The sequence below is a fragment of the Leptotrichia hongkongensis genome (genome assembly GCF_041538065.1).
Taxonomy (GTDB): Bacteria; Fusobacteriota; Fusobacteriia; order Fusobacteriales; family Leptotrichiaceae; genus Leptotrichia; species Leptotrichia hongkongensis.
This window is the reverse complement of the sequence record NZ_JBGORW010000006.1, coordinates 115343-169696: the sequence shown is the minus strand read 5'-3', so window position 1 is coordinate 169696 and position 54354 is coordinate 115343. Positions and strand designations below refer to the sequence as shown.

Below are 54354 nucleotides of genomic sequence, written 5' to 3'. Positions count from 1 at the left end.
TTCAGGAGTAGTAGCAACTATTACTAAATAGTTTTCTGTAAGGAACTTTCTTAAAGATAAAAATAATTATTTAAATTTTCCATAATTTATTTAAAAATTAAAATAGTTATAAGTAAAATATAATCAAATAGCACTTGGTAAATAAAAAGTTTTTTATAAATTTATCATAGTGCTATTGTTTTTTTTGAGATTATAGGGTATACTTAACATAGAATTAATTATATGATGAAATTTTGAAAATAATTATAAAATTTCATATTAATAACTTATATATCTTACAATCAAAATTTTTTTATTACAAAAGTATGACTTTAAATTTAAAAAGTATAATTATATCAATTTTTTTGTTTACTAAAATTCAAGTTTTTATCTTTAGTTTTTGTAAATAAATACAATTTTATATTTATTTTAAAGTGCTTTTATAGTATATAAATAACTTTTTAAAAATTGATTTTAGTTTTTTTATTAAATGTTGTTTTACTTTACAAATGCACTTTTTTAAAAAAAACTTTACAAATTCATATTATTATGCTAAAATTAACTGTGAATTGTTAAGATATATATTTGTTAAAATTATTTTTAGGAGGAAAAACAATGAAAAAAGTATTAGGAGTATTAGCATTAGTATTAAGCGTATCTAGTCTAGCTTTAGCTGACCAAGATACAGTAAAAGAAATCCATTTCTCTACAGAATTGAGACAAGGGTATACAGACAAAAAAACAAATACAGGAAATGGATTAGGAATCGCAGGATTCAAAGGAGCAAATAAAGAAAGAACTAGATGGAGAAATATCTTTGGTGGAGATTTACATTTAGTAGATGAAGGAGACTTAGGATTAAAATTTGAATTCCAAAATGATCAAGATAGATACAAAAATGATTTTGATTATGAAACTAAAACAGGTACAAAAGGAACTTATGACAAATCTCAAACTTGGGAAAATAATATTGAATTATATAGAGATATTACATTAGGTTCTTGGACTAATAAATGGACTTTAGGATGGAAAAATAAAAATACAAGTGGTACTGGTAGATACTCAGGACACAGAGGAACATCAAATGAAATTTATGTAGGACCATCATTTGGAATTAACTTCTTCGGACATAACTTTGATGCAACAACTCAATTAGTTTACTTCGATCAATCAGGAAACAAAAGTGCAGATAACGCATGGAGCGGAAATGATTTCACAAAAGGAAAAGTATCTGGATGGGGAATCAACTTTGCTTTAGAAAATAACGGACAAATTTTTGATAATGGAATCGGAACTTTAAACTATAACGTTGGTTTAACTAATAAATTAAGAGATGCAAAAGGTAAATTAGCTGAAACAGGAAAAGATGCAAAATCTACTGTTTATTTAGACTATGTTGCAGGGTTAACATATAAAACTCCTGATTTAGCAGGATTCTATGGATTAATCAATGCTGAAAATGAATGGGAAAGACAAACTGCTAGACATGGATTCCAAAACAACTTCTCAGTATGGACTGGATTAGGATACAAAAAAGGTATTGATTTGCCAGTAGGAACATTGACTGTAAACCCTGAAGTTAAATACAGAGTTGTTAACAAAGAAACTGTTAAAGGTGTTTATAACGATGGACGTTACTTCAACAACGACAAATATACAAGAGAATATAATGAATTAAGAGCTGGATTAAAAGTTGGTTTAGAAGTTAAATAATCACTAATAATTCATATAAAAATAACTTAAAAGGAGCTGGATGTAAATCCAGCTTTTTGAGTTTAATATAAATATGATGCTATACAAAATTCTATTTAAAAGTATAAATTAAACTTTATAGTATTTATCTAATTTTATAAAAAGCAGTTTTAATTGTTTTTTTTTATTTAAATAATGAATAATGTCATATATAATTTTCATTTTTAAAAGAGAGAGTAGTATAAATTGTGTAAAAGATAATTTAGATATACTCGAACCCATTTAAAATTGAACTGATAGAAATTATATAATTTAGGGTTTGAGTAGAATAGTCATAATTTTTGAGTTCTTTTTTAAACTAGTTTTACTATATTTATTCGATTTTGCAAAAAGCAGTTTAATTGATTTTTATTATTTAAATGATAAATAGTGTCATATATAATTTTCATTTTTAAAAGAGAGAGAGTAGTATAAAATTGTGTAAAAGATAATTTAGATATACTATTAAAAAGATAGATAAAAAAAAACAAATTGAGTATTATAGGATGTGCAAAGTAAAGTTTAAGTATAATTCCTTACAACAAATTAAAAACTAAGGAGTTACAATAAATATCATAAGGATTGTAATGTATAATTATATCTGACCAATAGAAAAAGTGAAAACTTTTTTCTTCAAAACTCCTTTTTAAATATGCTATCACAAGGGTAGCATATTTTTTTATACTATTATTTTTATCAAGCTAAATAATATGGTGTTTTGAGATAATTTTTTTAAAATTGTTAAAATTGCTATAATTTTACTATATCTTTTTAAAAGTTTGGAAAAATAACCATTTACCTTATGCGTTGGTTACCTGTTGGTTACCTTTTTTGATATATCCAAAGTATGATTTTTAGACTTTTAAATAATATTTTTATACTACATCCTTTAAAAAATCTATTTTGTTAATGGATTTTTTTAATTCCTGTTCATCTACTTTAATATAATAATCATTTGTTGTGTTTATATTTTCGTGTCCTAATATATCTGTTATTTGAACTTCATTTAATTGATATTTACTCATAAAAGTTGCCAATGTTTTTCTGCAATCGTTAGTTTCGTGTTTTCTATTTCTAATATTTTAAGTGTTTCATTAAATTTCTAACGAAAATAATTTGTTCTTAACAGCTTATTCTTGTTATTTTTTTTATACCTAATTTTTAGCAAAAAAAAATCGCACTTTAAGTACGATAAATTTATAGTAATATTAGATAAATATCAACAACTTATGATTAATTCTTTGAAATAATCATGAATTAGTTTAATATCAATGTCTTTATATAAAAATGGCGCACCTGACAGGAGTTGAACCCATAACCTTCTGATCCGTAGTCAGACGCTCTATCCAATTGAGCTACAGATGCATTATTAATAAATTTACTAAAAAAAAATGGCGGAGAAGGAGGGATTTGAACCCTCGATCCAAGTTTTAGCTCGGATACTCCCTTAGCAGGGGAGCGCATTCGGCCTCTCTGCCACTTCTCCAAAAGTATAAATTTTAAATGGCGGGTGAACTGGGATTCGAACCCAGACATCTTGCGATTTCGCCGGTTTTCAAGACCGGTCCCTTAGCCGTTCGGACATCCACCCATACGTTACTCAGTTAGTATATCATATATTTCAATAATTTGTCAACTACTTTTTTCGTATTTTGGCTTTTGTTGAAGTAAGGATTTTAGTGTGAAATTACAATATTTGATTTATTTGCATTTAGTGATAATATTTCTTTAATGTTTTGTAAAAATTAAATAGTAATAAAACTATTTATCAATATTTTTTCTAAATTCATCTTTTTTATCAAGCAGTATAATATCTTCACCCATTTTTTGCCTTAATTTAATATTTTCTCGACCCCAGAAGCACATGGCATATAAAATATTTGAAAATGATTGTCCATATTCTGTGAGTTTGTATTCTACCTTTGGAGGCATTTCTTCATACACATGTTTTTCTATAATTCCATCTTTTTCCAGCTCTTTCAATTTTTCAATAAGAACTTTTTGAGAAATACCAGGGATTAATCTTTGTAATTCGCCTGTCCTTTTTGTTCCAAAGGTAAGAATATATGTAATCAATGCTTTCCATTTCCCACCAAATATTTCAAGCGTTGCTTCTATTCCTAAAATGTATTGTTTCATAGTTAATCTCCTATTATAAATATTGTTATGAAGACATTATTGCATAAATTTTCAGTTAAGTCCAGTAGTTACGTTTAGGTAAGTATATGCTTACGTTTTTGTGTGTATTTACAAATTTAAATTAGGATTATATAATATAACAAAATTAATGAAAGGAAATATTTATAATTATGAAAACTTTAGTAATTTTAGCACATCCAAATATTAACGAATCAAAAGCAAATAAGAGGTGGAAGGAAGAGCTGTTAAAATATCCGCAAGAAATAGAAGTTCATGAATTGTATAAAGAATATCCAGATTGGAATATAGATGTAAAAAGAGAGCAGGAATTATTGATTAAATATGAACATATTATTTTTCAATTTCCTTTGTACTGGTTTAACTGTCCACCTTTGTTAAAAAAATGGCTGGATGAAGTATTCGAGTATAACTGGGCTTATGGATCGAATGGGGACAAGCTGAAGAATAAAAAGATTGGATTAGCTGTTACAACTGGAGGGAAGAGAGAATATTACAAGCATGGTGGGAAAAATAAATTTTCTCTTGATGAAATACTTATTCCATTTGAAGAAACTATAAATTATGCTCAAGGAATTTATTTGTCATATTTTAGTGTTTATGGAGTTTCTCCGCACATAAACGAATTAAATGATAATGAACTTGGAAAAAACGCAAAGGAATATATTGAATATATCCGTAGGACAAGAGAAGAGGGGGATAAATAATGTTTATTGCTAATTTAAAGTATAAAAAATCAATGGAAGAAGTAAATAAGGTTTTAGAAGCTCATTTAGAATATCTTGACAAATATTTTGAAAAAGAAAAATTTATATGTACAGGGAAGAAAAGTTTTCCTGAATTAGGAGGAGTAATCTTGTTTAATTCTAACAATTTGGAAGAAGCAAAAAAAATATTGTATGAAGATCCATTTTATGTTGAAGAAATAGCAGATTATGAAATAATCGAATTTAAACCAGTTAAGTTTGGTAAAAATACTTCACTAGAAAATTTATTTCATTAATATACATTAAAAAGAGCTGCTTCAAATTATATCTGAGGACAGCTCTTTATAAAATCGAAAATATCTAATAAATTAATTTATTATTCCTTGTATAAAAAAATTCAAATGAATTCTTTATTTATGATTTTGGTATTCTGCTTTTTATTTGCTCCTATCACATTTTCTTTGTATATGCATATCAACAAAAACTATTTTTTATGTCAATAATACAATATTATAAATTATAAAAAATGTACTAAAAATCAATATCCATTAATTTTGTTTTATAAATTTCTTATAAAATACTTGCAAATCAAAAAAAATGTGGTACACTTATAGTATGGGATTATTCACTTTTGTTAAAAATAATAAAGATATTGTAATCTTATAAAGTGAAAACTTAAAAATAAATTTTATTTAAAAGGAGGCTCAAGATGGTAGGAATTATCGTTGCAAGTCATGGTGAATTTGCAGCTGGTATAAAGCAGTCAGCTTCAATGATTCTAGGTGAAGCAGAATTATTGGAATCAGTTGTGTTTATGCCCAGTGAAGGACCAGATGACTTATATAAAAAAATTCAAGATGCCATTACGAAATTAGGAACTGAAGAAGTTCTATTTTTAGTTGATTTATGGGGAGGAAGCCCATTCAACCAATCAAATCGTTTCTTTGAAGAAGCACCTGAAAAAAGAGCAATTGTAGCAGGGCTTAACTTACCAATGCTGTTAGCAGCTTTATCAGAAAGAGAAGATTTAGATACAGCTCACGAAGTAGCAAAAGCTATTGTTCCAGAAGGAAGAGATCAAGTCAAGGTTCGTCCTGAAGAATTACAGCCTAAAGAAACAGTAGCAAAAGCAGTAGCTCAAGATGACACGCCAAAAGGAGCAATTCCAGAAGGAACAGTTATCGGAGATGGGAAAATAAAATTTGTTCTGGCTCGTATTGATACACGTCTGTTACACGGACAAGTTGCAACAAGCTGGACAAAAGCAACAAATCCAAATAGAATAATCGTAGTTTCAGACACAGTTTCAAAAGATGAACTACGTAAAAAATTAATCGAACAGGCAGCGCCTCCAGGTGTACGTGCACATGTTATTCCGCTTGACAAATTAGTAGAAATTTCAAAAGATCCAAGATTTGGAAATACAAAAGCATTATTGCTATTTGAAAATCCTCAGGATGCACTTTATGTAATTGAAAAAGGTGTAGATATTAAAGAACTAAATGTAGGATCAATGGCACATAGTGTTGGAAAAGTTATGGTAAATAATGTACTTTCAATGGATCAGAATGATGTTGACACTTATAAGAAACTTAGAGATTTAGGTGTTCAATTTGATGTAAGAAAAGTTGCTGCTGATAAGAGAGCAGACTTATTTAAACTAATTTCAGAAAAACAAAACGAAGGATTAAAACTTTAATTTTAGGAGGTTATTATGGATTTTAATATTTTATCAATTATTTTAATATTAATCGTCGCATTTCTAGCAGGAATGGAAGGAATCCTTGATCAGTTCCAATTCCATCAGCCAATTATTGCGTGTTCATTAGTTGGGGTTGCTACGGGACGTATTGGTGAATGTATTATTTTAGGAGGAGCACTACAATTAATTGCTCTAGGTTGGGCTAATATAGGGGCAGCAGTTGCGCCTGATGCAGCTCTTGCCTCTGTTGCTTCGGCTATCATTTTTGTTAAAGCGGGTAATTTTACTCCTGATGGACGTAATGTTGCAATTGCAGCAGCAATTACACTAGCTACAGTTGGTTTAGTTTTAACTATGGTTGTTCGTACTTTATCAGTAGTTATTGTTCACCAGGCTGATAGAGAAGCAGAAAAAGGAAATTTCAAAGGTGTAGAATTGTGGCACATGGTAGCTCTTGCTTGTCAAGGTTTACGTATTGCGATTCCAGCAGGATTACTGTTATTCATACCTTCTGAAATTATTCAAGGAGCATTAGGGTCATTACCAGCATGGTTTACTGAAGGAATGACTATTGGTGGTGGATTCGTTGTAGCTGTAGGATATGCAATGGTTATTAATTTGATGGCAAATAAAGAAGTATGGCCATTCTTCTTCTTAGGGTTTGCATTAGCACCAGTAAATCAACTTACATTAATTGCAACAGGAATTATCGGTGTGTGTGCAGCTATTATTTACTTAAATGTTACTAATAACAAAGGTAACGGTGGCGGAGATGGAGGTTCAGCTTCTTCTGGAGATCCGTTAGGTGACATTTTAAATGATTATTAATAAGGGAGGAATAAGAAATGGCAGAAAATAAAATAAAATTATCAAAATCAGATCGTCGTAGTGTAATGTTACGTTCTCAATTTCTTCAAGGTTCTTGGAACTACGAACGTATGCAAAATGGAGGTTGGGCTTATTCTTTAATCCCGGCATTGAAAAAATTATATCCAAATAAAGATGATGCTTCGGCAGCTTTAAAAAGACATATGGAATTTTTTAATACTCACCCATATATTGCTGCACCAATTTTAGGAGTAACTCTTGCTCTTGAAGAAGAAAGAGCAAATGGGGCAAAAATTGATGATGCGGCTATTCAAGGGGTAAAAGTTGGAATGATGGGACCACTTGCAGGAATCGGAGATCCAGTATTCTGGTTCACAGTACGTCCAATTTTAGGAGCAATTGCAGCATCACTTGCAACAAGTGGTTCAGTTATTGCACCGTTGTTCTTCTTCATTTTTTGGAATCTAATTCGTATAGCATTTTTATGGTATACTCAAGAATTTGGTTACCAAAAAGGTGCTGAAATTACAAAAGATTTATCAGGTGGTTTATTACAAACCATTACAAAAGGAGCATCTATTTTAGGAATGTTCGTTATGGGAATTTTGGTTCAACGTTGGACTTCAATTAATTTCCCAATGATTGTATCAAAAGTTCCTTTATCAAAGGGTGCTTATGTTGAATTTCCGAAAGAGGCTGTAAATGGTGAACAGTTACAAAAAATCTTAGGAGATCTTGCAAGTGGAGTTTCTCTTACACCAGAAAAAGTAACAACATTACAAGATAACTTAAATCAATTAGTGCCAGGATTAGCAGCTTTATTATTAACATTTTTATGTATGTGGCTTCTTAAGAAAAAAGTTAGTCCAATTTTAATTATCTTTGGACTATTTGCAGTGGGAATTTTAGGACACTTAGTTGGAATTTTCTAAAAATAAGGAATGACTACTAAAAATTCAATTTAAATAATTGGAAAATCTATTCAAAAGAGAGAAGTTGGAACTAAAAAGCCAACTTTTTTCTAATTTTATGTAATAAATTTGAATTAAAGAAATGAGGAATAAAAGTGGCTATTTCGATGAATACAAAAGTGTTATTTACAACAAAGGCAAATTCTCTATCGGGAATGTTTGGAAATAAAAATGGAAATATACTTGTAGGTGACAAAGCTTTCGAATTTTATAATAACCGTAATCCCGAAGACTATATTCAGATTCCTTGGGGAGAAATTGTGAGAGTGAGAGCACAAATCTTTTTTAAAGATAAGTATATTCGTGGTTTTTTCATAGATACTAAAAGTGCTGGATCGTATAATTTTGTTGTAAAAAATGCGGGAAAAACACTAAAGACAATGCGTGATTTTCTTGGAAATGAAAAAATTGTAAGAAATAAACCTGTATTGTCGCTGAAAAAAGTGTTTGAATGGTTTAAGAAGAAATAAAAATGACAGATTTGAAAATAAAAATGGACTAACTTTATATGATAGTCCAATTTTTTTATTTTATAAATATAGTAAAACTAGTTTAAAACAGAACTCAAAAATTATGACTATTTTACTCAAACCCTAAATTATATAATTTCTAGCAGTTTAATTTTAAATAGGTTCGAGTATATTATCAAATTTTGTTTCTGACTTTTTAAAAAGTATTAATATTCATATTTTTTATCATAACCTCTAGGTGTAACCATTTTTCCTTTTTTAACAAATGTATTTGAATTTCCGATTAATACAATTGTAAGCATATTTATTTCAGAATCAAGCATTTTTTCAAGTGTTGTGATTTCATGCTCTTCAGTTTCACGTCCTGCATTTCTTACGATTGCAACTGGCGTGTCTTTTGATTTGTGTTTTAGCATAATTTGCTGTGCTTCAACAATTTGTGTTGTTCTTCCTTTACTTTTTGGATTGTATAAGCTTACGATGAAATCACCTTGTGCAGCTAATTCTAGACGTTTTTTTATTAGTTCCCAGTCTGTTAGAAGGTTGCTTAGGCTGATTGTTACATAATCGTGCATAATTGGAGCTCCTACGATTGCGGCTGCAGCATTTGTTGCTGTAACTCCTGCGATTACTTCGATTTCCACATCGTCATTTTCTCCAATTACTTCATACATTATTCCAGCCATACCGTATACTCCAGCATCTCCACTGCTAATCAAAGCAACATTTTTACCAGATTTTGCAAGTTCCAAAACTTCAATACATCTGTCAACTTCCTTCATCATACTTGAACTTTTTATTTCAGTATTTGGGAAATATTCTTCAATTAAGTCAGTATAAGTTTTATAACCTACAATAATATCACTTTTTTCCATTGCTTCATAAGCCTTAAAAGTCATATCTGCCTTTTTTCCTGGCCCAATTCCTACTACATAAATTTTTCCATTTTTGTTCATTTTTTTAAATCCTCCTAAATTTTATTATCTAATTAATTAAAAAATTAATTTACAATTTTATTATATATTTCCAATGATTCAAGATTTCTTATTTTTTCCTAAAAAAATAAGTTCACAATTTAATCCAATACATCCAAATGTCCAATTGAAAATTTTTTTCTATCTATTCTTGTATTCTTGTTTCGATATAGTCAAATTTTTTTAATTAACAATTTGTTTTATTTGTTTATCATATGAAAGTGATTCAAATTTTTTTCTTTTATCTTCTAAATGAATATCGCTTTTAATAGTTTCATCTTTTTCAGAATTTTCCATAATTCTTTTAAACATTTCAGTATCTTGAAGTTTTTTTGTCAATTTTTCAAGTTTTGTAATTTCTTTTTCTGACATTTCTCCAAAAAATCCTTTTAAAGCCATTGCCATCTGAATTGTCATAACAGTCATCATTTCCTTATTTTTATTATATTCCGCCACTTCCTTAGAAATCTTTTTATTCGCAATTTTATTTATAAAATCATTGACCATTCCTTCTGTATCCCCTGCTATTACTTTTAAAGTACCACCAGCCAAAAAAAAGATCAATTGCTCAGAATATGCTTCTTCATCAGAAATTCTGTATTTTTCTCTCAAATCTTTATTATTGAGTATTTTATCAATTTCATCCATTTTTTGCGTTATTTCGTTTATTTTTGGCTTAACCATTTTCAAATTATTATCTTCATTTATATTTTTTGATTCTTTTGACAGATACTCAAAAAAATCTATTACTTTCAAATAATACTGATTATTGCTAATACTTTTAACTTTTTCAAAATATTTATTTTTTTCATTTTTTTCTTTTGAACTGATCCAAAAATTCTTTCCCAAAAAGAAATTTTTTCTATCTTCTGAAATATCCGTTTTCAAATATTCTGAAATATACTTCTCTTTTTTAGAATCATTTTCTGTTCTAGTCAAAAAATAGAATTCTATCAATCTTTCTAAAGCAACATAATTTCTTTTATCCTTCAAATAAATTTTTTCCCATTTGTCCCTATCTTCTGTTGATACTTCTCCATCTTCGTTTTTCGTTGTAAATCCCTCTCCTGTTTCTTTATCCAATTTCACAGTTTCATCAATAATTTCCTTTTTCACCCCAACTTTTGACAAATCCTGCTGGATTTTTTCTTTCATTGTTAAGGCGGTTAAATTTAGATTTATTAAAAAAAGGACTATGATTAGAGATATTTTTTTCATATTATTTTCCTTTCTTAAATTTTTTAATCTATTTTTATTTAAAATATTTTTGTGATTTTTTTATTTCCACAGATACTTATCAATTTTTTTACTAATTTTATGCAAAAACATCAAATTTAAAATCATCAGAAATCCAATTATTATAACACATAAAATAAAAATAACAAAATTAATTTCTTTATTTAAAATAACATTCCAGATTATTAAAATTCCTAAAGGGAAAATTATAAAAGATGTCCGACTTCCTGGGGAAAACTTTCTATATCTAAGCGCATCATATATATGAGGTACTAAATGTGCAATATATACAATAAATAATGACAGAACTATTTCATACATCCTAAACTCGCTTGCTATAAAAAGTAATGTTGATAAAATTATAAATTCTTCAGCAATCATTAATGAAGTTGTTTCTGTAGACGGATAACTTTCCTTTTTCTTCACAAATAATTCATTTTTCATATTTTTTAAAACTTTATTTTTTTCTATAAATTTTTTTATAAAGATTATTTCTTCAAATTCGTGTATCATAAATAGTACTATTGTTATAAATGACAATTTGTATATTTCCATTCTTACATTTGCTCCTCAAAAATTGAAATTGTAACTCCTTCCAACTTCACTTTTTTCACCAAAAAACTTCCTTTTCTACTTGAAGCTAGATAGGCACAAGGTTCAGAAACACCGTATACTCCGATTTGATTTTTTACAAATTCTGAACGTTCTTCAACTAAATCTTCCACTTTCAAAATTTCTTCCTTATCAAAGAATTTAATTGGAATTTCAAGTTCTTCCATTGCCTCAATAAGCCCAATTTCATCAGATTTTACCCAGGCAGATGCTGCCATTTTTATAGCGGAAAGCTCTAAATTTTGTTTATCCATCACATATTTTAATTTTTCTATAATATGTTCCTTGCTAATTCCTCTCCTGCAACCAATTCCGATAAAAATATTCTGTGGTATAACCTTTGAAATTTCAATATTTTTTCTATTTGATACAATTATTGCTCCAGCACTATTTTCATTGTGAGATACAATGTTTTTTGGTAAATGCAGGCTAACTTTTTCTCCGTTCACAATTAGCGAAGTAACTCTTTTAGCTCCTTCCAAATCTTCCAATTTTGCCTTTATTTTTTGTGAAAATGTGTCTACAGCTATTTTTCCACCTACATCTGAAGCAGTTGTAATTACAGGGATAGCACCGATTCCTTGTGCGATTTTCTCACATTCTTCATTTGCCCCTCCTAGATGTCCTGAAAGTAGTGAAATAACAAAATTGGCATGGTCATCAACAGTAATTACCGCAGGATCGGTATCCTTACTTTTAAATTTTCCATCAATTATTCTCACAACAGCTCCAGTTGCTGCAACAAATATATGTAAATCATATTTATTAAATGTTTTTTCAAGCAAAATCGGCACTCTTTCATTTATAATAAATAGATTTTCAATATTTTCATTTTCAAGATTTAATAAATTAGCAACTCTTCCTGAAACATAAATATGCAAATTTTTATACACATTTTCTTTTATTTTTAAACAAGTTTTATAACCAGTTTTACTTACACAGTAAATTGCTGTTCTCATTTTTTCTCCTTTTCATATCTGATTTTTTATACTTATTTTTCCAGTTTTTCAAATATTCTATAAAGTTTACTTTTTTCTAATTTTTTTGAAAATTCTGCACTTTCTTTTTCATCATCTGACACTAATATTACCATTATTCTCAAATACATATTTTCGAATATTATATTGTATTTTATTGAATCTTCTGTCATTTTTTCATTATTTGCAACATTTTTTAAATAATAATCAGTTGCTTCTTTTATAGTTTTTATTTTAAATTCTCCATCCTGCTTCAAATCTTTTTGCATTATCTCATTAATTTTAGAAAAATTTAATAACAAATCAAAAGAGTAAACTAACTCATCTACAACACCAAATTCTCTTTTGTTTTCTTCTGATTGAAAGAAATCTTTAACTATTTTCATTTTTTCAACTTGTTTTTTAGATATTTCTTGAATTTCTTTCATCTTTTTTTCATTAGTTGCAGTATCTACGATAAGTTGGCTAAAATTTTGGCTGTCTCTCAATATATCAATATCCATTATCACTATTTCAATTAAATTATAAACAGCAGGCTTTTCCTTGTATTTTTCTTTAATTTTGTCAAAATATTCTTGAGCCTTTTTCTTTTCTCCTATTTGGTAATAATACAGTCCTGTTGAACTCCATTTATCAAAATCAGTAATTCCTTTATCTTTTAAGTTTTCTTCATTTATTTTTTGTGCCTTTAAATTATTCTTATTTCCACCTTTTTTCAAATACATTAATGATAGATACTGCTTAATCATAATATTATTTTTATCTTTTTTCAGCAACGTTTCTGCTCTGTCAATCAAACTGTCAATTTCATCTTGCTGTGGAATAATAGACATTTCACCTCTTGAATCTAACAAAAAGTCCGCTGTTTCATCAATTACACTTTGCTTCACTCCTCTTTTTGAAAGTGTTTCCTGAACATTTTCCCTCAAAGTATATGCATTCAAGCCAAAATTTATTGTAAAAAAAACTGTAATTGCGTAAATTATTTTTTTCATAACCAATTTTCCTTCCTATTTTTATAAATTTTCTAAAAAATTTTCTACACTTCCATCCTAAACACATTAATTACCGCTGTTTCATAAGGATGAGATTCTTTTACTAAATAATACGCCAGTTCTTCAAAATCTCTTTTTACTCTGAATCGCATTATTTTTTCATTGGCTACACTTGATTTTCCAATTTCTCCATCGAAAGGACTCCCGCCTTCCAGCGTTTTCCAATGCCCAACCGCATCAGCTGTAGAATATACATCTGCATAAAACCCCTCTGTCAAAAGTGAATATTTTTTCAAGTTTTCCACAATTTTTTCCACATAATTTTCTGGAACAAAAACTTCAAAACAACTATATTGTTCTTTAAATTCCAGTTTTGAACTAATAACATTATCATTTTCATAATTTAGAGTTAAATAGAAGAATGGAGAATTTTCAAATAATAATTTCAAAAATATTTTATCACCTTCCCACAATTTCAAATCTAAAATTTCATCTTTTGGAATCCATTTCAAATCGCCTTCATTACACTCCTTTTCTATACCCGAAAAATTAGAGCTTGTGTAAACATACATAAACAAGGGGTCATCTTCATTATAATTAAAAATTACAATTCCACGATATTCATAACTATTTAGCGTGTATCCTGTTTCTTCCCAGACTTCACGTATTAAGCATTGTTCAGGCGTTTCACCCTTTTCCAGTTTCCCGCCAACGCCAATCCATTTTCCTTTATTTATATCAATTTCTTTTTTGTTTCTGTATAACATCAGATATTTATTATCTTTTTCAAGATAACATAATGTTGCAATCATATTTTTCTCCTATTTTTATAATTTATTTTCCAAATACTTTTTCAAAATCGGAATATGACTAATTTCAGGAGTCTTGCTTGCAAAAACCATTGTAACATTTTTTGAAAGCAGTTCAGATTTTATTATTTTTAAAAATTTATCAAAATCAGGATTTTTTTCTAATTCATTTAGATATCCTGCTGCAAATGTCTCAAAATCAATTTTTCCTTTATGGTAATCTTCCCTAAGCTCCTTTGTAGGTGTAATTTCCTTAGCCCAGTAATCAATTTTAGCATCTTCCTTTTTTATTCCCCTTGCCCACAGCCTATCTACAAACACTCTAAATCCATCAGTTTCTTCTGATTTTTCATAAATTCTTTTCCAGTTTAGTTTATTCATTTTTAATCTTTCCTTTTTCTGAATTTATATCTTTTAGAATTATATCACATTTTTATAAAAAATGCTTTTATTTTTGTAATGAATTCAAAATTATTTTTTAAGTATGCTGTATAACCAAATGTAATAAAAATAGAAAAAAGAACAGCTAACTGTAAGTTTTGCTGTCCTTAATTCTTTTTTAGATTTCAACTTGAACATATGTCGAATTCTTATTTGTCGAAGGCATTTATTTTTTCTTTTTCTAATTTTTCCTTCTAGTAAATAGCTCTAAATCCTATTCCACCTTTTACATTATTACCTTTAGTGTCATATCCTCCATTTACTGTTACTCCAAATCTTGTGTTGTCAATTCCGATATTTAGGTCAAATTTACCGTTTCCACTTCTATTTTCTTTTTCATTTGCAAGGTCATACCATCCAGCTGTTGTATATCTTACTCTTGCCTGATTTTTTTCCTGAAGTTTTCCGATTTCATTTTCATATGCCACTTTTAACCCTACTGTTAAATTCGTTCTTACTGCAAGTGGCTGAACATATTTAAATTCCATACCGACTTCCGGTTTTACTGAGAAATAGTCATTTCCATTTACTTCTAATCTCATTTCCCCTCTGTCTTCCTTGATGTCGTTAAATCTTCCATATTCCATTTTTAATGCTCCATATGGACGTAAATGTGTTCTTTCGCTTAGCCTTATATCGTATCCCAAGTCAGTTTTAAGAGCCGCACCATAAGAATGGTAATCAGATTTTGCCTGGAATATTTCATCTAAAACTAAATATTTACGTGTCATACTGTTAATTCCTGCAAATATATCTCCACCAATTGTCCATTGTAATGCACCATTGTGATCCAATCTTGGCGACATTGTTTTAAATATTCCTGCTTTAATCATAGATTGGTTTTCTTTTGAGTGTCCGATATCTTTAAATTTAAATCTGTTTGTTACAACTCCTGCATACCACCCGCTTGAGTTACCCATCTTAATTTGTTCATCTTCATGAACATAAGCCACACCGTAGGCATTATTAGTGTAATTAATAATTCCTGCTGTATCAGTATTATACTCGTCTTTCATACCAAATACTTTGATTTTGTTATTTTGTTTAGAAGGATTTCTCCATTCATTTTTTAAATATGAAAATTCTGTATCCAGGGAATTACTTGTATTTGAAATTCTCTGCTGTGTATTTGAATATTGATATCCTTTCATTTCATCTACAGCCTGAACAAAAATTCTAGATTCCCCTTTTCCAATTTCATTTAATTTGTTAAACAGCGTCTTTTCACGTGAGTTTAACCCTTCCACCCCATATCTTTGTTCTAATCCGTCAAGGAAATTATAGTTATTTCTGTCCCCTGATTTTGCATAGGCAGTATATGGAATTTTCGACATATAGACTTTTGCAAGCGTTCCATCTGGTTTATATGTTGCAGTTGCAATCCAGTTCAATGCTCCAGAAATATACGACATGGTCAACCCATTTTGTGCAAGCGGAGCCAAAACATCATTGAAAGGTTTTAATATATTATCTCCAACTTCAATATCTTTATTTTGAGTATATTTTGATACTTCTGAACCAAAAATTAAATTAACATTGCTTAGGTTTAAATGTTGCAGTCCTTCAATAGGTTTGGTGTAATTAACTCCTGATGTATCAACATACATTCCTAGAGAAGAGGCTTTTGTTAGGTTTACATTTGTAGTGCCATTGTTTAATTTACTCAAATCAATTAATGAAGTAGAGTTTACTGTAACGTATTGAGGTTGTGGCACTGGATTTGTTGTGTCAATGGAATCAATTAAAACAGGTATTCCATTTCTTTCAATTGTTGCAGTAGTTGCACCTGCGGGAGCAATTATGTTTATTCCTGCAATTTTCTTATCTGTTGGCACTTGTTCATCATTTCTTCTATCTGTTGCACCATTTGAAGCTGTAATACTTCCTGTTGTTATTGCACCACCTTGTGAAGGATTTGGACCTGTCTCTTGAATATGAGTCCCATTACCAGCAGTATAAACACCTATATTTCCAGTTCCAGCAACAATTATTCTACCATAGTTCTTGATTACCGAATTATTTAATGCTGCAACTCCTATTATTCCAGTTTTTGATGGATTAGCAGAAGTTTGAATTATACCGTAATTTATTCCTACTGCATTCTGATCCAGGTACATTCCTGTTGTACCTTTTCCGTCTAGATTAATTGTACCGTAGTTTATTGCTTTTGATCCGTTTCCTACAGCATACATTCCGATTCCGTATTCATTATTTACATTTATTGTTCCATAGTTTTCAATATTTCCTGTCTGTTCAAGTGTTTTTGTATTTTCGTTGTAATATCCAGCGGCCATACCAATACTGTAAAATTTATTTTCTCTGTCAGATGTACCTACATCTATTGTTGCATAATTTTTAGCAGTTCCATTTTCTATGCTGTAAATTCCGACGTTTCCTACCCCTGAAGTCAAGTTCATATTTGCCGAAGCATCATTTACAACGTTTCCTGCTGCATACAATCCGTAGTTGTTACTTCCTGTTGTAGTTATTGCAGTTTTATTTGTAATAGTTCCTAAAGTATCTGCTGAGTAAACATATACAGCTTGATTTCCCAATGTTACATTTGCAGTATTACTTGTAAATGTCGTAGGCGCAAGTCCTGTAGTTCCACCATTTGCCTGTATTCTTTCAGGAGTTCCTCCGCTTCTTAGTACAAATCCGTATGAACCGTCACCAATTGTAATTTTACTTGCATTATTTGTTACATTGATAGCACCATTGCCAGATGTAAATACTCCGACAGCTTCGTTAGGATTTATATTCAGCTCACCATTTACAGTTATAGAATTTCCATTTGAAAAAATTCCAACACCATTATCTCCTACATTTATTTTGGAATTTGTTCCTATAGTTATATTTTTACCATAAATTCCATAAGAATTTTTACCAATATTAAGAGTTCCGTCATTTGTAATAGAAGTTCCTGTATCATTTGTAAATATACCGATGTTTACAGGATTTGTAGTAGCAGAAGCACCTATATTTATAGTTCCTGTATTTGATAAATCTGAATTTGTGTTACCAAATATTCCGACTGCTTTTTGTCCAGTAATATTTATAATATTATTATTTTTTAATGTTGCTCCAGCTCCAGACATTCCAACAGCACCGTTTCCTGACATTGTTATAGTTCCTGTATTTGTAGCTGTTATATCTGATAATGTGGCACCAGAGTTATTTTTCATGTAAATTCCTGTCGAATCTTCTCCATCTAGATTAAGGTTTCCGCTGTTTAAAACAGACGCTTTTCCTTGTCCAATAGTACCTGTTCCAAATTCAGCTCCAACAGCTGTTCCAGAGGAATTTTCTCTGAATCCCATTCCTAAAATTCCAATAGAATTATTTCCTCCTACATTTACAGTTCCAGCATTGTTCACTTCTGAACCATTTACAGAGTAAATTCCTACCGCACCGTCATTAATAGTATTTGCTTCTTTTTCTACATTTACAATAGCAGAAGCATCTGTATTCACTTTTCCATAATTAATATAAAGTCCTATTCCACCTGAACCAGAATCAGATCTGTCAGCAGTTACCGTAGTATTTGCCTCAAGATTTATCTGAGCTTCATTATTGGAAGTCGCATTTTTACTTGAACTCATATCCAGCCCTACAACAGACGAAAGTCCTATTTTTGTCATATCTGCACCACTTAGAACAGCTTTTACATTATTTCCGGCTTTTAAGTTCGTTACAGCTCTTTGTACTAGCAAGTTTTTGGTGAATACATATGAATCATTATTTTGCTGATTATCATCAGCTGCGATGCTTTTATCAATATTGTATACATTATAAGCGGTTAAACCGTCTATTGCAGCCAATTTATAACCAGTAAATCCGTGGGAAGAATTTATTGAAAGAGCTCCAGCTCCAGACATTGCCCCTACATTAGCTTGCAATCCAGTAGTATTTAAAGTTCCACCATCTTTTACATTAACAACTGTAACATCATCAGAATAAATATGTATAGTTGAACCTGTTAAATTTACAGTTGAGGTATTTTTTTCAAATCCTGTAGCTTTTCCATATAAATTTATAGCAGCATTGTTAGATAAATCAATATTTCCGCCATTATTTGCATAAATTGCGTAACCATCACCATTATATGTTAAAGTTGCACCTTGTAAATTTAAACTTGTACCAGCACCTTCAGCTGTCACTCCAGCTGCACCATTCTGAACATTAATCTTAGCACTGGAAAGATTTACATTTGCACCATTTTCGGCATAAACAGCCAATCCTTTTTTAACAGTATCATTCACAGTTATGTTTAAATTGTTACCAGAAGTCGAAGTAACAGTCCCTCCTGATGAAAATATTCCAACAGAACCGTTATTTGCAGTAATTGAATTAGTTCCACTGATATTAACAGTTCCTGAGTTATTATAAACAGCAGAAGAAGATTCTCCTGTAATTTCTATATCGCTTCCTTGTCCAATAGTTGCAGTTCCTGTACCGTTGTTATATATTCCAGCTTTATTCTTACCAGTTCCCAAAATTTTTAACGTTCCTGTATTGGCAACATCTGCATTGTTTAATGCTGCTAATCCTACAAGATCATCAGAATTACTTGTAAGTGTTATAGTTCCAGTATTAGAAACTTTAGATTTATTTGTTCCATTACTTCCTGAAGATACCATTCCTGTAAATTTATCAAGGCTGCTTGATAAAGTTCCTTGATTTGTTACATATCCTCCATTGCTTGATTGTGCAAAGCTGTTTCCAGTTGACCCTTTAGTAGAATTTATAGTTTTATTAAGAATAATTCCATATTTATCACTACGTACAAGTGTACTTTCTTTTGCTCCGTCTCCGAAGTTTAGACTGTTTACACTTGTATCATTTAAAATCATATCTCCATTATTATTACCTGAATAATTTGAGTTTCTTAAAAATCCTACAACCTTATTTCCAGTTAATAAAAGATTTAATGCCGATATATTATTAATAGGGTTTGTATTTTTAGAAGCAGATAAATTTTTTGCAATTGAAATACCTACGTTTTCAGTTCCGCCCACTGTAATAGTACTATTTGAACCATTAACAGTTACGCTGTCGTAATATTTGTTACCATCAACAGTTAATCCACTGCCATAAACATTGTTTGTTCCATCAAAAATATTTGACATTCTAAATCCATAGTTATTTTTACCATTTATTTCTATATTTCCTAATGACACATCAGTTTGCAGTAATCCAACCTGGTAACTTCCAAAATCAATTCCGACACTATTGCTGCTGTTTGCTCCTAAAACAATTTTTCCGTTCCCGCTGCTATCTGTGTTAATAGTTTTATTTTGAATATGATCAGGATCATTAGAATATTCAACATCTATCATTATCCCTACCATATTGTTTCCGCTAGAAAGGTTAATTGTTCCTGAATTTAATAATGTTGTGTTAGAATTTGAATTATTCCATTCGTTTTGATCGTCACTAAATGTTGAATTTGGATTTTTTGCCCATAACTGATGCTCAAGTCCAACTAATACATTTGTATTATTAGTAGCAGATATTCCATTTAAATCAAGAGTTCCCTTAAATTCTGCGGTACGGTTTACAGCACCTCCAGATCCGTCACTCCATCCCCATAACCAGGTACCAGGGTGATTTGGATCTTCTATTCCATATTGTTTTCCTCCTACACCGGAAGGATTGTAACTGAAAAATATTTTTGTTGCTTCTCCATTTCCAAGATCAATAACTTTATAGTTTCCGTTTATTTTAGTATCATGATCTCTAGAATCACTTATAAATGCGTTTACTGTATCCCATTTTTGACCTTCTGTATCCCATATGTTTCCTGAAACGACTTGCCCAGCAGTTAATGTATGGTTTACTTCTGTTGTTGGAGATGAATAAACTAAAAATGGATCTGCAGGAATATTTTTAGTAACTCCGTTTATGACAACAGATTCTGTTGATCCAGGAGCAACTGTTCTTGCTACAATAGGTTTTGCATGAGCTGTAATATCTCCTGTCCATGTAGTTGTGCTTCCCATATTAATTGTAGTAGTTCCTGTTGTATTATAGGTATCATAATTCTGCATTACAACTGCATTGCTGTATCTTGGACTGACTTGTCCATTAATTGCTCCTCCATCAGTTGTTGCATTAAATCCGCTTGCACTTCCAGTAGTTCTGTTTCCTATAATAGGTCTTTGTGAAAATCCCTTTCCTTTAAACACAAGACTTGGAGGATTAAAAAACGTAGGTGCTGTAGGATTTGGTGAACCTGGCTTTGATGGAGTGCTTACCATTCTTGGTTCAAACGGTGGTAATGCTCCACTAGGTGCTTGAGGCACGAAATTAGTTTCAGTTTTGTTTACTGATTTTGGTCTTATCCCTGCACTTATACTTACTGTTACCGGATATTCAGGCACAATATTCAAATTTGTCATATTATACGAATTTTGACTTTTATTATCTGTTAAATATCTAGAAAGTCTATCAGATAAGTTTTTTTGTCTAAGATAAACTTCGTTTTCATAAATTTTATTTCCTTTTCCTTTATAAGTTCCATGCCAGTCATTGTAATAGTAGTTTATTCCATATTGCCAGCTGCTCCATGGTGATTTTGTCACATGGTCCCCTTGTTCCATTAACTGAATTAATTCTAGATTTGAATTTTTCATCAATTTATTATTTTCAGTTCTTAATCTTTTAAAATTTTGGTGTATATCCTTAATTGATGTCGAAATCGATTGCTTTTGACTCTCAATGCTAGGATCTTTAGTTGCGGAAAATAGATTTTTTGTTGAAATAATTGTTCCTGTTAATAAAAATGTAATTAATAAATTATAATTATAATGCACATTTTTGCATCTTTTTGCAAATGCACGTAAATCTTTTCCCAATTGCCTAAGATTGTTTGTCATTAAAATACTCCTTTATAAAAATTTTTTTGTTTTATACTCAAATTTGTTTAAACTATCACTTAAATAATTAGTAATGTTATTAATTATTTAAAAATTAAATTTATAAAATTGTCAAATTCCTTTGAGTTTAATTTTTTATACCATAACATTTTACTTATTTCACAAAGAAATGTCAATATTTTTTTTCTTTTTTGCTAGAATAGACTATTAGTGTAAATTCTTATTTTATTGTAAATATTTATTCTAATAACTAAAATTGTAGCAAAATTAATACATAATAATCTATGGTTAGTCTATAAAATTTTTCTGTACTTACAAAAAACTTGATACACTAACTAAAGACTGTATTTAAAAAATAAAAATTATATTTTAATTATTTGAAAATATTAGGTTTATATCCTTTATTAAAAAATTTATAATAGATTTGTTATTTAAATTGAGTATAGTATTATAGTAAAATTAGTTTAAAATAAAACTCAAAAATTATGACTATTTTACTCAAACCCTAAATTATATAATTTCTATCAGTTCAATTTTAAATAGGTTCGAGTATAAATTAAAAGAAGACCGTTTCACAAAATATTCTTGTGAGACAGTCTCTTTAAAAACATTATTTTAAAAATCATCTAGCTTTCTTTTTTTATTTTAATTTCCATGTTGTTGGAGAAAATAATATTAACATTGGAAAAATTTCCAGCCTTCCTGCAAGCATTCCAAAACTAAGAATTACTTTTGAGAAATTGTTTAATTCAGCAAAACTGAATGCAGGGCCTACTTTTCCTAATCCAGGGCCGATATTATTAAATGTGGCGGCAACAGCACTAAAAGCAGTCATAAAGTCATCTGTTGAGTAGGAAATCATTAGAAGAATTCCTCCAAAAACTAGTGAATAGACTAAAAAATATACTGCAATACTTTTTTGCATAGCTGAATTTACTGGCTTATCATCATATTTTACTGTAACTACACGATTTGGACTTATCATTTGGACAATTTCAGCAAAATAGATTTTTACCATTAATACAACTCTTGATATTTTCAGCCCTCCAGCTGTAGAGCCTGCACATGCTCCAAAAAACATTAGGATAAGCAAGATAACTTGTGAAAATAATGGCCATTTTCCAAAATCAGCTGTAGAATATCCAGTTGTTGTAATGACTGAGGAAACTGAGAAAAATACATCTCTTATACAGTTCCATATGGAGCCGTATGTCTGATATATATTGAAAACTATTAGCGTAATTGCTCCAAAAACTATTAGTAAATAATATTTTAATTCTTCATTTTTAAAGATGTCTTTTATTTTTCCGATTAAAACAAAATAATAAATATTAAAGTTTACTCCAAAGACTATCATTCCAATTCCAAGTATTATTTCAACATAAGGGTTATTGTACGGTAAAATACTTCCGTTTCTTACCCCAAAACCACCTGTTCCTGCGGTACCAAATGCAAGAAGAGAAGACTCAAATAGATTAAGTCCGCCAAACATTAATAAAATTATAAGGACGATTGTCATAACAATATAAATTTTATAAAGCATTCTGGCTGTTGTTGATAGTTTTGAAACTAATTTTCCAAATGTTGGACCAGGAACTTCAGCTTTCATTACATGAACTGATGTTGCAGAACTTGGAAAAATTGCAAGTGCTAGAACTAGAACTCCCATTCCGCCGACAAAATGGGTAAAACTTCGCCAAAATAAATTAGAATGGCTAATTTTGCTAAGATCTGGTATTATGCTAGATCCAGTTGTTGTAAAACCGCTTACAATTTCAAAAAACGCATCTATAAAAGAAGGGATTTCCTTTGTGAATACAAATGGCAATGCACCAAAAACAGACATCAAAATCCAAGACAAAGAAACTATTATGTAGCCTTCCCTACCTTGAATCCGTTCATCTTCAGGAAGCTTCATAGAGAGAAGAAAACCTATTGCTAGAAGAAGAAGTATTACAGAGCCATAAGCAATTTTATATTTTGCATTTTCATTGTATAAAAAACTTATGATTAAAGGCAATACCATTAATCCAGCTTCAAGTATAAGTATTTTTCCAGTTATAAAACCTATCATTCTTTTATTCATTTTTACTCCTTAAATTAATATACTCGATTTTTTTTATTTAAGTGAATTTGGACTTAAATTTTAGATACGAATATATTTAAATTTTACAGTTTTATTCTAAAATATCGTCAAAATCTTCGATAGAAGATGCTATTGCTACAATCATTACGCTGTCATTGTTTTTGATAGCATCATTTCCTCCCGGAAAAATCATTTTATTGTCCCGTAATATACTTACAATCAATATTCCTTTTTTTAATTTTAAATCTTTTAGCGGAACATTAACAGCAGCACTATTTTCATTGATTTCGAAAGTAATAAATTCCACCTGGTTTTCCAGCCTGTATAAAAAACTCATTGTGGATCCTCGCATATCTGTTTTTGATCTTACAACTCTTATTATCATGTCAGAAATAACTTTTTTGGGCACAACTGTTGATGTTCTAGTATTGTTTTCAAGTATAGGAAGTAGCAATGTCCTATTCATTTTTGTAATTAACTTAGAATTTGTTATGGAGTTTACAAACATTGAAATAACAACATTTTCTTCATCACTATCTGTAAGAATTACAGTTGCATCATAGTTATTTATTCCTTCCTGTACTAAGAATTCCTGATCGGCTTCATCTCCTTTTATTACAATTGCTTTTGGATAAGCTTCACTCAGTTTTTCTGCACGTGTCCTATCATTTTCTATGACTTTTACCTTGTTTTTGTTTTCAATAAGTTTTCCAATTAAATAATGAGAAATTGTACCACCGCCGATAAGCAGTGTAGATCCGATTTTTAAGTTGCTTTGTTCAATTCTATCATAAAATTTATGAACTGCTTCCATAGAACCTGCAACATAGACAATATCTCCTTCCAGGATAGTAAAATCTCCAGTTGGAATAAAGACATTTTCATCTCTTCTGACAGTGCAGATGATAACCTTGTCTTTTGTACTAAATTCAAGGTTTTTTAACTGTGTCCCATTCAGAAAACTATTTTTTTCAACTTTTATTGAAATAAAGCTGGCTTTTTGTCCAAAAAAGTTTTCTACACTTAAGGCAACTGGGAACATCAGTTTATTTGCAATACTTTTGGCAGTTTCCATTTCAGGATTTATCATAAGGGAAATTCCAAGTCCTTCCCTTACAAATTGCATATTTGAACTGTATTCAGGATTTCTTACTCTTGCTATAGTAAATTTTGAACCAATTTTTTTTGCTATTATTGAAGAGATTATATTTAGTTCATCTGATTCTGTTGCAGCAATAAAAATATCCGCACTGTCTGCACCAGCTTCAAGTAAAGTCTCGTAAGACTCTCCGTTTCCTACAAGCCCAGTTATATCGTAAGTTTCTACAAGCTTATTTAATACTTTTTCTTCTTTCTCAATTAAAATGACATCGTTACCTTCAGCTGAAAGTTCGCTGCAAAGCGATTCACCAACGACACCAGCTCCTGCTATAACTATTTTCATATTTTTTCTCTTTCTTGTTTTTTTATTTATTTTCTAAATATTTTGCAATTTCTTTTGCATAATAAGTAATAATAGCGTTTGCTCCAGCTCTTTTCATCGCATACATCTGTTCCATGACAATTTTCATTTCATCAATCCATCCATTTACAGCTGCAGCTTTTACCATTGAATATTCTCCCGAAACGCTGTAAGCTACGATTGGGATTTCAAATTTATCACTTACCTTTTTTATAACATCAAGATATGCCATTGCAGGCTTTACAATTATAATATCCGCTCCTTGACGTAAATCTTCAGCAACTTCGTCTATCGCATCTTTTGAATATTGAAAATTCATTTGGTAAGACTTTCTATCTCCAAATTGAGGAGCTGAATCTGCTGCATCTCTAAAAGGTCCATAAAATGCTGATGAATATTTTACTGAATAAGCCATTATTGGAATATTTTCAAAATTATTTTGAGCTAAAACATTGGAAATTTTTTCCACACGTCCATCCATCATGTCTGAAGGTGCTACAATATCTGCTCCAGCCTTTGCGTAGGAGAGTGCTATTTTTTCAAGAACTTCTAAAGTTTCATCATTTTTTACATAACCATTTTCATCAAGAATACCACAATGGCCATGACTTGTATATTCACAGCAGCAAATATCACAGATTACAAGAAAATTGTCATATTTTTCCTTTATAAATCGAACTGCATTCTGAATAATACCATTTTCATTGTAGGCTTCTGTTGCACAGGCATCCTTTTTTTTAGGAATTCCAAAAAGCAAAATCGAATTTATCCCCAATTTTACCAGTTCATCCAGTTCTTCGGAAAGCCTGTCAATAGAGTATCTAAAAATTCCTGGCATTGAAGGGATTTCGTTCTTGATATTTTCTCCCTCTTCAATAAAAATTGGATAAATCAAATCTTCCTTTGAGACATAAACATCTTTTACAAGATTTCTTATCACTTCATTTTTTCGTAATTTTCTATGTCTTTTAAACATTTTTGTTTCACCTTTTTTCATTTCGTTATTTAAAGTTTGAACATTTATTTTTCTATTTTGTCAAGAACTTTTTGAATTTCACTTTTCATAGCACGTGAACGTTTGCAGTTTTTACCGCTCGTAGAAATTGCAATTTGAAATTCGCTGTTTTTTACAATTCCTCCAAACATTGCGTTCATTTTAGTTTTTGAAGATGCATTGTTAATTAATATTTCTTTAGAATCACAAACTTGTGCTATATTTTCATTCAGCTGTTCATCATCTGTAGCTGAAATAACTAGAAAGAAATCTTTTACAAGTTTTTCAATTTCATCTTTATTGTTTTCGATTTTCTTGTTATCTTCTATTTTTAAATTTTTTAGTTCTAATATACTTTGCTCTTTAATGTTATCAGTAACAACAGTAACATCAGCTCCATACTCTAAAACTTTTTTGATTTTTTTTAGTGCAACTTTTCCACCTCCAATAACAAGAACTTTTTTATTTTCCAAGTTTATAAATAATGGAAACCACATATTTTAATGCTCCTTTCACTTTTTTCTGATGACAATAGGATAACATATTATAAGTAGAAAAACAAGCGATTTATAACATAATATTTTTTTCACTAAAAATATAGAAATAACGTGATTTTTTTTTACAAAAATGATAAAATATAGAAAAATTTCTAAAAATAAAATACAGGGAGCTTTGTTATGAAATACATAAAAAATTTTTTTGAACAATTCATTATCTTAATTCAATTTATGACACGTATTCCGATACCAATAAAAGTAGAGTATAGTGAGAAAAAATTAGGAAAGTCAATTAAATTTTTTCCATTGGTGGGCTTAATCATTGGCTTAATTTTATATTTTTCAAATTTTTTAATTACAGTCTATCTAAAAAATATTTTTTATAATAAAGTGATAATTGCTGTACTTATTATAATTATAGAAATTTTAGCTGTTGGAATAATCCATATTGATGGACTTGCTGATACTTTTGATGGACTTTTTAGCTATGCTAAGAAAGAAAAAATGCTGGAAATTATGAAAGATTCAAGAATCGGTACAAATGGAACAGTTATATTAATTTTATATTTTATTACAAAAATTACTATAATTTCTGAAATTATCACAATAAACCCAAAATATCTAATAATTTTTCCAATCATTGCAAGACTTTCAACATCGGTAAATGCTGGTCTTTCTGACTATGCTAGAAAATCTGGAATGAGTAATGCCATAATTTCTGAAAATGGTATTTTTGAAGTGATTTTTTCACTTATTTTGACAAATGCTCTAGTATTTCTTATAATTGGAACAAAAGGCGGTATTGCTTTATTTATCGCACTTCTATTTATAATTCTATTTATGCTTAATGTACGAAAAAAGATTGGCGGGATAACTGGCGATACAATGGGAGCTTCTCTTGAATTAACATCAATATTAGTACTATTTTTAGGGATTGTTTTACGATAACTAAATAAAATACAGTAAAAATAAAGATAGTCAAAGAGGAGAATAAAATGACAGAAATATTATTTATAAGACACGGTGAAACTGACCATAATAAAAAACATTTATATTACGGACATCTAAATCCGAACTTGAATACAACAGGAATAAATCAGTTAAAAAATACGAAAAAAAAACTTGAAGAACTGAGTGAAAAAATAGATATAATATTTTCAAGTGACTTAAATCGATGTAGAGAAAGTTTAGAACTTTTGGAAATTGACAAAAATATAAAAAAGCATTTTTCTGAAAACCTAAGAGAACTGAATTTTGGGATACTTGAAGGGAAAACTTACAAAGAGATAGAAAAAAAGTTCCCACATTATATCAATGAAATGAAAAATAACTGGAAACATTTTAAGGCAGAAGGTGGAGAAAGCCTTTCTGATTTGCAAAAACGAATTGTAAAAAAAATTGAGAAAATAAAGAAAGATTATCAAAACAAAAGAATACTTATTGTAGCTCATGCGGGAGTTATCCAATCCTTAATTAGCTATTATCTATTCTGCAATTTGGATGGATACTGGAAATTTAAGATAGATAACGGAAGCATTACAAAAATGAGTATTACAGATGATGGATTTATTTATTTTAATTATATTAATAAATGAAAAATTAATTTTTTATATTTTTATTTTTAATTCTCTTCTGAATTTATTAAAAAATAATTTTAATTAAATAAAATTTATGTTATAATATATTAACTCCGAATGTTAGGAGGTGAATAAAGATGAGAGTAAAAGAAACTATCAAAATTCTTTTACTAATTTTACTGGAACTATTGAGATACTTAATTGAAAAATTCCTGTAAAAGGAAAAGAGAGTGATGCGACACTCTCTTTTTTTATCTCCAAATGTTAGTTAGTTTTACAAAATAATTATACCACATAAGTTATTTTAAATCAACTAAAATTTTTTATTAAAAAGTATGTTTAAATCCAATTGTTCCTCTGAATCCAGAACGTCTTGAATTACCAAATGACTGTTCATATCTCGTGTCAATGTATAAATTGCTTTTTTGTCCCAATGGCGCTTGCGCTCCTAACCCTATTTCTCCCCAAGTTGTACCAAGTTTTTCAGTTACTTTGTCAGAACCTATGTTTGTGTATTTATTTTCATATTTTGTAAAATCATGCCAAACATTTGCTACAGCATAATATGTATTTGTTCGCCCCTCATCTGAATTTCCATTATAAGAAAGTTTGATTCCTGTTCTTCCACGTAATCCATTTCTATTATCCTGACTGACTTTTCTCAATCCATCATTAAACGACTTTGTGTTCAAGTACTGATATATTAACTGTGCTTGTGGCTGAATTGTCCATGTCCCAGTTTTTCCAATTCCAAATGATTTTCCAGCTTCTCCTGAAAATAATAATCCATATCCTCTTTGTTTTGCGTTAAAGTCATCTCTTGATTTATATTTATTTTGTAAATATGAAATTTGTCCTACTAAATCATAATATGAGCCGTTTTCTGTATATTTTGTTTTTGTAATACCTAATGAAATACTTTCCGCTTTTCCTTTACCTGTATATTTATCATCAGAAATTCTTCCATTTTCAGTACGGTATCTGTCAAAAAAATCTGCACTTGCCCTATTATATGAAATATAGCCACCTAATAAATGATTATGCCCATTTTTATCCTTATTTATTTTAAAGTCATGCCCCAGCTGCACTCCATAAAGATTACTTTCGTATTCAAATCTTTCCTTACCTTTTTCGCTCACACCACTACCATAAATTCTTGTCCATAACTGTCCTTTATCAGCTGACAGATTTTCTAAATCTAATATTTGGTTTTCTCCTCTTCTTTCATTTAAAGTCCCAACAGAAGAATAACCCATTTCCATATTTATTTTTGGCATTAATACATAAGCCGACACTGGCTGTGCCATAATGTAAATTGGACGGCTCGAACTTGAACTTCCATTACTTCCAGCCCCACCAATCACTCCAGCAGTGGCTCCAGAACTTCCAAGAGGTGCAATAGTCCAGTAGTATTCCCAAATACCATTAACTTGTCTGCTCGCAAGTTGAGCCTCTGCCGCTCCGGCTGTTCTTGCTGTTCCAGTAAATGTAGTTGGTGTAGACTTTCCAGCTACTTTTACAACCGGTACACTGTTTATACGTTGTGATAATTGTTGTACATTTCCTGGAATATAATTATCAAATTGATTTTCTGCTGGAGTGTCATCAATATAAACTGGTACTACCTTTGTTGTACCTGTAGCATTTCCCGTAATGTAAACTAAATCTGATTCTGAATTTGCTCCATTTTCATCCCCTGGAGCATTCCAAAGAGTATTCATTTCAATTGTACCGTTATTTCCGTGATAATTTCCTTCTATAATAAGTTTATCTTTACTGGAATCACTATTTAGTTGAATAAGTCCACTGTTATTAAGAGTTCCATCATTATTAATTCCATCAGATGTTAATTTTATATAATAAATTGAAGTTACTCCATCACTTTCTGTAACATTATTTTCATCAAATGATATAAAGGAATTACTACCTATATTTAATGAGTTAAGTGTTGCTCTTTGTTCAGAAATTGAATTATTTTTACTTAATCCCCAATATGCTCCACCTATTAAATTTACATTTAAAACAGATTTTCCATGTTTTGTCATTAAACCTAATATTTGCGTTCCTCCATCACCTTCAGTACCATCATCTATTCCATTAACTGTTAATTCTGAATAAACTCCATTTGTTTCATCAGCTTCAACTTCAACTACCCAGCCACTATTATTTGAATGAATTTGTGATTTAAAACCATTACTACCAATTAAATTAAGTTCTGCATTTTTTATGCTCTTTCCATTCTTTGCTTCAACTTTCACAGTAGATTCTGTCGAATTTCTTGGTGCCCATATAAACACATCTTTTAAAGTTACTTTTTGATTTATAGCACTAGAACTTACACCAGTAATTGGATCTGTTACTGTATATAAAATTGCTTCTTTTGAGGGAAGAATGGATATTTCAACAGAATCCCCGCCTACACCTGTACCTGTTGCCTCAAATTCTGTATTTGAATTTGTGACTGTTATTGCAGTTCTAGGTGTAAACAAAGGCGCTTGCGTTGTCGCATCAATATCTCCGTATCCTTTCAAAGTAAATTTTTTACCCTCACTAATTCTAAATGCTCCATGTGAATTGTATGAATTAGAAAAATTTAAAATTTCTCCATCTCCTGTACCTGAATTTACAATATATTCTCCATTCGCATTTGGTGTTATTGGCGCTGCCATTCCCAATCCACCTGTCATTAAAAATGTTATTAACAACATTTTTGTATATTTGTATTTTTTCTTTAATATTCTTTTTAAAAATCTTTCTGTCTCTTTAAATAGCATACTCTCTCCTTGTTTAATTTTTAAATCTTAACTATATGTATAAATTTCAAAACATTTTAACATTTTTTATTTTTTCTGTCAATTTTTATTTTAATATCATGCTAAAAATACTGATATACATTTCATAGTTTTTGTTTAAATATAATTAATAAACAGCTATCAAATGAGAAAAAGGAAACATTAATTAAAAAAATTTAATATTTTTTATTTAGTCAAATAATAAATAAACTCTTCAAATTTTATTAAATTTGTTATATAATATTCAAGTAAATATTTTTTAATAAAAGGATTATGCGTTATCCTAAAATTAACGTAAATCTATGAAAGGAAGGGAAGAAAGTTTTTAAGATAATGGAATTGTTGACAATAAAGTTAAAAAAATTATTTTCAGAAAATATAAATAATATTTTTGGTGCTGATTATACAGAAAAAGTCGATATTCAAAATTCCACAAAAAGAGAATTTGGAGATTTTCAGACAAATTTTGCGATGGTTAGTTCAAAATTAATTGGTAAAAATCCACGAGAGATTGCAAGTACACTTGTAGATAATTTTAAAGAAAATGATACTATTGAAAAGTTGGAAATTGCAGGGCCAGGATTTATTAATATTTATTTGAAAAATAACTTTTTGAATGAAGAATTAAAAAAAGTGGAAAATGAAAAATATGATTTTTCTTTTTTAAATACAGATAAAACTATAATAATTGATTATTCTTCGCCTAATATTGCTAAAAGAATGCACATTGGACATTTGAGAAGTACAATTATCGGTGATTCCGTCAAGAGAACTTTGCAATTTTTAGGTTTTCATACACTTGCTGATAATCACATTGGTGATTGGGGGACACAATTTGGAAAACTCATTGTAGCTTATAAGAATTGGTTGAATAAGAAGTCCTACGAAGAAGATCCGATTGGTGAACTGGAAAGAATTTATGTGCAGTTTTCTGATGAAGCTAAAAAAAATCCTGCTTTGGAGGACGAAGCTCGTGAAGAACTGAAAAAATTACAGCTTGGAGATGAAGAAAATCAAAAATTGTGGAAGGAATTTATAGATATTTCACTAAAAGAATACAATAAAATTTATGATAGGCTTGGTGTGAACTTCGACTATTATTATGGTGAATCGTTTTACAATGATATGATGCCAGCTGTACTGGAAGAATTAAAAGAAAAAGGTATTGCACGTGAAGATCAGGGAGCATTGGTTGTGTTTTTTGAAAATGACAAGCTGTCACCTGCAATTGTACAGAAAAAAGACGGAAGTTTCTTATATACAACTTCTGACCTGGCTACAATGAAATTTAGAAAAGATGAATTAAATGTAGACGAAGCTGTTTACCTAACTGACGATAGGCAGCAAAATCATTTTAAGCAGGTTTTTGAAATTGGAGAAATGCTTGGAGAACCTTATAATTACAAAAAGACTCATGTTGTATTTGGAATTATGAGATTTGGTGATGGAATGATTTTTTCTTCTAGAAGCGGAAATATAATAAGACTTGTTGATTTGCTGGATGAGGCAAAAACTCAAGTAAAAAAAGTAATTGATGAAAAAAATCCGAATATTCCAGAAGAAGAAAAAGAAAAAATTGCTGAAATTGTGGGAAGCGGAGCTATAAAATACTTTGATTTGAGCCAGAACAGGACTTCTGATATAACATTTACTTGGGACAAGGTACTTAGTTTTGAAGGTAATACAGGACCTTATTTACAATATACTTATGTACGGATTATGTCCATTTTCAGAAAATTGAAGGAAGAAAATATCAATGTTGAAAATAAAGATATTATTTTGGAAAATATGAATGGTGTTGAGCGTGAATTAGCAGTTGAGCTTCTGAGATTTCCACAAACAGTTGTAAAATCTTATGAAAGTTATCGTCCAAACATAATAGCAGACTATTTATTTGACATAGCAAAATTATTTAATAATTTCTATAATTCAAATTCTATTCTAAAGGAAGAAAATAAAAAAGTTATGGATGCACGAATTTTGCTGGCTGAAAAAACCGCATTTATTTTAAAGGAAGGACTCGGTCTTCTTGGAATAAATACAGTAGATAGAATGTAAAACCTATTGATATAATTCTTATAAAAATTAATAATAAAGTTATATTTACTAAAAAAGAGAAACAAATTAATCAAAAAACAATTTTGATTTAATGGTGGTTTAATGATTATGGTGTATACTATATTCAGATCGATTAAAAGATCTGAAACCTCAATTAACCCCCCCTTTTATGAGACCTCTTTTTTAAGAGGTCTTTTTTACTATTATACAATTAATTTTAATATTTAGTTTAAAAATATTAAAATAATAGTTTTTAAAGGTAAAAAATAAAAAAATTAATAAACAAAAAATAGAAAAGAGGAGAAAAAATGGCAAAACAACAACAATTTCTTTATGATTATAGAGATGATCATGATGGTAAGAATAATGGAAAATTAACAACAACAGCAATTGTTCTACTTGTTATTTCAATACTGTTAGTTGCATTTTCACATTTTGTGTTAATCAAACAAAAAGAGAAATTTAAAAAGGAAATTCCATTATTAAAGGAGAATAAACAAAAATTGGAAAAAGAAGTAGAAGCTCTTGATGGTAATATAAAACATAATGAAGAGAGTTACAAAAAAATTGAAGAATTAATTAAAAAATATAAATAAGAAATGAGAGGGATACAAACATGAAAAAAACATTTTCGTTTATTGGAATATTAGTAGCTATTGCTGGATTTTTATATGCAGGAGTACATATTTTTGGAACAACTTCAAAATATATGGAATATCATAGTTTAAAATCAAATGTAAAAAAATTATCGGAAGAAAAGGATAAAAAAAATGCTGAATTTGCTGCACTTACTAAAAAAAATGCAGAAGTGAAAGCACAATATGAGCAACTGAAAGCTGACAAAAAAATTAAGACTGTATATTTAACTTTTGATGATGGGCCTTCAGCTCATACTGATCAAATTCTTGAAATTTTGAAAAAGAATAATATAAAAGCAACATTTTTTGTAATTGGAATTGGAAAAAATTATAACGACTATAAAAAAATAATTGATCATGGGCATGTGCTTGGGTTGCATACCTATTCACACATATATAAAGAAGTTTATGCAAACGAGGAAAGTTTCTTTAAAGATCTTTATAAAATAAGAGATGCTGTAAAATCGACAACAGGATTAGATGTAAAAATCACAAGATTTCCAGGCGGTTCAAGCAATGCGATAGCATCTAAGGCTTTAAAAACGGCTATAATTAACAGAATGACAAAAGAAGGATATGTATATTTTGACTGGAACTGTGATTCGACAGATGCTTCTGGAAACAATGTTCCTGTAGAAAAACTGGTTAAATATGGTGTATGTACAACACATCCTGATATTAATGTTTTAATGCACGATACAAATGCTAAAAAAACAACAGTTCAGGCTCTGCAAAGAATAATAGATGGATATAGAAAAGCTGGTTATACATTTGAAACATTAAATGTAAATAGTCCTAAAATTCAACACGTTAAACAACCTGAAATGAAATAACTAAGTAAAAAAAAAGTAATTAAACATTAAAAATATGGTATAATGTAGAAGTTGTTTAAACTTTAAAATTAATCCTTTTAAATGTTAAACACTATAACAATTTGATGTTATAAAAATTTTATTTAAGGAGAAAATTAATGAAAAAAATAGTTACTTTGTTTGCAGGTTTAGTAGTATCACTATCATTGGCTGCAGAAATAAATACTGATAACAATAATATAATTTACATAAAAAACGAAATGATAAAAGCTGTTGATAATAGTGCTGATTTATATGCTGTAAAATCAAACAAAACTTCTACAAAAGAAAAAACTTCAAATTCAGGAAGTTCTAAACATTCACAAACTGGAATTGCTTCATACTATAGCAAAGGATTACATGGAAGCAGAACAGCTAGTGGAGAAATACATAACAGACATGAAATGGTAGCGGCACATAGATCGCTTCCATTTGGAACAAAAGTAAAAGTAACAAACTTGAGCAACGGAAAAGAAGTAGTTGTAAAAGTTAATGATAGAGGACCTTTTGCTAAAGGACGTGTAATTGACTTGAGTTATGGAGCTTTTTCAAAAATAGAAAATCCTGGAAAAGGTCTTACAAAAGTAAAACTTGAAGTTTTAAATTCTTTAAAATAATTGTTTAGTTATTTTAGAATTATAATTATAAATCTTAAAATATGGAAAAGAAAGGTGGAAATATAGTGTTAAATGGTAAAATTGCATTAATTACAGGTGGTTCAAGAGGAATTGGAAAGGAAATCGCACTAAAATTTGCTGAAAATGGAGCAACTGTTATTTCTGGAGATTTAATTGATCCTGATTACAGCCATGAAAATGTTTCACACGTAAAATTAAATGTTACTGATAGAGAAAATATAAAAGAGATTGCAAATGAAATCAAAGAAAAATACGGAAGATTGGATATTCTTGTAAATAATGCAGGAATTACAAGAGATTCGTTACTTCAAAGAATGAAGGAAGCAGACTGGGATTTAGTAATTGATATTAACTTAAAAGGTGTCTACAATGTGATGCAAGGTTTTGTTTCTTTATTATTAAAGAGCAAAGCTTCAAGTGTAATTAATATGGCTTCTGTAGTAGGAGTAGATGGAAATGCAGGACAAACTAACTATGCAGCTACAAAAGGTGGAGTAATCGCTATGGCAAAAACTTGGGCAAAAGAATTTGGTAGAAAAAATCTTAGATCAAACGCAATTGCACCAGGATTTATCGAAACAAATATGACTCACGTATTACCTGAAAAAGTTGTAGAAACTGTACTTGCAAATACTCCGCTTAGAAAGATGGGAGATGCTGAAGATGTTGCAAATGCTGCATTGTATTTAGCAAGTGACATGTCTAAATTTGTTACAGGGCAAGTTTTAAGAGTTGATGGAGGATTGAATTTATAATTCAATAAATTTATTTAAAAATGGCAAAAAATAAAAAATTCTATGCTTATTTCATTACAGATACAAATGAAAATGGAATACTTGAAAGCTGGACAGATTGTCAAAAAAAAGTAAGTGGTAAAAAAGCCCGTTATAAATCATTTAAAAATTTTTCTGAAGCACAAGAATGGTTAAATTCTGGAGCAAATTATGAAAAAAAAGAGAAAAGTGATTTGACTAAACTCTATTCTGAACTAGAGCGTGATGCAATTTATTTTGATGCAGGAACAGGACGTGGAAACGGTGTGGAAGTCAGATTGACTGATTTTGACGGTAATTCGCTACTTTATAAAATTATGAACGAAAAAAGTATTAATGAATTTGGAAATTATTATGTCGCTGACACTAGAACAAATAACTTTGGTGAACTAGTCGGTATTTACACAGCTTTTGTTTATGCCAAAAAATATGATACAAAGATAATTTGTGGAGATAGTTCTCTCATTATTGAATATTGGTCAAAAGGGCGATATAATAATTCCAGTTTGGAAAATGATACAATTGAACTCATAAAAAAAGTTGCTTTAATGAGAAATGAATTTGAAAAAAAAGGTGGAATTGTAAAAAAAATCTCAGGAGATGTTAATCCCGCTGATTTAGGATTCCACAAATAATGCTAAATAAAGGAGGCTTTTCATGAAAAAAATATTATTAATGTTAATGATGTTAACAATATCTGTAATTGGAACAGCAGCAAAAAAACCTATAAGTAAAACTTTTGAAGGTCAATATACAAAATCAACAAATACATTTACCTATGTAAAAGATAATTTGGTATTTCCAAATAAAGTAATTACTTACACAGTAAAAGATGATTCTGGGTTATTAGACCAAATTTATAACTTTATTAGTGAAAAATATGGAGTTACAGATACAGATATTATTGTTCTTAATGTTAATGGAACTATTTCTAATAAAACTGGTTTAGTAACTATAAAAAAGATAAATAATTATCAAGTTCCTGAAGATAGATTACATGCATCAGAATATGAAACACCAGCATCAACAAATTCTAGTAACAACGAGAATACTGTAAATGACGATGCTTCAAATTTAAACAATACAGGTAATCAAGAAACTGGAAATTAATAATAAAAAAATAATAGAAACTTTTTTCAGAAGCAAAATGAATTAAGTTTCTTTTTTTATAATGAAATAAAATCCATATTTTTAAGTATATCAATTCTATAGTAAAACTGCTTTAAAACTAAACTCAAAAAGCTATGACTATTTTACTCAAACCCTAAATCAATATAATTTTTAGTAGTTTAATTTTAAATGGGTTTGAGTATAAATCTATTTAAATAACGAATTTGTTACAAAGTTTTCTAATAAAAAATACAAATCTAATATTTTCAATAATTAAAATATAATTTTTACTTTTTAAGCAAAATCTGTTATAAACTAAAAAAGTACCTCTAAACTTTTTCATTTTACAAGTTTAGAAGTACAAATTCTATTTTTTATTTCACAAGTTTTTTCTTAAAATATTTATTTTTTTAGATAAATCAATTTTCACTTTATGTAATTAAGCATTAATAACGAGATTTATTAATTCCTCCATAGTTTTTGCACCAACTGATTTTTGTTCTCCATTTATAAATACAACTGGTACTGCTTGAATATCTTTTTCTTTTGCTTCTTCAAAGAATACAGCGCTATCAACCATAGTTGTTGTAATGTTTTTATTATTTGTCGAAATTAAATTTAAAGCTTGAACAACATCTGGACAATGTGTACAAGATAATGAAATAAATGTTTCGATATTTACAGGTTTATTGATTGATTCAACTTTTGAAAGCTGCTCTCCTTCCAGCTTTTTACCTAATCCTGCAAGTCCTAAAATCGCTAGAATAAAACTGTTAAATTCATGTCCTCCAGGAATTCCCGAAAAATTAATTCCAGTATTTTCTCCATCTTTTAAAATTGTAAAAGATATTGGACGTGTAATATTTGCTTTTTCTAAATCAGCCTTATCATTTTCAAATGATTTTTTTATATAATTTATTTTTTCAGAAATTACATCAACTTCCTTTAAGAAGCTGTCTAGTTCATTTGATTTTTCGCTATCGTCAAGAAATGATACTAATTCAATATTTCCGTTAATATTGTCAAAATAACCTTTTAGCTGTTCTACAATATTGCTATCCAGTAAAGCCATATTTTCTCCTTTCTAAATAGTTAAACTCTATAATTTACCAAACCTAAAAACTATTAGATTTTACCTACTAAGTCTAATCCTGGTTTTAATGTAGCTTCTCCTTCTTTCCATTTTGCAGGACAAACTAATCCTGGATTATCAGCAACAAATTTTGCAGCTTTCGCTCTTCTTACTAATTCTGAGGCATCTCTTCCAATTCCTTCATCATTTACTTCATAAGCAACGATTTTTCCTTCGGGATTTATAACAAATGTTCCTCTGTAAGCTAATCCAGTTTCTTCATTTAATACTTCAAACTCTCTTGAAATAGCTTTTGTAGGATCTCCAATCATTGTATATTTTACTTTTCCAATTGCTTCAGAATGGTCATGCCATGCTTTGTGAGTAAAGTGAGTATCTGTACTTACTGAATAAACATTAAATCCTAATTTTTCCAATTCTTCCCTGTGATCTTCTAAATCTTCCAATTCTGTAGGACACACGAATGTAAAATCAGCTGGATAGAAGACTACAACATTCCATTTTCCTAAAAAATCCTTTTCAAAGTTAACTTCTCTAAATTCTTCATTTTGATAAGCTTGAGCTGTAAAATTTTCGATTTTTTTTCCAATTAAAGACATAATTCCTCCTAATTTAATAATATTATTATTTTTAATTTGAAATGATTACAAATATTTCTTGATTACATTATATCATAAAAAAACATTTTGTCAAATAAATTTTTTAATAAAGTTAATGCAGTTGATCAAATCCTTCTCCAAAGACTTTTGTAGTATCTGTAACTGTAACAAAAGCAGAAGGGTCATGTTCTTTTAAAAACTTTCTTAATTGTATAAATTGTCTTCTTTCAATAATCGTTATTAAAATGTCTTTTTCTGTTCCAGAGAAACCGCCAACACCTTTAAGAACAGTGCAACCTCTGTCAAAGTCTTTTAGAATATAGTTTAGGACAACATCTTTATTAGATGTAATAATCATAATCTGTTTTCGTGAATTAAATCCTTCAATGAATTTATCGGTAATAAAACCAGTTATATAGACACTTAAAAGCCCAACAAGTCCAAGCTCTATCCCAAATGCGAAAATTGCTAACAGAGTAACAATGGCATCAACGATAAAACTAGACATTCCATAGCCAATATGGCAATATTTGTTAACAATTCTAGCAATTATTGAAGTACCTCCAGTAGAAGACTCGTATAAGTAGATGATAGTTACTCCCAAAGCACAAATAGTACTTCCAAATACAGTAGCTAAAAATATATCCTTTGTAAGAGTATAATTTGGATAAAATTTTTCAAAAAGTGAAAGAAAAACAGATAAAAGTACAGTTGCATAAATACTTTTAAATCCAAATTGCCCACTAATCACGATAAAGGCTAAAGTAAATAGGATTAGATTGCTAATGGCTACAAAAAGTCCTGTAGAAAATCCAAATATGCTGTTTACGACTAGTGCTAATCCAGTTACGCCTCCACTGGCTATTTTGTTTGGGAAAAAGAAAAATTGGAGTCCAATTGCAAGAATAAGAGTACCTAGTCCAATTAAAAAATATTCTTTAATCAATTTGAAAATTGCTTTTTTATTCATATAATATATATCCTCACTAAAAATATTTACGTTAATTTAGGATAACGTATAATCCTGTATTTTTTAGATATAAAAAGCGAAGTTTCAAAAAGCATTTATTTATAAATGTTCTAATTTTTCACTTCGCTTAAATTTATTTATTAATATAAATCCAGTTTATATGTTAAATAATACAGTGGTTTATTTTGATTTTGTACTGCAAAGTCGTATTCGCTAAATGCTTTTTTTGCTTGAGGCATACTTTTTTGTAACTGTGCTGATAAACTGAATTTTTCTGTAATCATATTTGTAAGAGATCTTAGTTTCTTTGAAAAATCTTCTTCCAGATAAATATTTTCTACAGCGTAATTTTGTCGTAATCCTAAATCTTTTGCCATTATTCTTATAACTTCATCAAGACTCGCAATTCCATCAACTAAATTTATATTTTTTGCTTCATCTCCAAGCCATATCTTACCTTGTGCATAGTTTTCAAGAGTATTTTCATCAATTTTACGATTTTTAGAAACACGTGATTTGAATTCTTTGTATGTTTCTTCCATTGATTGAGTAATTTTGGCACGAGATTCTTCAGATAGCGGAGCAAAACTGTCATTGATATCAGAATATTTTCCTTTTGAGACTGAATTTGAATGAACTCCATATTTATTCTGTGCATTGTAAAGTTTTGGAATCATTGAAACCACTCCAATTGAACCTGTAATTGTGGCATTATTTGCAAAAACTTTATTTCCAGCCATTGAGATATAGTAACCACCAGAAGCTGCAGTATCAGACATTGAAACATAAATTGGAATATTTAGTTTTGTCAGTTCCTGATAAATTACTTCTGAAGCAAGAGCTGAACCCCCGCCTGAATTTACACGAAGCACAATTCCTCTTAAATTTTTAGTTTTCATAGCTTTTTCAACTTTTTCAAGGATATTATCAGGTGTTATAACTCCTTCTGTAACTCCATTTGGATCGTATAGAATTGAACCTTCAGCATAAATTACAGCAATAGTTCCATTTCTAGGATTTCCAATATTTTGATCTTTTACCCTTTTTTCGTAATAGTCAGTAATATCTGCTACATTATCTTCACGAATATTTAAACGCTTTGTGAAATCAGAAAAATGTTCCAGTTTATCAACCAGGTTTTTATCACGGGCTGCAAATGGTGTCAAGCTTGTATCAGTTCCATTTACAATATCGTTGTTTAGTGCATTTTTATCAATCTTACGATTTTTGGAAATATCAGTGATGAACTTATCATATCTGTTTTCCAGTATTCTTGTAAGTTCTGAACGTAATTCAGGAGTCATTTCATTTCCAGTATAATTTTCACCATAAGACTTGTAGTTTCCAATACGCACAACTTCCATATTTACTCCTAATTTATCAAACAATCCTTTATAGTAAATATCTGAATAATGATAACCAGTTAAATCCAAGCTAGCAGAAGTGGAAGGAACCATTATAACTTCATTTGCAATAGCAGCTAGCTTATAGTTAGCGTTTGTAATATAAGCTCCAAAAGCATATATTTTTTTGTTGTTTGCCTTTAATTCCTCAAATTTTTTCGAAAGTTCTTCAATTTTTGAAGATGATAAGTTTATCGTATCCAAGGAAATAATGATACCTTTTACCTGCCTGTTATTTTTTATGTCGTCTAAGCTCTGAAGGATATCCATATAAGATAGATTCTCTCTTTCTGAAAAAATGTCTGAACCTATGATTTTGTCTTCATTGGCATCAGAAACATTAAAGAGTATATACTCATAACTTTTTTTTGCATTTTCCTTTTTAGCTTTTGAATTAAAAATAGCAATAGCTGAAATTCCAATAATGATAGTTATAAATATTAATAATGAAAGTTTCAGAAAAAATGAATATATTTCTTTTAATGTGTATATCAAAGCTCTTTTGAAAAAATTCCAAAATTTCATTTTTTATTTTCCTCCTTAAGTAGTTTTATATATTAAATATGACAAATTATATCACTTTAAGTAATAAATAGCAATTAAATTTTCTACTTGCTAAATACCTAAATTTATGCGATAATTTAGCATATTTAAAAATAATTTAAATTTTATGAAGATGGAGGTATGAAGATGAGCGATAGAATAGTTATTACAGTTATTGGAGCCGATAAATCAGGAATTGTTGCGAATGTATCGACAAAGTTAAGTGAACTTAATTTGAATATTATAGACATAACTCAAAAAGTGTTTGAAAATGATATTTTTGCGATGATTATGCTTGTGGAAGCTTCTAAAAATACGGATATAAAAGGATTACAGGAAGAGTTTAAGGCGGTTGAGGAAAAGATTGGAGTAAGAGTTTACTTGCAACATGAAAATATTTTCAAGGCGATGCACAGAATATAAATTTTCAGAATTTTTCGAGAGCAATTATTATAAGAAATTTAGGAGGGAAAAATGAATTTATTACCTGATGAGATACTGGAAACGATAGATATGGTAGAAATGCAGCACCTTGATGTGAGAACCGTCACAATGGGGATAAGCCTGCTTGACTGCATTGATGCAGATGCCGAAAAAACAGCAGAAAATATTTATAACAAAATTATGGAAAATGGAAAAGATTTGGTAAAAATCGCTGATGAAGTAGCAAGCAAATATAATATGCCAATTATTAACAAAAGAGTTTCAGTTACTCCAATTTCAATAATTGGAAATGCAACTAATGCCAAAGATTACACAATTTTTGCAAAAGCACTCGATAGAGCCGCAAAAACAATAGGAATTGACTTTATTGGAGGATTTTCAGCACTTGTGGACAAAGGTTTTACAAAAGGGGATGTTAAGCTGATAAACAGTATTCCGAAGGCGCTTTCTGAAACAGACAGAGTTTGCTCTTCTGTAAATGTAGGGTCTACAAAGTCAGGAATCAACTTGGATGCTGTAAAAATGATGGGAAAAACTGTAAAGGAACTGGCTGAACTTTCCAAAGATGCAGACGGATTGGCAGCTGCCAAATTTGTCGTATTTACAAATGCTGTTCCTGATAATCCGTTTATGGCAGGTGCATTTCATGGGGTAGAAAATCCAGATGTTGTGCTAAATGTTGGAATTAGTGGGCCAGGGGTTGTAAGACACACACTTGCTAACATTTCAAAAACGGCAAAAATTGATGAAATAACAGAAGCAATAAAAAAAGTAAGTTTTAAAATCACAAGAATGGGAGAATTAATTGGAAAAGAAGTTGCTGAAAGACTTGGGGTTGAATTTGGAATAATTGACTTGTCACTTGCACCAACTCCAGCAGTAGGCGATAGTGTTGGAAATGTACTGGAGGAATTTGGACTGGAAGCAGTCGGAGCTTATGGAACAACACTTGCACTTGCAATATTGAATGACGCTGTAAAAAAAGGCGGAGCAATGGCTGCAACTCGTGTCGGAGGCTTAACAGGGGCATTTATCCCGGTAAGTGAAGATCAGGGAATGATAGAAGCTACAAGCAAAGGATACTTGACACTTGAAAAACTGGAGGCAATGACTTGTGTATGTTCTGTTGGACTTGATATGATAGCTATTCCAGGTGATACCTCAGAAGCTGTAATTTCTGGAATAATAGCTGATGAAATGGCAATCGGAATGGTAAATAGCAAAACTACTGCAGTCAGAATAATCCCAGTTCCTGGGAAAAAAGCTGGAGATAGAGTAGTGTTTGGAGGACTTTTAGGAGAAGCAGATATTATAAATATAAATAATTTAGATTGCTCTGTCCTAATTAATCGTGGTGGAAAAGTAGCTCCCCCAATTCAGGCATTAAAAAATTAATTTAAAAATATATTCGAACCCATTTAAAACCGAACTATTGAAAATTATATAAATTTAGGGTTTGAGTAAAATAGTCATAACTTTTAAGTTCGGCTTTAAAGCGGTTTTACTATACAACAAATAAAAAATAGAAAGTTAGGATTTACTCTTGGCTTTCTTTTTAAACTATAATATAAAATAAGGAGTGATAAAATGTATCATATAAAAGATGAAGAATTTTTAAGAGGAAAAGTTCCTATGACAAAAGAGGAAATCCGTTTTGTAAGCCTTGGGAAAATGGAGATGAAAGATGATGATATTTGTCTTGACATTGGTGGCGGAACAGGTTCTGTTAGTATGGAAATGGCAAGATTTGCACGAAACGGAAAAGTTTTTGTAATTGAGAGGAATGATGAGGCAGTTGAGTTGATTCATAAAAATAAAGAAAAATTTGGATTAGAAAATCTTAATATAATAAAAGGAATGGCTCCAGATGGACTAAAAGACTTAAATACAAAGTTTAATAAAATTTTTATTGGAGGTTCGGCTGGAAATCTAGTGGAAATTATAAAATATTCTTATGATAACCTTGTTGAAGATGGGATTTTAGTACTAAACTTTATTGTACTAGAAAATATATCTACGGCTGTTGAGGAACTGAAAAAATACAATTTTAAAGATGTGGATATTTGTCAGATTATCGTAAGTAAAAATAGAAAAGTTAAGGATTTTAATATGATGATGGCAGAAAATCCAATTTATGTGATTACTGCGAAGAAATAATAAATAAAAATAATAATTTAAATTTGTGTAAAACTCTAAAATTTAGAGAATTACACAATTTTTTTTTAGACAGACAAAATATGTCCTTTATAAAAAGTATAATGTAAAAAATATTATAAGGAGACAATTATTATGAGCAATTTAAAATTAATTGAAAATGATGCTTTTTACAATACAAAATTTGACGATGATATTTTTTTATACTGGATGCTAAAATGGTTAAATGTTGATACAGTGGGTAGTACTAACAAAATAGCTTTAAGAAATATGGCAAAAAAATTTATTGAGGAAATTTTGAAAGAGAAACTAGACACAGAAGATATTGAAATATGCTATTCTAGTTATTATATTCCGAATAAATATGAGCATTTTATTAATAGAATTCTAGATGAATATACACTTTTATTAATTGTAGATAGAAAGAAAAAGGACAAAAGAAAATATATATTTTTCAAATGTTTTTGCTATGAAGAATTTATACCATATTTTTTTGAATATACTCAAGAAGCAGTTCAATTATTTAAAATAAATGAAAATTTAGGAAATAATGAGACAGATAAAATAAAAATTGTATACTTTACTCCTGATAAAATTTCTAATTATGAAAAAGAAGAAGCAGGAGAAAAAATTATTATGTATGGTGGAGAAAGATTTTTAGAATTTTTAGAAACTTTTAGAAAAGACATTGATGACAGTATTTTTGATAGTTATTATAATCAGCTCATGCGAGAAGTGAATGAAAAGGGTTATGGCTCTTTTAATATTTTATCATTATACCGTATTTTGAAGTGGCATTTTGATAAAAAAAGAGAAAATTATGGTATATATAGAAATAATGAATGTATAAAGTGGATAAAAGATGAATTTTTTGTAGAATGTGTATATAAAAAAAATAGAAATAGAGAATTTGATATACTGTATGTGTTAAATTGGTTCCATCTTGATGAATTGCAAGAAGATATGTTTGAATCAGTTCAATATGAATTAAAAAATATATTTCCAGATTTTCAAAAAATTTATTTGGAAGAAGTTGACTTAAAAGAGAAAGAAGTTCCATTATTTTATTTAAAAGTAGATAAAGATACTTCGGTGAATAAAATAAAGAAAATATTGGATGAAATAACAGAAAAAATAGAAAAATTTAATGAAGAGAGAGGTAGTTTAGATATAAAAGATGAATACGATAAATATATTAAAGATGGAAGGAAAAAAGGTGGTATTTGGTTTTTAGAAAAGAAAATTTTGATTATTTGACAAAGTAAGAAATAAAGTTATAATTAAAGCATAGAATAAAAAAATGTACGAAAGGCTTGATTATGGCGGAGAAAAATCAAAATTCTGAAGAAAAATCAATTAGAATACTAAAAATAATAAAAAGGTTGTATCAGAAGGAAATATTAAATGGAACTGATTTAGCTAACGAATTTAACATTGATATAAAAACAGTTCAAAGAGATATAGAAACTTTGAGAGTCTACTTTTTGGAAGAAAATGGAGCAGAAATAAAGTATTCCAAATCTAAAAAAGGGTATTATCTTGAAGAAAATAGTGAAAATTCTTTTACTAATAAAGAGCTTTTAGCAATAAGTAAAATTATACTTGAAAGCAGAGCATTTAACGAAAATGAAACTCAAACATTAATAAATAAGTTAATTAATCACTCATCAGGAAATGACAGAGAAACAATAAAAGGTCTTATCAATAGCGAAAAATCGAATTATATCCCTTTACAGCACGGACAAAATCTGCTCACAGTTATCTGGAATTTAGCACAGCATATAAAAAATCAGGAATTAATAAATATGAATTACACTACAAAAGATAAACAAGGTAAAAATTACAATATAAAGCCTTTGTCCGTAATGTTTTCTGAATACTACTTTTACTTAATTGCATACATCGAGAACAAAGAAGAATACCCTGCAATTTTCAGGGTTGATAGAATTACTGAAATTGAAAATACTGGCAAGAAATTTAAGATTTTGAATTATTCTAAAAAATTTAAAGATGGTGAATTTAGAAAATATATACATTTTATGCACTCAGGGCCTTTTACAAGAATAGAATTTAAATACAGAGGCTATATCGAGTATGTGCTTGATAAATTTCCAACTGCAGAAATACTAGATAAAAAAATAGTTAAGGGAAATAATCGGGAAACTACAGTTTATACTGTAAAAATCGAAGTTTATGGAAGTTTTGGAGCCGAAATGTGGCTACGAAGTCAGGGAGATTATGTTATTGAATACAAAATTTTAAAATAAATTTCTATAAAAAAGGAGAAAATTTATGGAAAAAATACCAAAAATAAAAATAATAAATTTAGGAGAAACGGGTCTAAGCACTATTGAAAAAGAAATAATTACACATGAAAATATAAACATTATTACAATTAAAAATGACTACAAAGATTTAAAAATAAATTTTCAAAATACAGATGTAATTTTGATAATTTTAAACACATATTTTGAAAATGATAAAAATTTTGCCTTAGAAATAATCAGAAACACTGAAAAAAACGACATTTTTACTGGCATTTACGATATTGGAAATGGCTATACCGACCTATTTGATTCAAAAACAAACTTTATCATAAAATGCAAATCTGCCGAAGATTTAAAAAATGGAATCAACGGAATAACAAAAACTTTAACAGTAAAAGGAATGGTTACTCTTGATTTAGCTGACTTAAAAACTGTATTTCAAAAAACCTCAAAATCTTTCGTAATTTTTGAAAAAGGAAATTTAGAAACTTTTGATGATTTCTTGCAAAACCTAAAACTAAAGCTGGAAACTTTTGATAAAAATAAAACTTATAAAATATTTTTGAATATAACAGCAGGAAAAAATATCGAATTGACTCAGATAAAAGATATTGCTAAAATAATGACTAATATTCTTAATAATCGGGCATTTCTTTGGGGACTGCAAATATATCCAGAAAATGAAAATTTCATAAATATTATTGCTTACATTGTGGAAGATTCAGTTAAATAAATTAATTAATATTATAGAAAGAAGGGATTTAGAATGGAAAGAAACAATATTTTTAATTTTGCAACGTCAGAGCTGTCACAGGATGCTTTTATATGTTGGTGTTTAAATTGGTTAAATTACGAGGATAGTGAATTAAGAGCATTAGCTGTTGACTTATTAAAAGAGTTTGGAGAAGAGAATGTTTCTGATAATCAAGAAATTCTTATAAAAAGGCAATTTAAGAAAATTGATATATTAGTTGTTTTTAAAGAGTTGAATAGAGTTTACATTATTGAAGATAAGGTTAATTCTTCTGAAAGAAAAAAACAACTAGAAGAGTATGAAGAAAAAATTAATAAGTTAGATGAAAATGAAAAAAAAGATTTGAGAATTGATGGAAATCTAGAAGTTAAAACAGTTTATTTTAAAACAGGTTTTCATTTCAGTCCTGATAAAAATGTGAAAGCTAATAAAATAATCACAGGTGAAATATTTAAAGAAATTTTAGAAAAATATAGAAATAAAAGTGAAATTTTAGACAGTTATTATGTGTATCTTGTAGAAAAATTAAGAACTCAAGAAAATGAAAAAAATTATTTAGAATGTAAAGCAGAATCTCACAAGGATTGGAATATAGCAAAATCTAACATAGCACAATATTGTTTTTTAAAAGAGATTTTTTCAGAAGAAAGGATAGTAAGTTTTAGAAATAAGGGAAATGGTTCTGCTGTTTCACAATATAATTTGTTAGGAAAAAGGCTTCCTATTTTTGAAACAAGTGAAAGATACCTTATTTTCTGGAGAATGGATAATACAAAAAAAGAAGGACCTTATTTAAGATTGAATTTTTATCATAAATACAATACAGAAAATGAAAGTTTAAAATATATAAGAAAAGAAAAATATGAAGTTGTATATAAAAAAATTTATAAAGTTATTGAAGAACATAAAAATGAGTTAATAAAAATTAATAATATAGAAGAAAATTGCAAATATAAAGATGATTATGAAATACCAATTTTACATATTAATTTAAAAGAATATATAAAAGATGGGAAAGATGAAATGAATAAATTAATGAATGAAGTGAAAAAACTACATGGGTATTTGCAAAATGTAAATTTTGAATAAAATTTTTAATTAACAAAAAAAAATAAAAAAACAGTATATTATAAAACATATGATGAAGATAATATGGAAAATTTAAAAGAAAATGGTGTAAATGTAATATTTAGAAGAGAAAAAATTTTAGAATTATTCGGAAGATATGAGGATAACATTAAGAATTCTATATTTAGAAATTATTATGATTATTTGAGTAACATAAAAGCAGATGTAGATTCATATGTAGAAAAAAACTTAGAAGACTGGAATTCAAACTGTTATATCGGATTTTTTAAAGAATTAAAAAACGAAAAAAATTTATTAGAACATGCTATTGGAAGACAAAAAGATTGTAGTTGGGGTTATGTGAATAACTCATCAGGTGGATTTATGGGAATGTGGTGGTTTCCTTTAAGTGAAGAAAAAATTAATAAATTAGCAGAAACTTCTGATGAAGATATTTATTTACAAATAGAACAATATAATCAGAAAAATATAATTGCAATAAAATATTCAGTTCCTAAAAAAAATAAAAATAATAAAGAACTTTCAAAAGAAGATTTCGAAAAGAAAGTAACAATTGCTTCTGAAAAACGTAAGGAACTTTTTTCTAAATTAAAAAATAAATTAGAAAATGAGTCGAAAGATATACTAAAATGCGAAAATAAACCAGAAAATATAAAAAAATTCGAAAATATACTAAAAAATGAAAAGTTTCAGAAAAAATATTTTAGAGCAGGTCAGTATATGACAGTAGGATATTTAGAATTTGAAAATATTGATGATTGTAAAGATAAAATAAAAATCCTTCAATATGCTTTAAATCTTTTGTTAAAAATTTAGGCAAATAGTTTATACTAAACCTCATTTAAATAACGAAATTATTACAAACTTTTCTAATAAAGGGTATAAATCTAATATTCTCAAATAATTAAAATATAATTTTTACTTTTTAAATAGAGACTAGCCATAGGTTATTGCGTAGCAATCTTGCCACAATTTTAATTATTAGGATAAACCTTTACTGCAAGATAAGGTTTTGTGGCAATAAACAATTCTATGAAAATAAAAAGAAAAAACATAACAATATGAAAAAATATTTATTAATCAAAAGATCTAATACTAAGTCCTATTTAAAAGATAGAATCTTTTTGATAATAAAGGTTTTTTACCCTTTGATGAATAAGTATGAGAATTTAAATTTATTATAAATCTGTTATTTAAAAGGGGAATAGTATAAAAAATAATTTATATAATATAAGGGATATGATATAATGTATGTGAAATAAAAAATTTGAAATTTCATTTATAAAAATATTTAGGAGGAAAAATGGAAAAAAAACTAACAAAATCAGCATCTGACAAAAAATAATGGGTGTATGTGATGGACTTGCAAAATACATGGATAAAGATTCTAACTTAATAAGAATAATAGCAGTTGTATTAGCAGTTCTTACAGAAGGATTATTAGCAATTGCATATTTAATAGCAGGATTTGTTTTACCTGAAGGAGAATAATTCTGAAATAAAGATAAACTGTATATCAAAAGTCTATTTTAAAAAACATTAAGTTGTTATAGAAAATAGGTTTTTTTTTGTAAATTAATTTTAAATATAGTAAAACCTATTTAAAACTGAACTAATTTATTAAATAAAACAGAAGTAACTGCTTTTTCTAGTGTATTAAAATTATGGGCTGTGTCTTTTAATTTTTTCTTCATATTAGCCCATAATTTTTAAATCCGACGAATACAGCGGAAGAAATAATAGACAATGCCCCGTTTCCTTCTAATATATTCTTTCTATGAAATCTGGCATTATCCATCACTATTAGAACTCTCTTCTCTAATTTTTCAATATCTCTTAAAAGTATTTCCCTGAACCATTCTTCAAAAAATTCACTTTTCATTGTTTCCCTGTATATCATACTCCCTATCAGTGCATTACCTATTTTTCCAGCAACCAGATTTATTCTTGAATATCTTAATCCTCTTTTCTTCCCTTCAATAGATATTCCTCTTTTACTCCAGCCGTATTCACGGTAGTAATATTCGTTAAAGCCTGTTTCATCAATATAGATTATTTCTCTGCCTGAACCTGCTTCTGATAATTTTTTTAAATATCTATTTACTTTTTTCTCGTCCTGCTCTCTGTATTTTGTCTGTTTTTTTTTCTTGTGTATCCTAATTTTTTCAGTGCTACTCTCACTGTCTCCTTTCCACAGCCAAAATCTTTTGCTATTTCACGGATGTATTTATCTGCATTCTTTGGATTTTTCATATATTCATCAAGTTTTTCAGGATTAAGCATCTTAAATTTTCTTTTCCGTATTCTTGATGAAAGATTTCCTGTTTCCTTCTTAAATTTTATACATCCGTACAATGTGCTGGAACTTATGTTGAACTAAAATAGTGTTTTTGTTTTTCCATTTTCGTAATAAAAATTTAAAATTCTTTTTCTATAATCTTTTTCATATGCCATAAAGTTGTTATATCATATTTTTAGGTCGATTTTGTATAAGTTTCACTATATTTTGCTTCTACAATCAATTCTCTATCTATAAAAATTTTTTAAAAATTACTATTTTCAGAAATTCATTTGCCAAGTAATATCATAAATAATCTATCAGAAAATTAATCTCAATGCCATCATATTAACTCAATACTTTCTAAACTTTTTTCTAATCTTTAGTACAATTATGATATAACAACTTTTGTATTTCCAAAAATCCCTCTTAATTCTACAAAATCTAAAATCTTTCAAAACATTCATTACATATATTCAATTATTCTTTTTTCTCATAAATATTAATTTTACTATACAAATTTTTTCTCTTATGATACAATAATACTAAATAAATATTTGAACAATAAATTATCAAAAATGAAATAAAACAAAGGAGTGATTTTATGTCAAATTTATGGAAAACACTAGAAACATTAAAAAATCATCAATGGATTGAATTATCACATGAATTATCAAATGAAAGCCCTTATTGGCAAGGAATGCCAAAAGGTGTTTTAGAACTTAATAAAACCGTTATAGATTTTTCAGAAATGAATTTAAGAATACAAACTTTCAAATTTCCAGGGCAATTTGGTACTCACATTGATTATCCAGGACACTTTATACAAAATGCCCGTTTAGCAAAAGATTTTAATATTTCTGATACTATTTTACCTCTTGTTGTTATTGATCTTAGTGAAAAAGTAAAAGAAAATAATGATTACGAAATTAGTATCGAAGATATTTTAGAATTTGAAAAAAAATATGGAAAAATTCCAGAAAATTCTTTTGTAGCATTTAGAAGTGATTGGAGCAAACGATGGCCTGATTTAAAAGCATTAGAAAATTCCGATGAAAATGGAAATGCACACACACCTGGATGGCCAATTTCTACCCTAGAATTTTTATTCGATAACCGAAATATTGCTGGAGTTGGACACGAAACATTTGATACAGATGCTGCTGTTACATGTGCTAAAAATGGAGATTTAGCAGGTGAAAGATACATTTTAGGAAGAGATAAATTCCAAGTTGAAGTATTAAATAATTTAGATAAATTGCCACCAATAGGAGCAATTATATTCATAGCTGCACCTAGAATCAGTGATGCAAACGGATTACCAGTAAGAGTTTGGGCAATTATCTAATTAACTTCTCAAAAAATTTGATAAATACAATTTATTAATAACCTAAATAAATAAGGATTGATTCTTGCTATATAAAAAAAATAAAAATCAATCCTTATTTTTATAGTATAGTAAAACCTATTTAAAACTGAACTAATTTATTAAATAAAACAGAAGTAACTGCTATTTCACGGATGCATTTATCTGTATTCTTTGGATTTTTCATATATTCATCAAGTTTTTCAGGATCAAGCATCTTAAATTTTCTTTTCCGTGTTCTTGATAAAAGATATCCTGTTTCCTTCTTAAATTTTATACATCCGTACAATGTGCTGGAACTTATATTAAACTAAAATAGTGTTTTTGTTTTTCCGTTTTCGTAATAAAAATTTAAAATTCTTTTTCTATAATCTTTTTCATATGCCATAAAGTTGTTATATCATATTTTTAGGTCGATTTTGTATAAGTTTCATTATAAAAAAGAGCGGTTCATAGTTATGAGACTGCTCTTGTTTTTTTATTTATCTTCTTTTTTATCTTCTGTAACTTTATCATCTTTTTCCAAATCAATTCCAGAAACTGATTTTTTAAATTCTCGAATCATTTTTCCGATGGCTTCTCCTAATTCAGGCAGCCTCTTTGGTCCAAAAATAAGTAATGCACCAAGTATAAGGACTATGAGTCCTGGTGCCCCGATATCTCTAAAAATTCCCATTTTTAGTAATTCCTCCTTTTTTTATAAATATATTTGCAGACAAGGATACTCACTTCATACAGTAGAATTAAGGGAGCTGCCATTGTTAAATCGCTTATAAAATCGGCAGGTGTTAATACTACTGCGAGTACTAGTAAAATAAAGTATCCATATCTTCTATTTTTTATCAAATATTGTGGTGTTAAAATGTGTAGCGATGTTAAAAAAGCTACAATAACTGGCAGTTCAAATATTATTCCAAGTGGAAGGGAAGTATGAATTATGAATGTCAGATAACTGTTTGCTGTAAGCTGTATATTAAATAAATCATCTCCAAATGAAAGAAGCACATTTAATAATGCAGGCGTTATGAAAAAAAAACCAAAACATAGACCGGCAATAAACAGTATAAAGGTTGCAGGAACATAGGATAAAACGACTTTGGCTTCTCTTTCTTCCAATGCAGGACGGACAAATGCCCATATCTGATAACTTGCAAATGGAAGAGTTAAACTGAAAGCACATATTCCAGCCAGCATCAAATAAATGCTCAAAATATCATTGGGGCCTAGAACAACTAATTTCTGATTAAAAGAAGCTGTTAATAATTTGTAAATACTAGAGCAGAATACTAGGCTTATCAGAAAGGCTATTATAAAAAATACGATTGTTACAATAAGTCTTTTCCTAAATTCACTTAGATGTTCTATAAGTGTCTGTTCATCAATTTTAGACATTTTTTATTCCTTTCCGATTGTTAAAAATATTTAAAACCTATTTATCTTTTCTTTTAAAAGTTGCAAATGCAATTATAGTTAGTAAAATTAATTGACAAATAAATACTTCCATATTTGCATAAATTCCTAAAATCTCTACCGTTGGAATAAAGTTTACTACGTGTAATGGCAGAATTCCTACAACTTGCAGCATATGAATACTTGTTCCAAGCATCTTAAACGCAAGGAAATATATCGTCCATGTCAATACAAGAAATATTTGATGTATTTTTATTTTTGAAGAAGCATATATTAGTACAAATGCGATTACAACTAGTATTAGTATAGCACTCACAATACCAATAATCAAGTTCTGCAAAGAAATTAACGGTAAAATTCCCACATAAAATAAAATCGTTTCAGCACCTTCCCTAAATACCGCAAGAAAACTTAATACAAACATTGAAATAAAACTTCCTGTGCTCAAAACAACATCCATTTTTCTGTCAATGTAGTCTTTCCAAGATTTTAGAGATGACTTGCTATGTAGCCAGAATCCAATACCAATCATCATTATAACCGCAAAAATTCCTACAATTCCTTCCAGAATCTCACGGTTTGTTCCTGAAGATACCGCAGGGAATAGTGCTTGAAGCATAAATGCTATAATGACACTTGCTAAAATTCCGAAAGTAGCTCCTGCATATACCCAGCGTAATCCTTTTTTCTGATTTGCAGCTTTTAGACTGCTTACTAATGCCAGAACTATTAGAAGTGCTTCTACACCTTCACGAAGGAGTATAAACATTGCGTCAACAAATGTATATTGTGCTTTTGTATCAATTTGCGACAATTCTATTATTAAACCTTGTAGTTGTTCCTGATATCCTTTTTCAGCACCTTTTACCATAATTATTGGAGTTTGAGTTTCCAATTTTGTGTATAATGATGAATTTCTTGTACTTACATCGCCTTCAACGGTTGGCCATACTTGAATAAACTGCTTAACTTTTGACTGTCCTTTAGCTTTATTTCCTGCTTTAAAAGCATCCAAGGCATCTTTTAGCATATCCACAGCTT

51 protein-coding genes and 3 tRNA genes (1 of these 54 running past the window's edge) are annotated in these 54354 nt (G+C 28.9%); 26 read left to right on the top strand and 28 right to left on the bottom strand.

Annotated elements, in window-relative coordinates:
- Positions 1-594: 594 nt before the first annotated feature.
- Positions 595-1692: a hypothetical protein gene (locus ACEG17_RS06305; RefSeq protein WP_372583002.1), complete on the top strand. Its 1098-nt coding sequence runs from the start codon at positions 595-597 to the stop codon at positions 1690-1692.
- 893 nt (positions 1693-2585) lie between these two features.
- Here the strand turns inward: ACEG17_RS06305 and ACEG17_RS06300 are convergent.
- The 5 genes from ACEG17_RS06300 to ACEG17_RS06280 form a co-directional block, all read right to left on the bottom strand.
- Positions 2586-2735 carry a hypothetical protein gene (locus ACEG17_RS06300; protein ID WP_299575186.1) on the bottom strand — a complete coding sequence of 50 codons (150 nt, stop codon included), beginning with the start codon at positions 2733-2735 and terminating at the stop codon, positions 2586-2588.
- A 263-nt stretch (positions 2736-2998) separates the two neighbouring features.
- Positions 2999-3075 (bottom strand) — tRNA-Arg (locus tag ACEG17_RS06295).
- Positions 3076-3102: 27 nt separating this feature from the next.
- Positions 3103-3196 (bottom strand) — tRNA-Ser (locus tag ACEG17_RS06290).
- Positions 3197-3214: 18 nt separating this feature from the next.
- Positions 3215-3301: transfer RNA gene (locus ACEG17_RS06285), tRNA-Ser, on the bottom strand.
- Positions 3302-3471: 170 nt separating this feature from the next.
- Positions 3472-3849, bottom strand: coding sequence for a winged helix-turn-helix transcriptional regulator (locus tag ACEG17_RS06280; RefSeq protein ID WP_372583001.1), 378 nt, complete (start codon positions 3847-3849; stop codon positions 3472-3474).
- A 170-nt stretch (positions 3850-4019) separates the two neighbouring features.
- Between ACEG17_RS06280 and ACEG17_RS06275 the strand changes: the two genes are divergently transcribed.
- From ACEG17_RS06275 to ACEG17_RS06250, 6 genes are all read left to right on the top strand, one after another.
- Positions 4020-4574 (top strand): NAD(P)H-dependent oxidoreductase, encoded by a 555-nt coding sequence (locus ACEG17_RS06275; protein ID WP_372583000.1) that lies wholly within the window; start codon positions 4020-4022, stop codon positions 4572-4574.
- A complete protein-coding gene (locus ACEG17_RS06270) occupies positions 4574-4870 on the top strand; it encodes a YciI family protein (RefSeq protein ID WP_372582999.1) in 297 nt (98 codons plus the stop codon). The genes ACEG17_RS06275 and ACEG17_RS06270 overlap by 1 nt, the downstream gene beginning before the upstream one ends.
- Positions 4871-5283: 413 nt before the next feature.
- Positions 5284-6273 carry a PTS sugar transporter subunit IIB gene (locus tag ACEG17_RS06265; protein ID WP_372582998.1) on the top strand — a complete coding sequence of 330 codons (990 nt, stop codon included), beginning with the start codon at positions 5284-5286 and terminating at the stop codon, positions 6271-6273.
- Positions 6274-6288: 15 nt separating this feature from the next.
- Positions 6289-7104: a PTS mannose/fructose/sorbose transporter subunit IIC gene (locus tag ACEG17_RS06260; protein ID WP_026748537.1), complete on the top strand. Its 816-nt coding sequence runs from the start codon at positions 6289-6291 to the stop codon at positions 7102-7104.
- Positions 7105-7121: 17 nt separating this feature from the next.
- Positions 7122-8036 carry a PTS system mannose/fructose/sorbose family transporter subunit IID gene (locus ACEG17_RS06255; RefSeq protein ID WP_299574735.1) on the top strand — a complete coding sequence of 305 codons (915 nt, stop codon included), beginning with the start codon at positions 7122-7124 and terminating at the stop codon, positions 8034-8036.
- Positions 8037-8170: 134 nt separating this feature from the next.
- Positions 8171-8545: a DUF956 family protein gene (locus ACEG17_RS06250; protein ID WP_372582997.1), complete on the top strand. Its 375-nt coding sequence runs from the start codon at positions 8171-8173 to the stop codon at positions 8543-8545.
- 206 nt (positions 8546-8751) lie between these two features.
- Here ACEG17_RS06250 and cobJ read toward each other — a convergent pair whose 3' ends face one another.
- The 12 genes from cobJ to ACEG17_RS06190 all read right to left on the bottom strand — a co-directional run bounded on the left by cobJ (position 8752) and on the right by ACEG17_RS06190 (position 26506).
- The gene (gene cobJ, locus ACEG17_RS06245) at positions 8752-9501 is read right to left on the bottom strand and encodes a precorrin-3B C(17)-methyltransferase (protein WP_299570721.1); all 750 of its coding nucleotides are present in this window, start codon (positions 9499-9501) and stop codon (positions 8752-8754) included.
- Positions 9502-9702: 201 nt separating this feature from the next.
- The gene (locus ACEG17_RS06240) at positions 9703-10737 is read right to left on the bottom strand and encodes a hypothetical protein (RefSeq protein WP_372582996.1); all 1035 of its coding nucleotides are present in this window, start codon (positions 10735-10737) and stop codon (positions 9703-9705) included.
- A 60-nt stretch (positions 10738-10797) separates the two neighbouring features.
- Complete coding sequence (locus ACEG17_RS06235; RefSeq protein ID WP_372582995.1) at positions 10798-11310, bottom strand: HXXEE domain-containing protein; 513 nt, start codon at positions 11308-11310, stop codon at positions 10798-10800.
- Between the two features lie 2 nt (positions 11311-11312).
- Positions 11313-12326, bottom strand: coding sequence for a cobalt-precorrin 5A hydrolase (gene cbiG, locus ACEG17_RS06230; protein WP_372582994.1), 1014 nt, complete (start codon positions 12324-12326; stop codon positions 11313-11315).
- A gap of 32 nt (positions 12327-12358) precedes the next feature.
- Positions 12359-13339, bottom strand: a complete 981-nt coding sequence (locus ACEG17_RS06225; RefSeq protein ID WP_372582993.1) for a hypothetical protein — start codon at positions 13337-13339, stop codon at positions 12359-12361.
- 44 nt (positions 13340-13383) lie between these two features.
- A complete protein-coding gene (locus ACEG17_RS06220) occupies positions 13384-14151 on the bottom strand; it encodes an NUDIX hydrolase (protein WP_372582992.1) in 768 nt (255 codons plus the stop codon).
- A 15-nt stretch (positions 14152-14166) separates the two neighbouring features.
- Positions 14167-14529, bottom strand: coding sequence for a DUF488 domain-containing protein (locus tag ACEG17_RS06215; protein WP_372582991.1), 363 nt, complete (start codon positions 14527-14529; stop codon positions 14167-14169).
- A gap of 254 nt (positions 14530-14783) precedes the next feature.
- Positions 14784-21467, bottom strand: coding sequence for an autotransporter-associated N-terminal domain-containing protein (locus tag ACEG17_RS06210; protein WP_372582990.1), 6684 nt, complete (start codon positions 21465-21467; stop codon positions 14784-14786).
- Between the two features lie 640 nt (positions 21468-22107).
- Positions 22108-23553 carry a TrkH family potassium uptake protein gene (locus ACEG17_RS06205; protein WP_372582989.1) on the bottom strand — a complete coding sequence of 482 codons (1446 nt, stop codon included), beginning with the start codon at positions 23551-23553 and terminating at the stop codon, positions 22108-22110.
- A gap of 91 nt (positions 23554-23644) precedes the next feature.
- Positions 23645-24997 (bottom strand): Trk system potassium transporter TrkA, encoded by a 1353-nt coding sequence (trkA, locus tag ACEG17_RS06200; protein WP_372582988.1) that lies wholly within the window; start codon positions 24995-24997, stop codon positions 23645-23647.
- A gap of 22 nt (positions 24998-25019) precedes the next feature.
- A complete protein-coding gene (hemB, locus tag ACEG17_RS06195; protein ID WP_372582987.1) occupies positions 25020-25991 on the bottom strand; it encodes a porphobilinogen synthase in 972 nt (323 codons plus the stop codon).
- A 44-nt stretch (positions 25992-26035) separates the two neighbouring features.
- A complete protein-coding gene (locus ACEG17_RS06190) occupies positions 26036-26506 on the bottom strand; it encodes a precorrin-2 dehydrogenase/sirohydrochlorin ferrochelatase family protein (protein WP_021744757.1) in 471 nt (156 codons plus the stop codon).
- A gap of 180 nt (positions 26507-26686) precedes the next feature.
- Here ACEG17_RS06190 and cobS point away from each other — a divergent pair, with 180 nt between their 5' ends.
- Together cobS and ACEG17_RS06180 are read left to right on the top strand one after the other, a co-directional pair.
- On the top strand, positions 26687-27454 hold the full coding sequence (gene cobS / locus ACEG17_RS06185; protein ID WP_372582986.1) for an adenosylcobinamide-GDP ribazoletransferase: 768 nt from the start codon (positions 26687-26689) through the stop codon (positions 27452-27454).
- A 47-nt stretch (positions 27455-27501) separates the two neighbouring features.
- Positions 27502-28101 (top strand): histidine phosphatase family protein, encoded by a 600-nt coding sequence (locus ACEG17_RS06180; RefSeq protein WP_372582985.1) that lies wholly within the window; start codon positions 27502-27504, stop codon positions 28099-28101.
- Positions 28102-28409: 308 nt separating this feature from the next.
- On the opposite strand, the gene ACEG17_RS06175 is transcribed toward ACEG17_RS06180, so the two are convergent.
- Positions 28410-30857 (bottom strand): autotransporter outer membrane beta-barrel domain-containing protein, encoded by a 2448-nt coding sequence (locus tag ACEG17_RS06175; protein ID WP_372582984.1) that lies wholly within the window; start codon positions 30855-30857, stop codon positions 28410-28412.
- A 351-nt stretch (positions 30858-31208) separates the two neighbouring features.
- Here ACEG17_RS06175 and argS point away from each other — a divergent pair, with 351 nt between their 5' ends.
- From argS to ACEG17_RS06140, 7 genes are all read left to right on the top strand, one after another.
- Positions 31209-32933, top strand: a complete 1725-nt coding sequence (gene argS, locus ACEG17_RS06170; protein ID WP_372582983.1) for an arginine--tRNA ligase — start codon at positions 31209-31211, stop codon at positions 32931-32933.
- A 308-nt stretch (positions 32934-33241) separates the two neighbouring features.
- A complete protein-coding gene (locus tag ACEG17_RS06165) occupies positions 33242-33529 on the top strand; it encodes a serine/threonine protein phosphatase (RefSeq protein ID WP_372582982.1) in 288 nt (95 codons plus the stop codon).
- 20 nt (positions 33530-33549) lie between these two features.
- On the top strand, positions 33550-34404 hold the full coding sequence (locus tag ACEG17_RS06160; protein ID WP_372582981.1) for a polysaccharide deacetylase family protein: 855 nt from the start codon (positions 33550-33552) through the stop codon (positions 34402-34404).
- Positions 34405-34541: 137 nt separating this feature from the next.
- The gene (locus ACEG17_RS06155; protein ID WP_372582980.1) at positions 34542-35039 is read left to right on the top strand and encodes a septal ring lytic transglycosylase RlpA family protein; all 498 of its coding nucleotides are present in this window, start codon (positions 34542-34544) and stop codon (positions 35037-35039) included.
- 41 nt (positions 35040-35080) lie between these two features.
- A complete protein-coding gene (fabG, locus tag ACEG17_RS06150) occupies positions 35081-35815 on the top strand; it encodes a 3-oxoacyl-ACP reductase FabG (RefSeq protein ID WP_299575887.1) in 735 nt (244 codons plus the stop codon).
- 20 nt (positions 35816-35835) lie between these two features.
- Complete coding sequence (locus tag ACEG17_RS06145; protein WP_372582979.1) at positions 35836-36468, top strand: RNase H1/viroplasmin domain-containing protein; 633 nt, start codon at positions 35836-35838, stop codon at positions 36466-36468.
- A gap of 22 nt (positions 36469-36490) precedes the next feature.
- The gene (locus ACEG17_RS06140) at positions 36491-36943 is read left to right on the top strand and encodes a hypothetical protein (protein WP_372582978.1); all 453 of its coding nucleotides are present in this window, start codon (positions 36491-36493) and stop codon (positions 36941-36943) included.
- 439 nt (positions 36944-37382) lie between these two features.
- Here the strand turns inward: ACEG17_RS06140 and ACEG17_RS06135 are convergent, their stop codons facing one another.
- The 4 genes from ACEG17_RS06135 to sppA form a co-directional block, all read right to left on the bottom strand.
- Positions 37383-38015 (bottom strand): thioredoxin family protein, encoded by a 633-nt coding sequence (locus tag ACEG17_RS06135; protein ID WP_372582977.1) that lies wholly within the window; start codon positions 38013-38015, stop codon positions 37383-37385.
- A 53-nt stretch (positions 38016-38068) separates the two neighbouring features.
- Positions 38069-38635 (bottom strand): alkyl hydroperoxide reductase subunit C, encoded by a 567-nt coding sequence (gene ahpC, locus ACEG17_RS06130; RefSeq protein ID WP_147006099.1) that lies wholly within the window; start codon positions 38633-38635, stop codon positions 38069-38071.
- 112 nt (positions 38636-38747) lie between these two features.
- Complete coding sequence (locus ACEG17_RS06125; RefSeq protein ID WP_299575804.1) at positions 38748-39605, bottom strand: YitT family protein; 858 nt, start codon at positions 39603-39605, stop codon at positions 38748-38750.
- 140 nt (positions 39606-39745) lie between these two features.
- A complete protein-coding gene (gene sppA / locus ACEG17_RS06120; protein ID WP_372582976.1) occupies positions 39746-41533 on the bottom strand; it encodes a signal peptide peptidase SppA in 1788 nt (595 codons plus the stop codon).
- Positions 41534-41698: 165 nt separating this feature from the next.
- Between sppA and ACEG17_RS06115 the strand changes: the two genes are divergently transcribed.
- The 9 genes from ACEG17_RS06115 to ACEG17_RS06075 all read left to right on the top strand — a co-directional run bounded on the left by ACEG17_RS06115 (position 41699) and on the right by ACEG17_RS06075 (position 49750).
- Positions 41699-41974: an ACT domain-containing protein gene (locus ACEG17_RS06115; protein ID WP_299575808.1), complete on the top strand. Its 276-nt coding sequence runs from the start codon at positions 41699-41701 to the stop codon at positions 41972-41974.
- Between the two features lie 51 nt (positions 41975-42025).
- Positions 42026-43390, top strand: a complete 1365-nt coding sequence (locus tag ACEG17_RS06110; protein WP_372582975.1) for a PFL family protein — start codon at positions 42026-42028, stop codon at positions 43388-43390.
- A 192-nt stretch (positions 43391-43582) separates the two neighbouring features.
- A complete protein-coding gene (gene cbiT / locus ACEG17_RS06105; RefSeq protein WP_147006094.1) occupies positions 43583-44152 on the top strand; it encodes a precorrin-6Y C5,15-methyltransferase (decarboxylating) subunit CbiT in 570 nt (189 codons plus the stop codon).
- A 132-nt stretch (positions 44153-44284) separates the two neighbouring features.
- Positions 44285-45406 carry a hypothetical protein gene (locus ACEG17_RS06100; protein WP_372582974.1) on the top strand — a complete coding sequence of 374 codons (1122 nt, stop codon included), beginning with the start codon at positions 44285-44287 and terminating at the stop codon, positions 45404-45406.
- A gap of 62 nt (positions 45407-45468) precedes the next feature.
- Entirely contained in the window at positions 45469-46416 is a 948-nt protein-coding gene (locus ACEG17_RS06095) for a helix-turn-helix transcriptional regulator (RefSeq protein WP_372582973.1), read from the top strand.
- Between the two features lie 25 nt (positions 46417-46441).
- Positions 46442-47149 carry an FtsZ/tubulin family protein gene (locus ACEG17_RS06090; RefSeq protein ID WP_372582972.1) on the top strand — a complete coding sequence of 236 codons (708 nt, stop codon included), beginning with the start codon at positions 46442-46444 and terminating at the stop codon, positions 47147-47149.
- A 33-nt stretch (positions 47150-47182) separates the two neighbouring features.
- Positions 47183-48259, top strand: coding sequence for a PDDEXK-like family protein (locus ACEG17_RS06085; protein ID WP_372582971.1), 1077 nt, complete (start codon positions 47183-47185; stop codon positions 48257-48259).
- A 63-nt stretch (positions 48260-48322) separates the two neighbouring features.
- Positions 48323-49075, top strand: a complete 753-nt coding sequence (locus tag ACEG17_RS06080) for a hypothetical protein (RefSeq protein WP_372582970.1) — start codon at positions 48323-48325, stop codon at positions 49073-49075.
- A gap of 528 nt (positions 49076-49603) precedes the next feature.
- Positions 49604-49750, top strand: coding sequence for a PspC domain-containing protein (locus tag ACEG17_RS06075; RefSeq protein WP_372582969.1), 147 nt, complete (start codon positions 49604-49606; stop codon positions 49748-49750).
- A gap of 199 nt (positions 49751-49949) precedes the next feature.
- On the opposite strand, the gene ACEG17_RS06070 is transcribed toward ACEG17_RS06075, so the two are convergent.
- Positions 49950-50306 carry a transposase gene (locus ACEG17_RS06070; RefSeq protein WP_372583006.1) on the bottom strand — a complete coding sequence of 119 codons (357 nt, stop codon included), beginning with the start codon at positions 50304-50306 and terminating at the stop codon, positions 49950-49952.
- A 53-nt stretch (positions 50307-50359) separates the two neighbouring features.
- Positions 50360-50614, bottom strand: coding sequence for an IS630 transposase-related protein (locus ACEG17_RS06065; RefSeq protein WP_372582968.1), 255 nt, complete (start codon positions 50612-50614; stop codon positions 50360-50362).
- 527 nt (positions 50615-51141) lie between these two features.
- On the opposite strand from ACEG17_RS06065, the gene ACEG17_RS06060 reads away from it, so the two are divergent.
- On the top strand, positions 51142-51885 hold the full coding sequence (locus ACEG17_RS06060) for a cyclase family protein (RefSeq protein WP_372582967.1): 744 nt from the start codon (positions 51142-51144) through the stop codon (positions 51883-51885).
- 121 nt (positions 51886-52006) lie between these two features.
- On the opposite strand, the gene ACEG17_RS06055 is transcribed toward ACEG17_RS06060, so the two are convergent.
- From ACEG17_RS06055 to ACEG17_RS06040, 4 genes are all read right to left on the bottom strand, one after another.
- On the bottom strand, positions 52007-52192 hold the full coding sequence (locus ACEG17_RS06055) for a hypothetical protein (protein ID WP_372582966.1): 186 nt from the start codon (positions 52190-52192) through the stop codon (positions 52007-52009).
- Between the two features lie 189 nt (positions 52193-52381).
- On the bottom strand, positions 52382-52579 hold the full coding sequence (locus tag ACEG17_RS06050) for a twin-arginine translocase TatA/TatE family subunit (RefSeq protein WP_147006082.1): 198 nt from the start codon (positions 52577-52579) through the stop codon (positions 52382-52384).
- A gap of 2 nt (positions 52580-52581) precedes the next feature.
- Entirely contained in the window at positions 52582-53295 is a 714-nt protein-coding gene (gene tatC / locus ACEG17_RS06045) for a twin-arginine translocase subunit TatC (RefSeq protein ID WP_021743274.1), read from the bottom strand.
- A 37-nt stretch (positions 53296-53332) separates the two neighbouring features.
- Positions 53333-54354: the 3' portion of an FTR1 family iron permease gene (locus ACEG17_RS06040; RefSeq protein ID WP_372582965.1), read on the bottom strand. The gene runs 670 nt beyond the window's last position; the window shows 1022 of its 1692 coding nt (coding positions 671-1692); the start codon falls outside the window, past its right edge; it ends in the stop codon at positions 53333-53335.

Bases quoted from the DNA above. Each gene is read 5' to 3' on its own strand.
- ACEG17_RS06305 (WP_372583002.1), top strand. From the start codon at position 595: ATGAAAAAAGTATTAGGAGTATTAGCATTAGTATTAAGCGTATCTAGT.
- ACEG17_RS06300 (WP_299575186.1), bottom strand. From the start codon at position 2,735: ATGAGTAAATATCAATTAAATGAAGTTCAAATAACAGATATATTAGGA.
- ACEG17_RS06280 (WP_372583001.1), bottom strand. From the start codon at position 3,849: ATGAAACAATACATTTTAGGAATAGAAGCAACGCTTGAAATATTTGGT.
- ACEG17_RS06275 (WP_372583000.1), top strand. From the start codon at position 4,020: ATGAAAACTTTAGTAATTTTAGCACATCCAAATATTAACGAATCAAAA.
- ACEG17_RS06270 (WP_372582999.1), top strand. From the start codon at position 4,574: ATGTTTATTGCTAATTTAAAGTATAAAAAATCAATGGAAGAAGTAAAT.
- ACEG17_RS06265 (WP_372582998.1), top strand. From the start codon at position 5,284: ATGGTAGGAATTATCGTTGCAAGTCATGGTGAATTTGCAGCTGGTATA.
- ACEG17_RS06260 (WP_026748537.1), top strand. From the start codon at position 6,289: ATGGATTTTAATATTTTATCAATTATTTTAATATTAATCGTCGCATTT.
- ACEG17_RS06255 (WP_299574735.1), top strand. From the start codon at position 7,122: ATGGCAGAAAATAAAATAAAATTATCAAAATCAGATCGTCGTAGTGTA.
- cobJ (WP_299570721.1), bottom strand. From the start codon at position 9,501: ATGAACAAAAATGGAAAAATTTATGTAGTAGGAATTGGGCCAGGAAAA.
- ACEG17_RS06240 (WP_372582996.1), bottom strand. From the start codon at position 10,737: ATGAAAAAAATATCTCTAATCATAGTCCTTTTTTTAATAAATCTAAAT.
- ACEG17_RS06235 (WP_372582995.1), bottom strand. From the start codon at position 11,310: ATGGAAATATACAAATTGTCATTTATAACAATAGTACTATTTATGATA.
- cbiG (WP_372582994.1), bottom strand. From the start codon at position 12,326: ATGAGAACAGCAATTTACTGTGTAAGTAAAACTGGTTATAAAACTTGT.
- ACEG17_RS06225 (WP_372582993.1), bottom strand. From the start codon at position 13,339: ATGAAAAAAATAATTTACGCAATTACAGTTTTTTTTACAATAAATTTT.
- ACEG17_RS06220 (WP_372582992.1), bottom strand. From the start codon at position 14,151: ATGATTGCAACATTATGTTATCTTGAAAAAGATAATAAATATCTGATG.
- ACEG17_RS06215 (WP_372582991.1), bottom strand. From the start codon at position 14,529: ATGAATAAACTAAACTGGAAAAGAATTTATGAAAAATCAGAAGAAACT.
- ACEG17_RS06210 (WP_372582990.1), bottom strand. From the start codon at position 21,467: ATGACAAACAATCTTAGGCAATTGGGAAAAGATTTACGTGCATTTGCA.
- ACEG17_RS06205 (WP_372582989.1), bottom strand. From the start codon at position 23,553: ATGAATAAAAGAATGATAGGTTTTATAACTGGAAAAATACTTATACTT.
- trkA (WP_372582988.1), bottom strand. From the start codon at position 24,997: ATGAAAATAGTTATAGCAGGAGCTGGTGTCGTTGGTGAATCGCTTTGC.
- hemB (WP_372582987.1), bottom strand. From the start codon at position 25,991: ATGTTTAAAAGACATAGAAAATTACGAAAAAATGAAGTGATAAGAAAT.
- ACEG17_RS06190 (WP_021744757.1), bottom strand. From the start codon at position 26,506: ATGTGGTTTCCATTATTTATAAACTTGGAAAATAAAAAAGTTCTTGTT.
- cobS (WP_372582986.1), top strand. From the start codon at position 26,687: ATGAAATACATAAAAAATTTTTTTGAACAATTCATTATCTTAATTCAA.
- ACEG17_RS06180 (WP_372582985.1), top strand. From the start codon at position 27,502: ATGACAGAAATATTATTTATAAGACACGGTGAAACTGACCATAATAAA.
- ACEG17_RS06175 (WP_372582984.1), bottom strand. From the start codon at position 30,857: ATGCTATTTAAAGAGACAGAAAGATTTTTAAAAAGAATATTAAAGAAA.
- argS (WP_372582983.1), top strand. From the start codon at position 31,209: ATGGAATTGTTGACAATAAAGTTAAAAAAATTATTTTCAGAAAATATA.
- ACEG17_RS06165 (WP_372582982.1), top strand. From the start codon at position 33,242: ATGGCAAAACAACAACAATTTCTTTATGATTATAGAGATGATCATGAT.
- ACEG17_RS06160 (WP_372582981.1), top strand. From the start codon at position 33,550: ATGAAAAAAACATTTTCGTTTATTGGAATATTAGTAGCTATTGCTGGA.
- ACEG17_RS06155 (WP_372582980.1), top strand. From the start codon at position 34,542: ATGAAAAAAATAGTTACTTTGTTTGCAGGTTTAGTAGTATCACTATCA.
- fabG (WP_299575887.1), top strand. From the start codon at position 35,081: ATGGAAAAGAAAGGTGGAAATATAGTGTTAAATGGTAAAATTGCATTA.
- ACEG17_RS06145 (WP_372582979.1), top strand. From the start codon at position 35,836: ATGGCAAAAAATAAAAAATTCTATGCTTATTTCATTACAGATACAAAT.
- ACEG17_RS06140 (WP_372582978.1), top strand. From the start codon at position 36,491: ATGAAAAAAATATTATTAATGTTAATGATGTTAACAATATCTGTAATT.
- ACEG17_RS06135 (WP_372582977.1), bottom strand. From the start codon at position 38,015: ATGGCTTTACTGGATAGCAATATTGTAGAACAGCTAAAAGGTTATTTT.
- ahpC (WP_147006099.1), bottom strand. From the start codon at position 38,635: ATGTCTTTAATTGGAAAAAAAATCGAAAATTTTACAGCTCAAGCTTAT.
- ACEG17_RS06125 (WP_299575804.1), bottom strand. From the start codon at position 39,605: ATGAATAAAAAAGCAATTTTCAAATTGATTAAAGAATATTTTTTAATT.
- sppA (WP_372582976.1), bottom strand. From the start codon at position 41,533: ATGAAATTTTGGAATTTTTTCAAAAGAGCTTTGATATACACATTAAAA.
- ACEG17_RS06115 (WP_299575808.1), top strand. From the start codon at position 41,699: ATGAGCGATAGAATAGTTATTACAGTTATTGGAGCCGATAAATCAGGA.
- ACEG17_RS06110 (WP_372582975.1), top strand. From the start codon at position 42,026: ATGAATTTATTACCTGATGAGATACTGGAAACGATAGATATGGTAGAA.
- cbiT (WP_147006094.1), top strand. From the start codon at position 43,583: ATGTATCATATAAAAGATGAAGAATTTTTAAGAGGAAAAGTTCCTATG.
- ACEG17_RS06100 (WP_372582974.1), top strand. From the start codon at position 44,285: ATGAGCAATTTAAAATTAATTGAAAATGATGCTTTTTACAATACAAAA.
- ACEG17_RS06095 (WP_372582973.1), top strand. From the start codon at position 45,469: ATGGCGGAGAAAAATCAAAATTCTGAAGAAAAATCAATTAGAATACTA.
- ACEG17_RS06090 (WP_372582972.1), top strand. From the start codon at position 46,442: ATGGAAAAAATACCAAAAATAAAAATAATAAATTTAGGAGAAACGGGT.
- ACEG17_RS06085 (WP_372582971.1), top strand. From the start codon at position 47,183: ATGGAAAGAAACAATATTTTTAATTTTGCAACGTCAGAGCTGTCACAG.
- ACEG17_RS06080 (WP_372582970.1), top strand. From the start codon at position 48,323: ATGGAAAATTTAAAAGAAAATGGTGTAAATGTAATATTTAGAAGAGAA.
- ACEG17_RS06075 (WP_372582969.1), top strand. From the start codon at position 49,604: ATGGGTGTATGTGATGGACTTGCAAAATACATGGATAAAGATTCTAAC.
- ACEG17_RS06060 (WP_372582967.1), top strand. From the start codon at position 51,142: ATGTCAAATTTATGGAAAACACTAGAAACATTAAAAAATCATCAATGG.
- ACEG17_RS06050 (WP_147006082.1), bottom strand. From the start codon at position 52,579: ATGGGAATTTTTAGAGATATCGGGGCACCAGGACTCATAGTCCTTATA.
- tatC (WP_021743274.1), bottom strand. From the start codon at position 53,295: ATGTCTAAAATTGATGAACAGACACTTATAGAACATCTAAGTGAATTT.